Genomic DNA, 57671 nt, shown 5'->3' with positions numbered 1-57671 from the left:
CGCGGTGGTCATCAGCCACGCGCCCGGGTTCGGCGGCACGCCGTCGGCCGGCCAGTGCACGAGCGCCGCCTCGATGGCGTCCGAGGCGACCTCCTCGGCCAGGTCCAGGTCGCCGAAGCGGCGCACCAGGGCCGCGAGGAGCCGGCCCCGCTCCTCGCGGAAGACCGCCTCGATGGAGGATCCCACTCCCGCCATCACCACTCCCTGCTCACTCGGACTCGGCTCGGTCGGACTCGGCTCGGTCGGACTCGGCTGGGTCGGACTCGGCTGGGTCGGACGCGGCTCGGTCGGACGCGGCTCGGTCGGACGCGGTTCAGTCGAACTCGGCGACCGGGCGGACCACGATGGAGCCGCCGCCGCGCGCGCCCGGGCAGCGGGCCGCCCAGTCGAGGGCGACGTCGAGGTCGGGCACGTCGATGACGTAGAAGCCGCCGAGGATCTCCCGCGTCTCGGCGAACGGCCCGTCGGTGACGGTCCGCTCGCCCGACGCGTTCACGCGGACGGTGGTGGCGGTGGTGAGGTCGGCGAGCGACTCGCCCGCGACGTACACGCCCGACTCCCTGACGGACTTGTCGTAGGCCACCCACTCCTCGAACGAGGCCGGCTCGGTGTCGCTCTCGGCGGCGGCGCTGTTGATCAGCAGCATGTACTTCATGTCCTGTCTCCCTGTCTCGTTGCGGCCTGAGTGCCGCGTCGCCATGTCCACGAACGGGACGAGCGCGGAAGGACACGCCCCCGGAACTTTTTATCCCTACTTTTCGGAAGCGGGTGGGCGAGGGCCGGGTCAGGTCTTGGTTGACGTGGTGAAGTCGCCGTCAAAGCCCGGCGAAATCAGTGGATATGTCATGGTCTGGGGTGATTTACGTGCCTATCGTGTGAGTGAGGGAGTGATGATGCAGGGGAGGAGTCATGGCCGGAATATCGGGCTTCCACGAAGGAGGAGGCTGCCGGGGGCGCTGGTGGCGCCGCCGTCGCTGCCGTCGTCGCCGCAGGCGCTGGTGGGGCTGGTGGTGAGCCGGGACCGGTGAGCCGGGCGCCTTGATCCCTGTCAGAGGTCGAGGCGGCACAGGCCCTCGGCCAGGGCCTTGGTGGTCAGGCGGGTGCGGCTGTCGCAGCCCAGCTTGGCGAAGATGTGCTCCAGATGCGTGGTGACGGTCCGGACGCTGAGCACGAGCGCGGCCGCGATCTGCGGGTTGGAGTCACCCGCCGCCACCCGGGTCAGCACGTCCACCTCCCGCCCCGTCAGGTCGTACGGCAGGCGGCAGCGCCGCTCGGCCGCCACAGCCCCCTGCAGCGTCCCCTGGAACCCGACGCCGGCCCGCAGCAGCCGCACCTCGTGCCACCGCCCGCCGGGGCCCGGCCAGAGCCCGTGCCGGCTCAGCTCGCGCGAGTCGATGAACGCCCGCGCGTACGCGGCCATCGCCGGATCGTCCCACAGCGCGGCCGAGACCTCGTGCCCCGGCACCTCGCGCCGCGTGCCGACCCGGTCGTAGGCGACCGCGCGGAAGCCGGGCGGCAGCCCCACCGGGTCGATCACGCACCTGCTCAGGTCGGTGACGTGCGCCAGCATCGGGCTGACCGCCGCCACCAGCGCGCCCGTGAGCCGCGGGAACGCCTCCCTGGACGCCAGGTGCAGCAGCCCCGTGTAGCGGCCCTCCCTCAGGAACAGCGGCGCCGTCAGCCCGGCCCGCCAGCCGTAGGGGGCGAGGTGGCGGCGGAAGTACCGCTCGGTGTCCGGCTCCGGCATGGGGACCGGCGCCCGGGTGGCGATCGCCTTGCGGTACGCCGCCAGCCCGGCGTACTCCTCGGCCGCGTCGCCGTCGATGCGCGGATGACCGTCGGAGACCACGCTGTGGTGCCGCCCGGTGGCGGGGTCGTACGCGACGAACTCGTAGGCGTCGAGCGGGACCACGCGGCGCAGCGCCGCCATCGCCCCGTGCGCGCCCCCGCCGCCCGCCACCTGGTAGCCGACCTCGGCGAACGCCTGGAGCTGGCGCACGTCCACGGTGATCTGGGCCACGGGGCTTTTATATCATTTGACGTTTTCAACGCCGAAGATCTACGCGAGGCCCGCGTGCTATGGTCGTGCACATGCAGCGCGCCTCCGTCACGACGACGCCGGACACCGTCCCGGCGCGCTGAATCCATGCTTCCCGGGCGGACGCCCGGGAGTGCTGGTCGTTCGCCCTTTCCACGGAGAGGATGATCATGAACGACCATCGCAGGCTCGGCCGTGAGCTGGGCATCTTCGACACCGATCCGCTGATCGGCGCCGGCCTGCCGTACTGGCTGCCCGCGGGCGCGGCCGTGCGCAAGGCCGTCGAGGACTACGTGTACGAGCTGGAACGCCGCAACGGCTACCAGCACGTCAACTCGCCGGTGCTCGGCAAACGCGAGCTGTACGAACGATCGGGGCACTGGGCCCACTACGCCGAGGACATGTTCCCGCCCATGATGGTGGGCGGGGAGGAGTTCGTGCTGCGGCCCAGCCTGTGCCCGCACCACGCGATCGTCTACCGCTCCCGGCAGCGCAGCCACCGCGAGCTGCCGCTGCGCATCGCCGAGCTGGGCGGCATGTACCGCTCGGAGCTGTCGGGCGTGCTGGGCGGGCTGACCAGGGTGCGAGCGATCCAGCTCAACGACGGGCACGTGTTCTGCGCGCCCGAGCAGGCCGCCGCCGAGGTGTCGGCCGCGCTCGACCTGATCGAGGCCGCGCACGAGCGGCTCGGCATCCGGGCCGCGCGCTACCGGCTGTCGCTGCGCGGCGAGGGTGAGAAGTTCGTGGACGACCCGGCCATGTGGGCGCGCTCGGAGTCGGTCCTGCGGGACGTGCTGAAGGAACGGGGCCGCCCCTACGACGAGGAACGCGGCGAGGGCGCCTTCTACGGCCCGAAGATCGACATCCAGATCGCCGACCCGGCCGGCCGCGAGTCGACCCTGTCGACCGTCCAGGTTGACTACTTCCAGCCCGAGCGCTTCGACCTGCGCTACGTGGGCGGCGAGCGGCCGGTGATGGTGCACCGCAGCGTGGTCGGCGGCATCGAGCGGCTGGTCGCGCACCTCATCGAGGTGCACGGCGGCGCCTTCCCCGCCTGGCTGGCCCCGGTGCAGGCGGTGGTGCTGCCGCTGTCGGACGCCGAAGGGGCCGGCGCCGAGGAGGTGCTGCGCCGGTGCGTGGCGGCCGGGCTGCGGGCCGAGCTGGTGCCCGCCGACCGGGGCAGCCTCGGGGCCAGGATCAGGGCGCACCGGCTGGTGCCGTACCAGCTCGTGGTGGGGCCGCGTGAGGTGGCCGGCGGGCGGGCGGCGGTGCGGCTGCGCGACGGGAGCCAGGCGGGGGAGGTGCCGATCGAGCGGCTGGCCGCGCGATCACGACCGTTCGGCTGACGAGCGGAAATCAAATGCGTAACAGAGGCTTCCCTGATCAAGTAAAAGGCTCGTAAAGTCCCTGCAACGCCGTGTCGGGGAGGACGCACTTGACCGAGCTGAGCGACCGAGAGGCAGAGCTGGTCTCGGCCCACGAGCAGGAACGTCCGGCACGACAATTGGGCGGGCCGCTCAAACTCGGCGTGTGGGTCGTGGGCGGGCTGCTCTCCGCGTATTCGCTGGTGGTGGTCTTCCGGCCGGTCGAGGCGATCGAGCACCGGATGACATTCCTGGCGGTGGCGCTGCCGCTGGTCTTCCTCTGTTACCGCTCCGGGATGGCGCCGTACGCGCGGCGCCTCCTGCGGCGGCCCGAGCCCGTCCCCCTGGGGGACGGGCCGCGGGTGGAGTGGCCGAGCGTGCTCGACTGGGCGCTGGCGGCGGTGTCGCTGGCGGTGCTGGTCTACCCGCTGCTGGACATCGACGCGTTCCGCGACCGGGGTTCGGGCGCGGCGCTGTCGGACGCGGACATCGTGGCGGGCGTGGTGCTGACGGTGCTGCTGCTGGAGGCGGTACGGCGCACGGTCGGCTGGTCCTTCGCCATCATTTGCGTCGTTTTCCTGATTTATGCGTACTACGGTGCATATTTGCCGATCGATTGGACCATCGGCCATATCGGGTTTGATATCGGGCAAATCGTGTCGCAGCTCTACACCGGCACCGAGGGCTTCTTCGGCGTCCCGATGCAGGTGGCGGCCAGTTACATCATCCTGTTCACCATTTACGGCGCGGTGCTCGACTACTCCGGCGCCAGCAAGTTCTTCATCGACCTGAGCTTCGCCGCCTTCCGCAAGTCCCGCGCCGCCCCCGGCCGCACCGTCACCACGGCCGGCTTCCTGCTCGGCACCGTGTCGGGCTCGGGCGTGGCCACCACCGTCAGCCTGGGCAGCGTGGCCTGGCCCGTGCTGCGGCGGGCCGGCTACCCCAGGGAGCCCGCGGGCGGCATCCTCGCGGCCGGCGGCATCGGCGCCATCCTGTCGCCGCCCACGCTCGGCGCGGCGGCGTTCATCATCGCCGAGTACCTCGGGGTCAGCTACCTCCAGGTGCTGCTCTACGCGACGATCCCCACGCTGCTGTACTACCTCGGCATCTTCCTGGCCATCGAGATCGACTCGCGCCGCTTCGGCACCCACGCCGTGCAGGTGGACGCCCCCGGGGCCGGGCGGCTGCTGCTGCGCTTCGGCTACCACTTCAGCTCGCTGATCCTCATCGTCGTGCTGATGGCGCTGGACCGGTCGGCGTTCCAGTCGGTCGTGATCGCCACGGCGGTCGCGTTCCTGCTGTCGTTCCTCGACCCCGCGCATCGGATGGGGCCCAGGCGGATCGGGCAGGCGCTGGCCAAGGGCGCGCTGGAGGTGCTGCCGGTGACCGCGGTCTGCGCGGCGGCGGGCATCATCGTGGGCTCGATCACGCTGACCGGGCTCGGCCAGAACCTGGCCGACATCATCGTGGACATCGGCGCCGGCAACCTGATCATCACCACCGTCATGGCGGCCGTCGCGGTGCTGCTGCTGGGCCTGGCCGTGCCGGTGACGGCCAGCTTCATCATCGCCGCCGTGATCATCGGGCCGGCGCTCTTCGACCTCGGCGTCACCAGGCCCGAGGCGTACATGTTCGTCTTCTACTACGCGGTGCTGTCGGAGGTGAGCCCGCCCACGGCGCTGTCCGCGGTCGCGGCGGCCGCGATCACCGGCGGCAACACGTACAAGACCATGATGATGACCTGGCGTTACACCTTGCCGGCGTTCCTGGTGCCGTTCGCCTTCGTGCTGACGCCCAACGGGCAGGCGCTGCTCTTCCAGGGTCCGATCGGCACCGTGCTGCTGATGACCGCGGTCTCCGCCGTCGCGGTGGCCGCGCTGGCCATGGCCACGGGCGGGCTGGCCGGCTGGCCCGAGCGGCTGCTGGCCGCGGTCGCCGCGGTGCTGCTGCTGTTCCTCGAGCCCGTCCCCATCGTCGCCGGCCTGGCCGTACTCGGCGTGGCCGCCGCCGTGCACCTCATCAGAAGCAGGAGAAGGAGAACAGCGTGAAGCGGATTCTCACGATCGTCGCCGCCGCCGTCCTGGCGGCCGCGGGCTGCGGCGGCGGTGGCGCCGGCGGCGGCTCGGGCAACCGGCTGTCGATCGCCACCGGCGGCACGACCGGCGTCTACTACGTCTACGGCGGCGGCCTGGCCCAGCAGCTCTCGGCCAACATCGCCAACACCCGGGCCACCGCGTCCGTCACCTCGGCCTCCGTCGAGAACATCAAGCTGCTGGCCTCCGGCAAGGCGCACATCGGGTTCTCCCAGTCCGACACGGCCGCCGACGCGGTGAACGGCAAGGACACCTTCACCGCCAAGCAGCCCGTCAAGGCCATCGCCCGCATCTACGACAACTACACGCACGTCGTGGTCGCCCCCGGCGTCGAGGCCACCAAGGTCGCCGACCTGAAGGGCAAGCGCGTCTCGCTCGGCCCCGCCAACTCCGGCACCCAGGTCGTGGCCAGGCGCATGCTGGAGGCCGCCGGGCTCGATCCCGACACCGACATCACCAAGCAGCAGCTGTCGATCAACGAGTCCGTCCAGGCGGTCAAGGACGACACGATCGACGCGTTCTTCTGGGTCGGCGGCCTGCCCACCGCCGGCATCACCGACCTGGCCACCAGCAAGCCGGACATGAAGATGCTCGACACCAGCGACGTGCTGGCGAAGATGCAGTCCACGTACGGCCAGCAGTACGTGGCGCTGAACGTGGACATGTCCGCCACCTACAAGCTGTCCGGCAAGCTCCAGACCGTCGGCATCGCCAACGTGCTGCTGGTGCCCGACTCGATGAGCGAGCAGCTCGCCTACGACATCACCAAGACCCTGTTCGAGAAGAAGGCCGAGCTGGCGAAGGTGCACCCGGAGGCCGAGAAGCTCGACCCGGCCATGGGCCAGCAGGTGGCCCCGGTCGGCCTGCACCCCGGGGCCGCGCGGTACTACAAGGAGAAGGGCTGATCCGCCTGCTCCTGGCGCTCGCGGCGGTGACGGCGCTCGGCACCGGCGACGGCGCCGGGCGCCTCACCGCCAACGGCCTCCCCGTCTCCCGGGGGTTCGGGATCGGGTACGTCCATTCGATCTACCGAGCCCCCTCCGCCGAGCTCTTCACCGTCGACGGCCCCCGCTTCACCATGCGGGCCGTCGTGTCCGTCAACGAGGGCGTGCTGGACTACTACGCGGTCGAGGGCGAGCGGGTGCGCCTGCCGGGAGGCCTGTGGCTGCTGCGGCTGGCCGAGCCCGCCACGTACGAGGAACTGTCGCTGCTGACCACCTCCATCGGCCGCAGGACGGTCATCTCGGGCGGGCGCTGCCTGCCTCTCTACCCGGCCTCGGGCGCCGGCGAGGTGCGGCTGTCACTCGTGCACACCCGGCGGGTCACGAGCCGGCCCTGCCCCGGAACCTTCGCGGCCCTACAGCCAGTCCTTCTTCTTGAACACCGCGTACAGTCCCGCTGAGGCCAGCGCCACCAGCACCGAGGACGTCCAGAAGCCGATCGGCTCCCCCGTCCCCGGATAGGGCACGTTCTGGCCGTAGAAGCCGGTGATCGCGGTCGGCACGGCGATGATCGCGGCCCAGCTCGTGACCCGCTTCATGATCTCGTTCAGCCGGAAGCCCTGCTGCGACAGGCGGGTCTCGCGCACGTTCGCGAGCATGTCGCGGATGGACTCCACCCACTCGGTGACGCGCAGGACGTGGTCGTAGACGTCCTCGAAGTACGGCTTCATGACGGGGTCGGCGACGAGGTCCTGGTCGCGGCGGAGCAGGGTGCCGACCACCTCGCGCATCGGGAAGGTGATCCTGCGCAGCTTGGTGGTGTCCTTGCGCAGCAGGTACATGGAGTGCTGCAGCGCCCTGCTCTCGCGCACGCCCTGCACGAACAGCGCCTCCTCCATCGCCTCGACCTGCCCGTCGAGGTCCTGCACCAGGTCGAAGTGCTGGTCCACGACGTAGTCGAGCAGGCCGTGCAGCAGGAACGTGACGCCGTGGCGGGCCATGCGGGCGCCCGCGTCCCAGCGCCTGACCACCCCGCCGATGTCGAAACGGTCGTTCTCCCGCACGGTGACCAGGGCGTTCGCGGTGACGAAGACGTCCACCTCGACGGGGACGAGCCGGCCCTGCTCCAGGTGCAGCCCGTACACGGTGATGAACAGGTGGTTGTCGTAGACGTCCACCTTCGGCCGCTGATGGTCGGTGAGGACGTCCTCGACCGCCAGCTCGTGCAGCCCCAGCTCCTCGCCGATCAGGGAGAGCTGGTCGGGCGACGGGGCGCACAGGTCGAACCAGACCGCGTTCGCCGGGTCCGCCACGTGGTCGGAGACCTCCTCGATCGGGAAGCCTTCCTTCTCCAGGACGCCGTTCCGGTAAAGCCGCGTGTGCACTAGGCGAGTCTGACAAATCGTCTCGCGTTCCGCACGGCCGCCCCTCCCGGATCGTTGTTGAAGTAGACGAACGCGTCCTCCCAGCCCGCCTCGCGCACCCGCGCGGCCCAGGTCCGCAGCGCGCCCTCGCCGTACGCCCAGCCGGACCGGCCCTGGTGCAGGCGCACGTAACCCCAGCCGGTCGTACGCCACAGCGGGCTCAGCGGCCGGCCCAGCCGGTCGGCCCAGCACAGGGCGGCACCCCGCGCGGCCAGGAGCCCCCGCACCTCCTCCGTCCACCAGGAGTCGTGGCGCGGCTCCACGGCCACCCGAACCCCCGCGGGGAAGCAGCCCAGGCACCGGTCCAGCCTGGCCGGATCGGCCTTCAGTGTCGGCGGGAGCTGCAGCAGGATCGGGCCGAGCTTCTCCTTCAGCCCCGCGGCGGCGCCCATCAGGCGCGCGACCGGCTCCTCCGGCTCGGCCAGCCGCTTGATGTGGGTGAGGAACCTGCTGGCCTTCACCGCCATCACGAACCCCGGCGGCGTACGCTCCCGCCAGGCGGCGAACGACTCCGGGCTCGGCAGCCGGTAGAAGGCGTTGTTGCTCTCCACGGTGGCGAACTCGGCCGCGTACGTCTCCAGCCAGAGCCGCTGCGGCACGCCCTCCGGATACAGGACCCCGCGCCAGTCCTTGTACTGCCACCCGGAGGTGCCCACCAGCCGTGTCATGGCATCTGGCCTACCCTGCGGGGCCGCGTGCAGTACAACTGTCCTAGTTCGTCACTCCTGTTCGTCACCCCTGATTCGTCACCCCTGTTCGTCACACTTCGGAGGATCTTTCACGCGATGGGCGCCAACCACGCGCACGGCACCGCCGTCCCCAGCTCGCGGCGTACCGTGGTGGCCGGCCTGGCCGTCCTGGTGCCGCTGGCCGTCGTCACGCTGATCGCCCTGGTGTGGCTCTGGCCGTCCGGCGGGAAGGAGGCCGCGCCGGCGCAGTCCGGCGTGCAGCGGCTGAGCGGCACGGTCGTCGGCGTCACGCTCAAGACGTGCCCGGCCGCCACCGAGGGCACGCCCCAGCACGACCCCGCCACCTGCGGGAACGCCGTCGTGAAGGTCGGCGAGGGGCCCGACGAGGGCCAGGACGTCGAGCTCCGCCTGCCCAGCGGGCCCGGGGCGCAGCACTTCGGCACGGGCGACGACGTGATCCTGCTGCGCGGGGCCGACGGCGCCTACCAGATCTCCGATCACGACCGGGGGCTGCCGCTGTGGCTGTTCGGGGCGGCTTTCGCGCTGGCGGTGATCGCCTTCGGGCGGTGGCGGGGGGTGACGGCGCTGGTGGGGCTGGCGGTCACGTTCGTGCTGCTGCTGACGTTCGTGATCCCCGGCATCCTGGAGGGGCGGCCGCCCATGCTGGTGGCCATCGTGGGCGCGTCGGCGATCATGCTGGCGGTGCTCTACCTGACGCACGGCTTCTCGCTCACCACGTCCGTGGCCGTGCTCGGGACGCTGGCCAGCCTCGCGCTGACCGGGGTGCTGTCGTACGCGGCGCTGGGGTTCGCCCGGCTCAACGGCATCACCGACGACAGCGCGCTGGCCCTGGACATGAGCCTGTCCATCGACACGCAGGGGCTGCTGCTGGCCAGCATCATCATCGGCGCTCTCGGGGTGCTCGACGACGTCACGGTCACGCAGTCGGTGACGGTGGCCGAGCTGGCCCACGCCAACCCGTCGTACGGCTTCGCCAAGCTCTACCGGGCCGCGAGCCGGATCGGGCGGGCGCACATCGCCTCGGTGATCAACACCATCATCCTGGCGTACGCGGGGGCGTCGCTGCCGTTGCTGCTGCTGTTCAGCATCGGGGAGCAGCCATTGGGAGAGGTTCTGTCGACGCCGGTCATCGCGCAGGAGATCGTCCGCAGCGTCGTCGGCACGCTCGGGCTCATCGCGGCCGTTCCCATCACGACGGCGCTGGCCGCCCTGACGGCCTCCCGGCGACTCGCGGATGCGCTCTCCCGGGAGCCGGGTCGGGGCGGGGAGCCCTTCGGGGCGCACGCGCACGAGGCCGAGCAGGAGGACTTCTTCTCCCGGCAGCCGGACCCCGACGAGGACTTCTTCTCCCGGCGGCCGGACCCCCACGAGCACGACGGGTTCTTCGCGCCGGAGCCCGCGCCGCTTGGCCGCCGTGGGATCGCGTCCGCTGCGCCGCCCGCGCGTGAGGACGGCGCCGCCTCGCGTGGTGGCTTCTTCACGCCGCAGCCGCGCCCCGACGCGCCCTCCCGCCCGGAGCCGTCCCCGGCCCCGGAACGCCCCGCCCGCCACCGCCGCCGCACGGGCCGCTAGCGGACGACCCGCCGCCACCGTCCGCCGCGCGGGGCCGTCGCGGACGACCCGCCGCTACCGCCACTGCGCGGGCCGTTGGCGGGCAAGCCGCCGGCACCCGTCTGCCACCCGTCCGCCGCGCGGGTCGTTGGCGGGTGAGCCGTTGGCACCGCCGGTCACGTGGCCCCGTTGCGGGGTGCGGGTGCCATGATCGCGTAATCTTTCCTGACATGACGGCCGACCTGGTGGCGAGACGGGTGACGAACGTGCTGGCACCGCAGGTGCTGGTGATCGTCATGCCGCCGCTCGTCGGCCTGCTGGCCCAGGGCTGGGCGGGGGCGGCGTGGGGGCTGGTGGCGTCGGCGTTCTGCGGCGGGGTGCCGGCGGCGGTGATCGCGGTGGGCGTGCGGTCGGGCAGGCTCGACTCCCACCACATCGTGGACCGCGCCCGCCGCACCGGCCCGCTGCTCGCGGCCGTGGCGGCCGTGCTGGTGGCGCTGGCGCTGCTGGTCGTGATGGGCGCGCCGACGTTGCTCGTCGCCACCGTGACGGCGATGCTGGTCGCCCTGGGCGTGACCGTGCCGATCACGTTGCGGTGGAAGATCTCCTTCCACGCCGCCGTCTCCGCCGGCACGGTCGTGGTGCTCGGCCATGTCCTGCCCGCGTGGCCGACCGCGATCGCGGGGGCCGCCGTCGTGGGGCTGGTGTGCTGGGCGAGGGTACGTCTCACGCACCACACCTGGGCCCAGGTGGCCGCCGGGGCGGCGGTGGGCACCCTCACGACCTGGGCGACCCTGAGCGCCTTCGGCGTGGGCTGAGCCCGTACCGGCGAAAAGGGGCCTGTACCGGCGTCGCAGGACCCCGTACCGGCGGAACGGGAGCCCGTACCGGTGGAATAGGAGCGCGGCCGGCGGGGTTGCCGCGAACATGGATGCCACGAACCGCGGCAAGGTGCGTGTCGAGCGCACCGCCAAGCGCGTGCGAACCTATCTGGGCGGCCGGGTGGTGGCCGACACCACCTCCGCCCTGCTGGTGTGGGAAGTCCCGTACTATCCCACCTACTACTTCCCGCCGGCAGACGTGGAGCAGTCCGCGCTGAAGGCCACGGGAGCCACCAAGCACTCCCCGAGCAGGGGCGACGCGGTCGTCTACACCGTCACCTCGGGCACCGCGGAGGCCGCCGACGCGGCGCTGGCCTACCCCGAGTCGCCGCTGGAGCAGATCCGGGGGTTCGTGCGTTTCGAGTGGGACGCGATGGACGCCTGGTTCGAGGAGGACGAGGAGGTGTTCTTCCACGCCCGCGACCCGTACACCAGGGTGGACGTCCTGAACAGCTCGCGCCACGTGCGGATCGAGGTCGACGGCGTGACCGTGGCCGACTCCCGCAACCCGCGCATCCTCTTCGAGACCGGCCTGCCCGCCCGGTACTACCTGCCGAAGACCGACGTGCGGCTGGACCTGCTGGAGCCCACCGACACGGCGACGCACTGCCCCTACAAGGGCACGGCGGAGTACTGGACGGTCAACGGCAAGAAGGACCTGGCGTGGTCGTACCGGACGCCGCTGCCCGAGAGCACGAAGGTCGCCGGGCTGATCGCGTTCTACGACGAGAAGCTCGACGTGTACGTGGACGGCGAGCTGCAGGAGCGGCCGAAGAGCAAGTTCGCCTGACGATTCAGGAGGCCGGAGCCCAGAGGGGGTCGCGGCCGAGGTAGCGCAGCAGCGCGGCCACGTCGTCGTCGCCGGGCAGAGGCGCCAGCTCCGGGGCGTACGCGCCCCAGGCGCGCAGCGGCTCGACGATCTCCCTGGCCACCTTCAGCAGGGGCCGGGCCAGCTCAGGGGTGAGCGGCGACGGGCCGCCGCAGGCCAGCGCGATGTCCCAGGCGTGCACGCCCGCGTCGAGCGCGCACGCCGCGGAGCCCGACCAGGGCGTCAGCTTGTGCGGCGGCACCGGCGTCGGCACCGCGGCGGCCTCCCGGTCCACCCCGGCCCAGGCCCTGGCCGAGCGCGCCAGCGCGTCCTCCAGGAGCGCCCGGGGGTCCCCGTCGATCACGCCCGAGGGGGCGAACGGGTCGAAGGAGGGGCCCGGCTCGCCGGTGAGGGCGGCGGCGAAGCCGATCTGGTCGCCCGCGGCGTGCTGGAGGACGTGCGCGACGCTCCAGCCCGCGCACGGCGTCGGCAGGCTCCAGCCGCCGGCCGGCACGCCGCCGACGGCCTGGCGCAGCGCCTCGTGCGAGGCGTCGAGAACGTCCCAGCCGCTGGTGATGATGTTGTCGCTCATGAGGAGCCCCTTTCGGCGTCGATGACTCCACTCTATCAGAACGGAATGCTTTGTTCCACTAGGAATCCTCCAGTCCCCGGATCAGAGTGTCGAGGGCCTGGGTGAAGTCGGCCTCCGGGTCCACGCCGCCGCCCCGCGTCCAGCGCAGCAGCCGGCTGAAGTGCGGCAGCGCGACCGGGTTCAGCTCGGTGATGTACGCCTCGACGCCCGCCGCCCCCGCGTGCTCCTGTGTGTTCCCCGCGAACCCGCCGGTGGACAGCGACAGGGACCCGTACACCAGCGCGTTCACCGCCCCCAGTGCCCGCCAGGCGCCCTCGTCGTCGAACCCGCCCGCGTACAGGGCCCCGACCAGCGCGTCCACCCGCGACATGGCCTGTACGGAGGTCGGGTTGGCGCGGTCGGTCACCAGCGCCAGCGGCACCACCGGATGGCGGCGGAACGCCCGGTACATGCTCAGCGCAGCCGACCTGATCTGCTCCTGCCACGGCAGTCCCGGGTCGGGCAGCTCCACCTGGGCGAACACCCCCGCTGAACAGGGAGAAGGTCCTCGACGCGGCCTTGGCGCTGGCCGACGAGGAGGGCCTGGACGGCCTGTCGATGCGCCGCCTGGCCATAGTAGGAGGTTGGCGGATGGAAGACGTGATCATTGCCGGCGGCGGGCCCGTCGGGCTGCTGCTGGCCTGCGAGCTCAAGCTGGCCGGGGCCGACCCGCTGGTCCTGGAGGCGGCCGGCGACGAGGAGCGCAGGACGCGCAGCCTCGGGCTGCGCTCGCTCAACGCGCGCACGCTGCAGTCGCTGGCCCTGCGCGGGCTGGTCGAGCCGGTCGAGCGGGCCCAGTGGGAGATGCTCGACGTGCCGGCCGGGGAACGTCAGGACCCCGCGGGGGCCGACGTGGTCGCGCTGATGCTGGAGATCCTGCGCACGGGGCAGATCAGGGGGCACTTCGCCGGGCTGCCGCTGCTGGACCCGGCGGGCGGCGCCGCGTACGTCATGCTCAAGCAGGACCGGCTGGAGGACATCCTCGCCGGGCGCGCCGCCGCGATGGGCGTGCGGATCCGGCAGGGACAGGCGGTGACGGACGTCGCGCAGGACGACTCCTCCGTCACGGCCACGCTCGCCGGCGGGCAGGTCGTACGCGGGGCGTACCTGGTGGGCTGCGACGGCGGGCGCAGCGTGGTGCGCAAGCGGGCGGGGTTCGCGTTCGACGGCACGCCGCCCACCATGACCGGGCGGACGGCGGTGGCCGAGCTGGCCGATCCGTCCCTGGTGACGTCGTCGCTGCGCGGGCCCGGCGGGCTGGTGAACCTGTCGCTGGTGCCGGGGGAGATCGCGGCCATCGAGTTCGACGGCGGTCCCGGGGACCGGGACGCGCCGGTGACCGCCGCCGAGCTGCAGGAGAGCCTGCGGCGGGTGACCGGTCTCGACGTGGTGGTCGAGCGGCTGGAGACCGGGATCAGGTACAGCGACAATGCGCGGCACGTGGAGACGTACCGGATGGGGCGGGTGCTGCTGGCGGGGGACGCGGCGCACGTGCACTCGCCGATCGGCGGCCAGGGGCTCAACCTGGGGCTGCAGGACGCGTTCAACCTGGGCTGGAGGCTGGGGCTGGTGGCGCGGGGGCTCGCGCCCGGGAGCCTGCTCGACGGGTACACCGCCGAGCGGCATCCGGTGGCGGCCAGGGTGCTGCGGAACGCGCGGGCGCAGGTCGCGCTCATGCGGCCGGGGGCGCAGGTGGACGCGCTGCGGGAGGTGCTGGGCGAGGTGATCGGGCTGCCGGAGGCGTGGCGGCACTTCGCGGGCATGATGGACGGCACGGCGATCGACTACGCGCCCGGCGCGGCCGAGCCCCTGGCCGGGCGGTTCGTCCCGGACCTGCGCCTGGCCGGGGCGGCGGGGGTCGCCGAGCTGATGGCGGACGGGCACGGCCTGCTCATCGGACTCGCGAAGCCGGGCGAGGGCCGGGGCGTGATGCCTGGTGGTGGTGCGGGCGGGACGCCGGGTGGTGCGGGCGGGCTCGGAGAGGTGCTGGCCGGGTATCGCGACCGGGTGCGGCCCGCCTGGGCCGAGGGTGGCTCCGGCCTCGGCGGGGCGAGTGTGCTGCTGGTGCGGCCCGACGGGTACGCCGCGTGGGCGGGCGAGCCGGGCGAGGCGGCCGGCGCCCTCGCCACCTGGTTCGGCCCGCCCGCGCGCACCGCCGCGTGACGCCCGCCCGCGCGGTCGCTACGTGAACAGGCGGGGCTACGTGAACAGGCGGGTCAGCACCCGGGTGCCGAACTCCAGCCCCTCCACCGGCACCCGCTCGTCCTTCCCGTGGAACATCCCGAAGTAGTCCAGATCGGGCCGGAGCATCAGCGGCGCGAACCCGTACCCCTTGATGCCGATCCTGGCGAACGACTTGGCGTCCGTCCCCCCGGCCATCACGTACGGCACCGGCCGGGCCAGCGAGTCCTCGGCCACCAGCGCCCCGGCCAGCTCGTCGAAGAACGCCGACGGGTACGGCGCGTCGGGCGCGTCCTCAAGGTTCACGAACTCGCGGGTGACCTTCGGCCCGAGCAGCTCGTCGATCGTCTCCAGGAACTCCTCCTGCAACCCCGGCATGAACCGCCCGTCCACGTGCGCGGAGGCCGTCGAGGGCACGACGTTGACCTTGTAGCCGGCGTCGAGCATGGTCGGGTTCGCCGAGTTGCGGATCTGGCTCTTGAACAGGCTGCCCAGCGGCCCGAGCCGGGCCGCCTCGGCGTCCAGCCGGTCCAGGTCGATCGGCCGGCCGGTGATCTCCGACAGCCTCCGGACGAGCTCCGCGACCGTCGGCGTCAGCCGTACCGGCCACTCGTACGCGGCCACCTGCGACAGCGCGTGCACCAGCGTCGCGACCGGATTGTCCACGGCGGGGCGGGACCCGTGCCCGGCCACGCCGTGCGCGGTGAGCTTCATCCAGGCGGTGCCGCGCTCGCCGACCGCGATCGGGTACACCCGGTGCCCCTGCGAGTCCACGCTGAACCCGCCGGACTCGCTGATGGCCTCGCTCACCCCGTCGAACAGCTCCCGGTGCTCGGTCACGGCGTGCCGGGAGCCGTAGTCGCCGGTGGCCTCCTCGTCCGCCAGGAACGCCAGCACCAGGTCCCGCTTCGGCCGCTCGCCCCTGGCCCGCATGCCGAGCACGGTGGCCAGGGTCATCGCGCACGAGCCCTTCATGTCGACCGCGCCCCGCCCGTACACGCAGCCGTCCTCGATCTCGCCCGAGAACGGGTGCATCCGCCACTCGGCCGGATCCGCGGGCACCACGTCGAGGTGGCCGTGCACGAGCAACGCGTCGGGCGAGTCGCCGTCCATCCTGGCCACGACCGTGGTCCGCTTGGGCGCCGACTCGAACACCACCGGCTCCAGGCCCGCGTCGGCCAGCAGCGTGGCGACGTACTCGGCGGCCGGGCGCTCGCCCGAGCCCGGGTTCGTGGTGTCGAACCTGATCAGATCCGAGCAGATCTCGGCAACACTCTTCATGCTCTCCCCTTCAACGCCAGCGGCGGTACTTCCGGTGTCTCCATGCCGAAGATCAGCCCGTAGAAGGCCAGCTCCGCCTCCAGTACCGCGACGACAGTCTCCTCCCTGCGCCAGCCGTGCTGCTCGCCGGGGAAGGTCAGCAGGGCCCACTCTTTGCCGTGCCTGTCCAGTTCGGCGGTGAACCGCTCGGCCTGCGAGACGTCCACGATCGCGTCCTCCAGGCCGTGCAGCATCAGGCACGGGCCCGAGGCACGGAAGGCGTTCAGCAGCGGGGAGCGCTCGGTGTAGCGCTGCCGGGTCTCGGGCAGCGGGCCCACCAGCCCGTCCAGGTAGCGCGACTCGAAGTCGTGCGTCTCGGCGGCCCAGCTCTCCGGGTCGGTGATCGCGTAGTGCGCCACCCCGCCCGCGAACACGTCGCTGTGCACCAGCGCCGCCACCGTGGTCCAGCCGCCCGCGCTGCCGCCCCTGATGGCCAGCTTGGCGGCGTCGGCCCGGCCCAGCTCGACCAGGCCGCGCGCGACCCTGGCGCAGTCCTGAACGTCCACCACGCCCCACTGGTGGCGCAGCCGCTCCCGGTAGGCGCGGCCGTAGCCGGTGGAGCCGCCGTAGTTCACCACGGCCACGCCGATGCCCCTGCTGGTGAAGTAGGCGATCTCCAGGTCGAGCATGACCGGCAGGTTCCCGGTGGGGCCGCCGTGCGCGAAGATCACGTACGGTCCCGGCCCCCGCACCCCGGACGGCGGGTACAGGTGCGCGTGCACCCCCTCGACCGTCACCGTCTCGGGGGAGGGCAGCAGGTCGCGGTCCGGCAGCGCCTTGCGCGCCGACACCACCTCGTGCGCGCCGTCGTCCAGGCCGGTCAGCGTGACCTCCAGCGGCGTGTACGGCGTCGCCCCCACGGCCGCCACCCTGCCGCCCGCGACCGACACGGTCGACGACCAGTGGGTGGCCGCGCCGCCGATCTCCCGCAGCTCACCGGTCCCAGGGTCCAGGACGCCCAGGCGCCGGTGGTCGGCGGTGCCGTAGACGACGGCCAGGCGGCCGTCCTCGGCCACGGCCAGGCAGGTCAGGCCCGGTTTCCAGGCCGCCGCGCCGAACTCCAGCTCCATCGGGGTGAGGTTGCGGGCGGGGGAGCCGTCCAGGGGGACGAGGTGCACGTTCCACCAGCCGGTCGGGTCCGTCACCGCGTACAGGCTCGTGTCGTCGCGCCACTCGGCCTGGAACACCGACTCCGCGGGGCCGCCCGCGACCACCTCGTACGGCCCGGCGGTGCCGTCCTCGGCCAGCGGGGCCACGCACAGCTCGGTGCCGTCCCACGGCATGTTCGGGTGGTCCCAGCCGATCCAGGCGACCCACCGGCCGTCCGGGGAGAGGCGGGGATTCATCAGGAAGTGCTGGGCTTCGGCGACGACCCTGAGGGGGCCGCCGTCCAGCGGCACCGCCACCAGGTCCCGCACGTCGGCGATCTCCCTGACCGCCCACACCTCGTCCCTGCCCGGCGGCAGGTAGAGGTCGCCGTACCGCGCCGGGCCCGCCGGGGTGAGCGGCACGGGATCGCCGCCGTCCAGCCGGTAGAGGCGCTGGTCGGCCCAGTTCGTGAAGACCAGGCCGCCGCCGGGCAGCGGGCGCCAGGAGCGGCCGCCGTACTCGACGAGCCGGTTGCGGGCGTTCCAGCCCGCGGGGAGCGCGTCGACGCGGGAACCGTCCGGCAGGCGGCGCACCACGCAGCGCCTGCCGCCCTCGTGCGGGCGGGGCTCGTCCCACCAGACCTCGATCCCGGAGGGCGTGGCCACCGCCTCCACCCACTGGGGGCCGCCATCGGTATGGGCCACGTCGATCGGTCGAATGCTCATCAACTCACCAATTGCCGTTGGTACAAGGAGGAAGAGGAACGTCGGGGGGATGGAGCACGTACGCGATGCCGCCGCTGCCGGAGCTCCTGAGCCACACGTGCTCGAACGCCGCCCGCGGGTAGACCCGCCGGACCTCGGCGTCGCGGGGCGCGGCCGGGTCGTTCACCACGACGTCGCCGCCGGCCGTGAATCCGGTGACGACCAGGATGTGGCCGCTGGTGGAGTAGCAGGATCCGGGCAGCTCGTGCACCTTGAACGACTGCGAGGTGATCACCGGGATCCCGGCCCGTACGAACTGCTCCAGCTCCGCCGCCGACCGCAGCCGCGTCACGAACCCGGCCAGCCCGAACCGCCCCGCGTACGCCACGTTGAACGGCCAGTTGCCGGTGCCCTGGTAGCTCTCGTCGTACGTGCCCGCCGCCGCGTGGTCCACGGCGGGGGCCGGATCGCCGTCCCCCACCCAGGCCAGCTCGCCCGGCGCCGGCCCGCGGCCCCAGTAGGCCAGCACCATGGCGACCGAGGCGGGGCTGCACCAGTTGACGCCGCCGCCGTCGTAGCGCACGTGGTGCCCGGCGTGCGCGTGCTGCGAGCGCGGCGGCACGGCCAGCTCCACGGCGTCGCCGGAGCCCGGCGCGCTCGGCGCGGGCGGCTGCCGCGGCAGCGCCGAGGCCATCACGCCCAGCCCGGTCACCCGGGCGCCGTCGCCGTGCCGGGTCACCCGTACCTGGTAGGCCGTCACCGGCCGCCTGGCCACGTACGTGTCCACCGCCACGTCCCCGTGCTCGTCGCCCTGGCCCGGCACCGAGGTGCGCGGGCGGCCGTGCTCGGACCAGCGGCCCATGACGTACCACTTGGTGAGGTCGCCGGAGGTGGTCCTGGCCCGCAGCGCGATCTCGAGCCACGCCCCCGGCGGGGTGCGCGCCGTCCACGACGGGACGAGCTGGGTGGCGGGGAAGCCGATCGGCCGCTCCTCGCTGACCCACCCGCCGGCGGGCCCCTCGTTGGCGGGCCCCTCGTCGGCGGGTCCTTCGTCGGCGGGCCCCTCGTCAGCGGGCACCGTGAAGCGGGTGAAGGCGACATGGGCCAGATCGACGGTGAGCACCAGGCACATTGTGGTTTCGCACTCCATGTCGCACATCGGAAGGTTTACGTACCGGCCCGGAATTGTGTCGGTGATCATCTCTATGGTTCGGGGCATGACTTCAGCGGTACAGGCATACACCTACACCGGGCCCTCCGTGCTGGCCGGCGGCAGACTCGGCCTCTCGACCTTCGGTGGCACGGCGTTATCCGGCCCGCAGGCCCACCCCAGGTTCTTCAGCGGGCTGCTCACGCACGCCGCCCCGGCCGCCGCCGGGCTGCTCGCCGTGGCCGACGTGGCGCTCACCCGCTACCACCAGCCCCGGCCCGGCTGGACCCGCGACCCGGTCGTGACGTGCGACGGCGAGCGGCTCAGGTTCGAGTCGTTCTCCGCCTGCGGCGGCGTCTACGCCCGGCTCGACGTGCACGCGCTCGACGGCGACGTGCTCGACCGGGGCACCACGAACGTCGACGTCAACGGGCCGCTGCGCGAGTCGCTGGCCAGGGTCGGCGGCAAGGACCCGCTGCACCTGGGCGTGGGGGCCGACGAGCTGACGGTCACCACGCTCGACGGGGCGGTGGTGGAGAAGAAGGTGCCGCTGCCGTCGCGGTGGCTGCGTGGGTTCGCCGAGGTGCAGGTGATGGCGGCCGGGTGGGACCTGCGGGCCGAGCTGGCGGGGCCGCAGGCCGTACGGTTCCTGCGCTCGCTGCCCAAGAGGGCCCGCTCCACGGTCTGGGCCGTGCCCGCCGGCCGCGACCTGCGGCTGTCGTCGGCCGCGGCGCGCGGTGGCGTGTGCCTGTCGGGCACCGGGCGGGTGGTCACGCTGATGCCGCTGCTCAGGTTCGCCAGGGCGCTGCGGGTCTACGGCCCGGCGGACGGCTCGTCCACGGCGAGCGCGTGGGAGCTGGAGCTGCCCGGCATGCGGTACACGCTGGCCGTCTCGCCCCAGCCGTCGCGCGGCTTCTCCGGCGAGGGCCAGGTGCTCGACGACCTGGCCACCGACGAGGCCGGGGCCGACGCCGACGTGGTCGGCATGCTGCTCAACTTCGAGCCCACCGTCGAGCTCGGGCTGCTCTCCGACCGCTCCGGCCTGCCCGTCGAGCGGGTACGCGCGGCGCTCACCCAGCTCGGCACCTCCGGCCGGGTCGGGTACGACCTGCACGAGGCCGCCCACTTCCACCGCGAGCTGCCCTACGACCGGGACCAGGTGGCCGAGCTGAACCCGCGCCTGACCTCGGCCAGGAAGCTCGTCGACGCCGGCGCCGTCCGCCTGCTGCCCGGCGGCCAGGCCGAGGTGACCACGGACGGCGGTGTGCGGCGGGTGGGCGTCGGCGACGGGACCTGCACGTGCCCGTGGTGGTTCGACCACCGGGGGTCGCGCGGGCCGTGCAAGCACGTGCTCTCGGCCAGGATCGCCGCCCGGCTGGCGGTGGAGGCCACACCGTGACGGCCCAGGAGGTGGCCGGCGAGGGCGACATGACGGCAGGTGAGGAGTCGGTGTGGGAGTCGGTGGTGGCCGTGCTCGACACCGGGGACCTCGACCTGGTCGCCGACCGGGTGCTGGCGCTCGACGAGCGGGCCCGCCGCGAGGTGGCCGCCGCCCTGCCCGGCCACGTGTCCGTGGCCGAGGGACGCGCGCACGCCCGCCGGCACGAGTACGAGACCAGGCGTGCCCGCGAGGCCGAGGCCGCCTGGCGCGAACACGTACGGGCCGAGGAACGCGCCGGCCGCGCCGTCCACGAGCACGAGCGCCGGCAGTGGGAGGTCCCCCGGCACCTCTGGCAGGTCTCCGGCGACGAGAGCTGGGCGGCCCCGCTGCGGGTGGCGGGCGCGGCGGCCATCGGCGGGCCCGCGGCCGTCGTCGCCTGGCTCAACCGCCGCGACCTCCACGACCGCTGGGCCTGGGACCGCCGCACCGCCGCCGTGCTCGAACGCGTGCTCTCGGCCCGCCCCGCCGCCTGGCAGGCGGACTTCGCCACCCGCGCCACCCTCAAGCTCCGCACCACCGGGCGCAGGCGCGCCACCCGTGACCCCATGGCCGGGCTGGTGCTGACCATGCTGCGGCGCACCGGCGCCACCCCGCCCCGGCACGACCCCCTCGTGGTGGCCTGGGCCACCGGCACCCCCATCGCGGCCGAGCTGCGCGAGGACCCGCTGCTCGACCATCTCCTGCCCCGGCTGTTCGAGGCGGACGGCGTCGGCGCCCTGCTGCGCGACGAGCGCGCCGACCCGCCCGCCCCCAGGAGCTGGCTGGCCGCGCTCAGGAAGCTGCAGGCCGAGGGCCGGATCGGGCGCGACGTGCTGCTCGACGGGTGCCTGCGGCGCTTCCTGCGTGGCGGGCAGGCCGCCGACCTGCGCTTCTTCGTACGGTTGCACGAGCTGCTCGATCCCACGTACGACGAGGTGAGCAAGCGGCGCCACGACTACCTGCGGCTGCTGCCCGTCGCGCCCGGCGCCGTGGCCGAGCCGGTGCTCAGGCACCTGCGGCGGCTGGCGGACCTCGACCCCGGCGAGGTGACCGAGGCGGTGCGGGCGCTGCTGTCGCGCGGCGAGCGCAAGCTGCTGACGGCCGGGCTCACCTGGCTCGACGAGCTCGCCCGCGATCCGGCGGCGGAGCTGGAGTCGCTGGCGCCCGCCCTGGGGTACGCGTTCGCCTGCGAGTCCGCCGACGTGCAGGGGCGGGCGGTGCGGCTGGCGGTCAAGCACGCCAAGCGGTTCGGCGAGGCCGGCGGGCGGGCGGTCCGGGAGGCGGCCGCGGTGCTGCCGCAGGAGCTGGGGGAGACGCTGGCCTCGGTGTTCGGCGGGGAGGTCGCCGAGGATCCGCGCGAGTCCGGCCGGTTCGTGCCGGTGCCGCTGCCCGCGCCGGTCGCCGCCGCCGCGTTCCCCGCGCCCGTGGTGGTGGCGGGCGAGATGGAGGCCCTGCCGGACGGGAGCCGGTGGGAGGCCGCCGAGCTGTGGCTGGCCGGGGTCGTGCGGCTGTACGGGAGCGATCGCGACGGGCTGGCGGCCCGGCTGGCCGGGCTGATGCCGGGCGTGGCGCCGCCGGCGGGGCGGTGGCAGGCGGTCTGGCACTGGGCGTGGGAGATCGCCCGGCTGGTGACGGCGGGCCCCGGTAACTCCGGTGATGCGGCAGAGAGTCGCGGCGGTGCGGCGGGGAGTGAGGGGCTCCAGGCGGGTGAGATGTTCCAGGCGGCCGGTGGGCCCGGGCCCGGTGAGGGGTTCTCGCGGTTGCCCCAGGCCGGTGAGGTGCCGGGGCCGCACCTGTTCCTGTTGCGGCGCTGGGCCGAGGTGTGCGAGGCGATCGGGGCGGGGACGCTGCCGCCGTACCTGCTGGCCGAGCCCACCTCGATGACGGGCCGGTTGGACGGCGCGGTGCTGGTGGAGCGGCTGGCGGGGTACGAGCGCGCGGGTGTCGAGGCGCTGCCCGCGGATCTGGGCCAGGCGCTGCTGCGGCTGCCGCGCCGGACCGAGCCCGGGGTGGTGGCGCGGGCCGGGCGGCTCACGTCGGCGGCGGGGCGGGCGGTGGCACGCTGGTTGAGCGGCGACCGGCCCGAGCCCGTCGCGGAGATCGCCTGGTGGTACTACCCGCCGGCGGGAACGCCGGGGTGCGGCGACAGGCGGGTGTACCGCGAGGACCGCGAGCCGGCCGCGACGGGATCGGTGCTCCACGAGCTGACGGCCCACCTCCACCCGGCCCCGCCACCGGGCGACGGGCTGCCGGTCGGCGGGCTGCAGGTCGTCGCGGAGCTGCTGGGCGGGCCCGTGGAGCACCGGTTGAAGGAGCACGACGGGTACCTGAGCTGGTGGCCGTACCTGATGCCGTCCGACCGGGAGGCCGTCGCGGCGTACCTCGTGCCGCATCTGACCGAGCGGTGGTTGCGGGCCCGCACCGCGCCGGCCCAGGCGCGGGCGCTCGCGGGGGCGGACGGGCCGATGGGCGAGGCGGCCGCGCTGGTGCAGGCGTACTTCGTGGCCGACCGGGCCTGGAGCGCCGACCCGGAGGAGCGCGCCAGGCCGCTCGTGGAGCTGGCCGCCAGGGGCGAGCTCGCCGCCGAGGAGGTGGGACGGCAGCTCGCGCTGCTGGTCCGCCGGACGGAGCTCAAACCGGGCCCGGTGTTCGAGACGCTGGAGAGCGCGGCGGCGCTCGGCGCTCACCGGGAGGTGTGGCGGATCATGACGGGGTTCCTGGCCGGGTTCCTGCCGGGGCCGGGGGAGCGGACGCACACCCGGCACGCGCAGGGGCTCACCTTCGCCCTGCGGGCCGCCCGGTGGGCGGGGGCGCGCGGGGCGGTGGCCTGCGTCGCCGAGATCGCCCAGCGCCGCGCCTCGAACAACTTCGTCAGGGAGGCCCGAAGGCTGCACACGTTCCTGATCTGAGGGACCGGTGACCTGCTCGTCCCCACTCGCGGGTGGGGACGGGGGTCAGAGATACAGGCCCGTGGACTCGTCGCCGGGCACCGGGGTGATCTCGCGGCCGGAGCGCAGCGCGTACAGCTGCGCCAGCGTCGCCCCCGACGGGCCGACGCCCTGCGAGGACCCCAGCCAGGCGGTCGCCTCCTCCTTGCTCAGCGGCCCCACCTCGACCTGCGCCAGGCAGCGGCCGGGGCGGACGACGGCGGGGTGGAGGCGGGCCAGGTCCTCGTTGGTGGTGATCGCCACCAGCACGTCGCGGCCCTGCCCGAGCAGCCCGTCGGTCAGGTTGAGCAGGCGCGACAGCCCCTGCCCCGCCTGGGCCTTGGCGCCCGAGCTGATCAGCTCGTCGCAGTCTTCCAGCACCAGCAGGCGCCAGCGCTGCGCCTCCTCGTCGGTGTCGTAGCCGACCGCCACCTCCATCAGGTAGCCCGGCTCGTTGAACAGCCGCTCGGGGTCGAGCACGCAGTCGACCTGGCACCACTCGTGCCACTGCTTGGCCAGCGACCGCAGCAGCGTGGTCTTGCCGGTGCCCGGCTCGCCGTGCAGGAGGATGAGGCGGCCGTTGACGTCGGCCGGGGTGATCGACATGAGCCGGTCGAGCGCCGGGCGGACCTTGGCCGAGTAGTTGGCGCTGATCTCGTCCCAGGGCTGAGCCGTGATCGGCTTCTCCGAACGGGTGCCGCCGTGCATGCCGCGCCACCAGAAGCCCATCTCGACGTGGTCGACGTCGGGCACGGGCTCCTCGGCGCCCTCGATGCTCTCGGCCAGCACGGTCTTGGCCAGGTCCTCGTTGACCGCCGTCACGCTGACCGTCGCGGTGCGGTTGCGGTGCCGGACGATCCGCAGGGTCCAGCCGTCTCCGCTGATCAGCCGCGACTCGGAGCCGTCCTCGACGCGTGCCGTGCGCAGCACGCGGCCGCCGGCGGGCGCCAGCGTGGCCTCGGGGCGCACGCGCTCCAGGTTGGCCAGGCGCGACCACGGCTGCACGCCCGTCGCGAACGGCGACAGCGCCAGCGCGTCGATGACGTCGATGGCCGAGTCGGCGTCGTCGATCCAGATGTTCATCGGGAGCTCAGAGGACTCGGGGCTGGGGAACGGCACCTCCCTGATCACAGACATACCGTTGATGATCTCCGTATCTGGGCCGGATGTCGAAGGGTTTTGGCTGGGGATCCGCAGGTTTTCGTCCTCAGCGTACCGGCTGGGGGAGCGCCTCGCCCGGGCCCCCGCACGCGCGGCCCGGAGCGGGGGGACTGTTCGGGTATGTTCCGGGTTTATCGGTGGCGCCGTGACCCGCGGCGGCCCCGGGAGGGTCGCCGGTCGTCATGCGGAAGCCAAGATCGCCCGGTACCGTGTCTTCGGGCCAAATCACTCCTTACTCGGAGGTATCGGGGAAGTGTCGAAGATCACGTTCCGCGAACGGGCGCGGTACTGGTTCGACAACACCATGTCCAGGGGCACGGCGTCGCTGATCGGCTGGCTGGCTGTGGTGTCGGTCGGGCTGATCGTGGTCGTCGCGGCGCTCACGATGTGGCTGGCGCCCGGCGAGCCCGAGGGCGTGGGTCACGCGGGCGAGGTGCTCTGGATCGCTCTCATGCACGCCCTGACCCCCGGCAAGGTGGCCAGCGACAAGGGCTCGCTGGCGTACATGACCGTGATGTTCGTCTGCTCGCTCGGCGGGCTGTTCATCGTCAGCATGCTCGTCGGCCTGCTCTCCAACGGCCTCAAGCAGAGGGTGGACCGGCTGCGCAGGGGGCGTTCGCGGATCGTGGAGTCCGGGCACACGGTGATCCTCGGCTGGTCGGACCAGGTGTTCACGATCGTGGCCGAGCTGGTCAAGGCGCATGCCAGCCAGAAGGGCTCCGTGATCGCCGTACTCGCGGAACGTGACAAGCTCGAGATGGAAGAGGCCATCCGCGAGCACGTCGCCGAGCTCGGCAGGACCCGCGTCGTCTGCCGCACCGGCCGCCCCACCGAGCCGCGCGACCTGGCGCTGATGAACCTGGCGGCGGCCCGCTCCGTCGTCGTGCTCTCACCCGAGGGCGAGGACCCCGACGCCCACGTGATCAAGATTCTGCTCGCCCTGGCCAAGCGCCGCGGCGCCCACCCGCCGGTGGTGGCCGGCCTCACCTCCAGCCGCAACGCCGCCGCCGCCCGCCTGGCCGGCGGCCCCGACGTGCACCTGGTCGACTCCGACGACACCGCCTCCCGGCTCATCGTGCAGTCCTCCCGCCAGTCCGGCATGTCCGTCGTCTGCATGGACCTGCTGAACTTCGACGGCGGCGAGATCTACCTGCGCACCCCGAAGAAGCTCGTCGGCGTCACCTACGGCGACGCGCTGCACGCCTACCAGACCGCCTCCGTCATCGGCCTGCGCCGGCCCTCCGGCGTCGTGCTGAACCCGCCCGCCGACACCGTCGTCAACGCCGACGACGAGGTCATCGTCATCGCCCACGACGACTCCCACGTCCGCCTGGCCGCCGGCAGGCCGTCCATCGACGAGGCCGCCATCGTCACCGCCGGCAAGGCGTCCACCGAGCCCGAGCGCACGCTCCTGCTCAACTGGAACGGCCGCGCCGAGCAGATCATCCGCTACCTCGACGGCTACGTGGCGGCCGGCTCGGTCCTGGAGGTCGCCGCCGACCACCCCAAGGCCGGCACCGGCCTCGCGGGCCTGCGCAATCTCACCGTGAACGTCAAGGACTGCGACACCACGGACAGGTTCGCGCTGGAATCGCTCGGCGTCGGCCTCTTCCAGCACGTCATCGTGCTCTCCGACGACCGCTTCGACCCGCACCACGCCGACACGCGCACCCTCATGACGCTGCTGCAGCTGCGCGACATGCAGAGCACGCTCGGCGAGCACTACTCGATCGTCAGCGAGATGCACGACGAGAACAACCGCGCCCTGGCCGAGGTCACCGAGGCCGACGACATCGTGATCAGCGACACCGTCATCGGCCTGCTCCTGGCCCAGCTCGCCGAGAACCGGCACCTCGCGGACGTGTTCGCCTACCTCTTCGACTCGCAGGGCTCGGAGATCTACCCCCGGCCCGCCGGCGACTACGTCAAGACCGGCACGCAGGTGTCGTTCGCCACCGTCGTGGAGTCGGCGCGGCGCAGGGGCGAGACCGCGATCGGCTACCGCAACGCCACGGCCCGCAACGACCCGCCCCACTACGGCATCGTGCTGAACCCCGACAAGTCCGAGCCCATCGTGCTCGGCACACGGGACTCGGTCATCGTCCTCGCCGAACGCTGAGGTGAGCTAGCGTTCTGCCCGTGAGGACCATCGACTGGGTCGACGGCGCCGTCGAGCTCGTGGACCAGACCCTGCTCCCGGACAAGCTCGTGACGCTGCGCATCCACACGGTCGGCGAGCTCGTCGAGGCCATCCAGCGGCTGGCCGTGCGCGGCGCGCCCGCGCTCGGCGTGGCGGGGGCGCTCGGCGTCGTGCTGGCCGGCGGCGACCCCGGCGCCATCGCCGCGCTGCGCGCCGCCCGCCCCACCGCCGTCAACCTCGCGTGGGGCGTCGACCGGGCCGCCGCCCACCTGCACCAGGGGCACGAGGCGGTGCTGGCGGCCGCGCTGAAGGTGCGCGACGACGACATCGCCGCCTGCCGCGCCATGGGCGAACGCGGCGCGGACCTGCTCGAAGGCGACCGCCTGCGGATCATGACCGTGTGCAACACCGGCGGCCTGGCCGCCGTCGAGCGCGGCACCGCACTCGGCGTCGTCCAGACCCTGCACGAGCGCGGGCGCCTGGCCGAGGTGCTCGCCCTGGAGACCCGGCCGCTGCTCCAGGGAGCCAGGCTCACCACCTGGGAGCTGGCCAGGATGGGCGCGCCGCACCGGCTGATCGCCGACTCCGCCGGGCCGTACCTGCTGGCCAAGGGCGGGGTGGACGCGGTGCTCATCGGCGCCGACCGCATCGCCGCCAACGGCGACACCGCCAACAAGATCGGCTCGTACGCGCTCGCGCTCGGGGCGGAGCGGGCCGGGGTGCCGTTCGTGGTCGTCGCGCCCGAGTCCACCATCGACCAGGGCACCCCGTCGGGCGAGCACATCGAGATCGAGGACCGCGGCGGCGACGAGATCGTGACCATCAGGGGCGTACGCGTCGCTCCGGAGGGAACGCAGGCGCTGAACCCGGCGTTCGACGTGACCCCGCACGACCTGATCAGCGCGATCGTGACGGACCAGCGGGTGATCAGGCCGTAGCCGAAATCGCGGATCACGAGGACCTGACCGCATCGGCCGCGTTACGCTCGGTCATCATGTTCTCGACCCCCGGAGAGCACCGTGGCCATCGATCTGGTTCTGCGGCGTGACTGGCTGGCACGTGCCCCGCGCGGCGACTACACACAGCTCGACTCCACCCAAGGAGTCAAGGTCCACTACACGGGAGGCCTGGTCTCGCCCGGCATCGTGGACGACCACGGCGAATGCGTGGCCCTGGTCCGGTCCATCCAGGGCTACCACATGGACGGCAACGGCTGGATCGACATCGGCTACTCCTACGTCTCCTGCCCGCACCGGAAGGTGTTCGAGGGGCGCGGCCTCTACCACCTGCCCGCCGCCAACGGGCCGGGGCTCAACGCCGGGCACTACGCCGTGCTCGGGCTGGTCGGCAACGCGGGTCTCGTCCAGCCGCCCGACCGGATGCTGCACGGCATCCTCGACGCCGTCGAGTACCTGCGGGACCACGGCCGCGCCGGCAAGGAGATCAAGGGGCACCGCGACGGCTACGCCACCGACTGCCCCGGCGAGCCCCTCTACGCCTGGGTCAGGCGCGGCGCGCCGCGTCCCGGCGGTGGCACCCCCGAGCCCTCCGCGCCGCCCTTTCCCGGACGGCTCCTGACGTACCCGCCGGTCACGCGGGGGCAGGACGTGCGCACGTGGCAGGGGCGGATGCGCGAGCGCGGGTTCGAGCTGGCCGTGGACGGGGCGTACGGGCCCGAGTCGCGCGGCGTGTGCGTGCGGTTCCAGCGGGAGCAGGGCGTGGCCGACGACGGGATCGTGGGGCCGGTCACCTGGCGGCTGGCCTGGGAGGCGCCCGCCGGCTGAGGAATCCGGCTCCCGGGCGGGTCACGGGGTGATCCCGTCCGGATCATGGCGGGCGACCCCGGGGTTACTGGCGTGTGGCCGTTCCGCCTACTATCCGAACATGGAACTGGCAGCGGGGTTCGCGTCCCTCTCACGAGACGACTGGCGCGCGCTGGCGGCGGAGGTCCTGCGCAAGTCCGGGGCCGGGGCCGGCTCGGCGGAGGAGGCGCTGTCGAGGCAGACCTACGACGGGGTGAGGGTCGCGCCGCTGTACGACGCGGACGACCTGCCGGGCGACCCCGGTGCGCCCGGTGCCGCCCCCTACGTGCGCGGCGCCCGTGCCGTCGCGGGCTGGGACGTGCGGCAGCGGCACGCGGTGGCCGACCCGGAGGCCGTGCTGGCCGACCTGGAGAACGGGGTCACGTCGCTGTGGCTGGTGGTCGGCGACGGCGCGATCCCGGTGGGCGAGCTGGGCGCGGTGCTGAAGGATGTCTACCTCGACCTGGCGCCGATCGTGCTGGAGGCGGGGGAGCGGACCCGCGAGGCCGCCGAAGCCTTGTTCGGCCTGGCCGCTTCCCGCGGGGCCGCGCCGGGCGGAGGTCTGCCGGGCGATTCCGCCGCCGGTGGGGGCGTGCTGACGGGCAACCTGGGTGCCTCCGCGGTGCTCGGGGACGACGGGGTGGAGCTGGCGCGGCGCTGCGTGGCCGGATATCCGGGGTTGCGGGCCGTCACGGTGGACGCGACGCCGTACCACGACGCGGGCGGCAGCGACGCCGAGGAGCTGGCCTGCTCGATCGCCAGGGGCGTCGCCGAGCTGCGGGCGCTCACGGGCGGCGGGCTGTCCGTGGAGCAGGCGCTGGGGCAACTGGAGTTCCGGTACGCCGCCACCGCCGACCAGTTCGCCACCATCGCCAAGCTGCGGGCCGCGCGCCGCCTGTGGGCCAGGGTCGCCGAGGTCTGCGGCGCCCCCGAGGCCGGAGGCCAGCGGCAGCACGCCGTCACCAGCTCGGCCATGATGACCGCCCGCGACCCGTGGGTGAACATGCTGCGCACCACCGTCGCCTGCTTCGCCGCCGGGGTGGGCGGGGCGGAGGCGGTCACGGTGCAGCCGTTCGACGCCTGCCTCGGGCTGCCGGACGGCTTCTCCCGCCGCATCGCCCGCAACACGCAGTCGCTGCTGCTGGAGGAGTCGGGGCTCGGCCGGGTGATCGACCCGGCCGGCGGCTCCTGGTACGTCGAGCGCCGCACCGCCGACCTCGCCGAGGCCGCGTGGGCGTTCTTCCAGGAGATCGAGGCGGCCGGAGGGATCGTGGCGGCCGCCGGGCGAGTGTCCGAGCGCATCGCCGCCACGCGCGCCCGCCGCGCCGACGACATCGCCCACCGCCGCCTGCCGATCACGGGGGTGAGCGAGTACCCCGACATCCACGAGAAGCCCGTACGCCGGCGAAAGGCCGCCCCGGACCCGTCCGCCCCGGGCACGGCGGGCCTGGACGAGGCGGGCCTGGACGAGGCGGGCCTGGACGAGGCCGGCGAGACGGCCGGGCCGGGTTCGGAGCTGCCGAAGGTGCGTTACGCGGAGCCGTTCGAGCGGCTGCGGGACCTCGCCGACGCGCAGCCCGAGCGCCCCACGGTGTTCCTGGCCACGATCGGCCCCCTCGCCGCCCACACCGCCAGGACCGCGTTCGCCGCGAACCTGTTCCAGGCGGGCGGCCTGGCCACCGAGACGGCCGGCCCCGGCACGGACCCCGAGCAGATCGCGACCGCGTTCGCCGTCAGCGGCGCCACCGTCGCCTGCCTGTGCTCCAGCGACAAGCTGTACGCCCAGCACGCCACCGCCGTGGCCACGGCCCTGCGCAAGGCGGGCGCGAGAAAGGTGTGGCTGGCGGGGAAGGGACGGTACGAGGGCGTGGACGACAACCTCCACGCCGGTTGCGACGCGCTGGCCGTGCTCCGCGAGACGTTCGACGACCTGGAGGTGACCCGATGATCCCGGACTTCTCCGGCATCCCGCTCGACCCCCTGCCCGAGCGCGCGCCGCAGGCCCCGCATCCGCAGGGCGAGCCGTGGGAGACGCCGGAGGGCATCGCGGTCAAGCCCCTCTACACCGCCGCCGACCTGCAAGGGCTCGACTTCCTGCGCACGTACCCCGGCGCCGCGCCCTACCTGCGCGGCCCGTACGCCACCATGTACGTCAACCAGCCCTGGACCATCCGCCAGTACGCGGGATTCTCCACGGCCGAGGACTCCAACGCCTTCTACCGGCGCAACCTGGCCGCCGGGCAGAAGGGCCTGTCGGTGGCGTTCGACCTGGCCACGCACCGGGGCTACGACTCCGACCACCCGCGCGTGGCCGGCGACGTGGGCATGGCGGGGGTGGCGATCGACTCGATCTACGACATGCGGCAGCTCTTCGACGGCATCCCGCTGGACCGCATGTCGGTGTCCATGACCATGAACGGGGCCGTGCTGCCGGTCCTCGCGCTGTACGTCGTGGCGGCCGAGGAGCAGGGCGTCGCGCCGGAGCAGCTCTCGGGGACCATCCAGAACGACATCCTCAAGGAGTTCATGGTCCGCAACACCTACATCTACCCGCCCGCGCCGTCGATGCGCATCATCTCCGACATCTTCGCCTACACCAGCGAGAAGATGCCGAAGTTCAACTCCATCAGCATCTCCGGCTACCACATCCAGGAGGCCGGGGCCACCTGTGACCTGGAGCTGGCCTACACGCTCGCCGACGGCGTCGAGTACCTGCGGGCCGGGGTCGCGGCCGGCATGGACGTCGACCGGTTCGCGCCGCGCCTGTCGTTCTTCTGGTGCATCGGCATGAACTTCTTCATGGAGGTCGCCAAGCTCCGCGCCGCCCGGCTGCTGTGGGCCAGGCTCGTCTCCGGGTTCGGCGCCCGGAACCCGAAGTCGCTGAGCCTGCGTACGCACAGCCAGACCTCCGGCTGGTCGCTGACCGCGCAGGACGTGTTCAACAACGTCGCCCGCACGTGCGTCGAGGCCATGGCCGCGACCCAGGGCCACACCCAGTCGCTGCACACCAACGCCCTGGACGAGGCGCTGGCCCTGCCCACCGACTTCTCCGCGCGCATCGCCCGCAACACCCAGCTCCTGCTCCAGCAGGAGTCGGGCACCACGCAGGTGATCGACCCCTGGGGCGGCTCGTACTACGTCGAGCGGCTCACCCACGACCTGGCCGAGCGGGCCTGGGAGCACATCCAGGAGGTCGAGGCCGCCGGCGGCATGGCCAAGGCCATCGAGGCGGGGCTGCCCAAGCTGCGCATCGAGGAGGCCGCCGCGCGTACGCAGGCGCGCATCGACTCCGGCCGCCAGCCGGTGATCGGCGTGAACAAGTACCGCGCGAGCGCCGACGAGGACATCGAGGTGCTCAAGGTCGACAACAGCGCCGTACGCGCCCAGCAGCTCGACAAGCTCGCCCGCCTGCGCGCCGAGCGCGACCCCGAGGCCGTACGGCACGCCCTCGACGCGCTCACCAAGGCCGCCGGCCATCCCGCGCCGGGCCTGGAGCACAACCTGCTCAAGCTGGCCGTGGACGCCGCCCGCGCCAAGGCCACGGTGGGGGAGATCTCCGACGCGCTGGAGAGGGTGTTCGGCCGGCACGCCGAGCAGGTGCGTACGATCACTGGCGTGTACCGGGACGAGTCCGGATCAGCCGGAAACATCGAACAGGTCCGCGCCGCCTGCGCGGAGTTCGAGCGGGCCGAGGGGCGCCGGCCGCGCATCCTGGTGGCCAAGATGGGGCAGGACGGGCACGACCGCGGCCAGAAGGTGATCGCCACCGCCTTCGCCGACCTGGGGTTCGACGTGGACGTCGGCCCGCTGTTCCAGACGCCGGAGGAGGTCGCCAGGCAGGCGGTCGAGGCCGACGTGCACGTCGTGGGCGTCTCGTCGCTGGCCGCGGGGCACCTCACGCTGGTGCCCGCCCTGCGCGCGGCCCTGGCGGAGCTGGACGCCGCCGACATCATGATCGTGGTGGGTGGCGTCATCCCGCCCGGCGATCACGACGAGCTGCGGGCCGCGGGCGCCGCCGCGATCTTCCCTCCGGGGACGGTGATCGCGGACGCCGCCCTGGACCTGCTGGAACAGCTCCGCAACCGCCAGTAGGACCGTTGCGGGACCGCTGGTGGCGGGCGCGGGCCGTCAGTAGGCGGCTTCCGCGTCGCACATCGTGACGGAGATCGTCCGCTTGGCGGTGACGGGGGCGGTGATGCGCAAGGTGACCGTGTGGGTGCCGCCGGTGCTGGTGAGGGTGCTCGGCGCGGTCAGGTAGCGCTGGCCGTTCTCGGCGATGGTGGCCGTCGCGCGGCCCGTGGCGGCGCCGTCGACGAGCCAGGTGTAGGTGAACGTCACCGGGGCGCCCGTACGGCGTACCAGCGCCTGGAGCGTCACCTCGCCACCCGCCCAGCAGTCGCCCGCCATGGTGCCGCCGGGGCGGACGTACATCACCCTGAGCCGGTCCGCGGTGGCCGACGGGGTGCCGGAGACGCCCTGGCCGTCGCTCGGGAGCGTGCTGGGGGTGCCGTCCGTCTGGGGGGTCGGTCTGGCCGTACGGGTGCGCCTGGGGGTGGGGGTGGCGGCCGAGGTCGTGGGGGCGCCGCTGACCACGGCGACGTTCTTGGTCTTGGGAGTGGGGGTGGTGGGGGTGAGCCAGACGATGGCGGCGGCCAGCGCGCACACGGACACGGCGGAGACACCCGCGATGACGACCTTCTTGACCCGGCGCCCCCTGCGCCGCTTGGGCGCCGGCGCCTCGCCTCCGTGCGGCCCGTCCCCCGGCCCGGCCGGCGGGTGCCGCGGCGGGTCGTCGAACGCCACGGGAGCGCCGAGCGGCACCCCCCGGTCCGAGGCTCCGAACGACGCCGTGGCCTGGGACGCCACCGCGCCACCGACCGGCTCGGGCGGCTGCGCGGCAGCGGCCGGCGTACCGGGTGGCTGCTCGACCGGTGAGGAGAGGTCGAACAGCGCCTGCAGCGGCGAGGTCGCCGGGCCGGGCCCGTCGTGGGCGACTCCGGGGTCGGCATGAGCACGCCCGTGCTCGGGCCTCACCCCAGGGTGGACGGCCGGCTCGGAAGCTTGCGGCTGGGCCAGGCCGTGCTGATGCGCCTGCTCGGGCCTGTGGTCGAGGCCCTGCCGGTGCGACTGATCGGCCGATGGGGCCTGGTCGTGCGGGTGTGCCCGGTCGGGCGGCTGCGCGGGGCCGCGCCTGCGCAGGGGGAGGCCCGGGCCGGGGCTCTGGGGCCGGGCGACGGGGTGGTCGACCGTGTCCTGCCAGGCGTCGCGCGGGTCCGGCGCCGCGGGCGGCTCCGGGAGGCGGGACGGCTCGGGGGCCGGTGCCGCGTACGGCGTGGAGGTCTGCCGGGACGGTGCGGAGGTCTGCCTGGACGGGGTGGAGGTCTGCCTGGACGGGGCGGTCAGGCGGAGCAGGACGTCGCGCATCGACGGCCTGGCCGCCGGGTCCTTGGCCAGGCAGGCCGTCACGACCTCGCGCAGCGGCCGCCCCAGCTCCCCGAGCACCGGCTCCTCGCGCAGGATGCGGTTGATCACCGCGGGCAGCGAGTCGTCCCCGAACGGCGGCACGCCCGTCGCCGCGAACACCAGCACGGACGCCCACGAGAACACGTCCGCCGCGGCCCCCACGGGCCGCCCCGCGAGTTGTTCGGGCGCCATGTAGGCGGGCGTGCCGACGATGTTGCTGGTCGCCTTCATGCCCGAGCCGAGCGCCGCGGCGATGCCGAAGTCGACGACCCGCGCCCCGTCGGGCCCGAGCAGGACGTTGGCCGGCGTGAGGTCGCCGTGGACGACGCCGGCCTGGTGGATCGCGTCCAGCGCGGTCGCGGTCGCCACGGCGAGCCGCTGCAGCTCCGCCCCGCCGCGCCGGCCCGCCTGCTGCAGCGAGGGCCCGTCCACGTACTCGGACACGATGTACGGCCTGCCGCTGGTCGAGGCGTCGAGCACCTGCGCGAGGCAGAACGGCTCGACGTTGCGCGCGGCGGCGATGTCCTTGACCAGGCGTTCGCCCACGGCCAGCCCCTCGCGCAGCACCTTGACGGCGACCGGGGTTCCGTTGCGTGCCTGGCCGAGGTAGACGACACCGTGGCCGCCCGCGCCGAGCCGCCCGACCAGCCGGTAGGGCCCCACCGCTGCCGGGTCGCCCTCGCGCAGGGGTTCGACATTGGGCATGAGGGGAGTGACTCCTGTGACGGCTGAGACAGAACATCGAGCACCCTACTGGCAAAAGTCAAGAAGTGTCAGAAGTTAGGCTGATCAACCGCAAAGAAAGGGGCAAGTGGGGTGCACTCGCTGGAGGACTACGCCGAGGGTGTGCGGGCGGGCTCCCGTACCTGGATCGCCCGGGCGATCACGCTGGTCGAGTCGACCAGGCCCGACCACCACGCGCTCGCGCAGCGGCTCCTGGTCGAGCTCACCCCGCTGTCCGGGCGGGCCCGCAGGGTCGGCATCTCGGGCGTGCCCGGGGTGGGGAAGTCCACGTTCATCGACGCGCTCGGCACCCGGCTGACGGCCGAGGGGCACCGGGTGGCCGTGCTGGCCGTGGACCCGTCCTCGACCAGGACGGGCGGCAGCATCCTCGGCGACAAGACCCGCATGTCCAGGCTGGCGGCGGACCCGGCCGCGTTCATCCGCCCCTCGCCGACCTCCGGCACGCTCGGCGGCGTCACCAAGGCCACCAGGGAGGCCATGGTCGTGGTGGAGGCCGCCGGGTTCGACGTCGTGCTGGTGGAGACCGTGGGCGTGGGGCAGTCGGAGACCGCGGTGGCCGACATGGTGGACACGTTCCTGCTGCTCACGCTGGCCCGCACCGGCGACCAGCTCCAGGGCATCAAGAAGGGCGTGCTGGAGCTCGCCGACGTCATCGCCGTCAACAAGGCCGACGGCGAGTACGAGCTGCCGGCCAGGAAGGCGGCCCGCGAGCTGTCGGGCGCGCTGCGCCTGCTCCGCTCCGACACGGCCCCGCCTCCCGTGCTGACCTGCAGCGGGCTCAGCGGCGCCGGGCTGGACGAGCTCTGGCGGCGGGTGCTGGCCCACCAGGAGGCGATCGACCTGCCGGCCAGGCGCCGCCGGCAGCAGGTCCGCTGGACCTGGACGCTCGTCCAGGACCGGCTCCTGGCCGAGCTGCGCGGCGATCAGGAGGTGGCGGCGATCACCGCTGAGGTCGAGCGCGAGGTGCTGTCGGGAGAGCTGACACCCGCCCTCGCCGCAGAAAAAATTCTGTCCGTGTTCAAGAGGCTTTGACCCGGATTGGGGCCCCGTTGAGCCCGGATTGAGAGCGGCATCGGTACTCCCCGGGTGGAGATACATCCCCCGGGGTTGAGAAAACCCCCTCTCCGCGGAGGCAGCCGAACCGAGCGTTCGGGTGATGCATGTCACGATGACGCGCAACCGAGTGGGGAGGGCTCATATGGGTGCGGAATCGATGCTGCCCGGCAGGGTGACGGAGGCGCTGGAGGAGTACGGGCGTCTCCTGGACGAACACGGGATCACCTGGGGCGAACCGGAGATCCATTACGTGAAGTTCTTCGCCAGGCGCCGGGTGCTGCCGCCCAGGTTGTTCGACCGGTTCTGGGAGCTCGTCTTCGAAGCGGTGACCGAGAGCCACCCCGACGAGCCGCGGGACCAGCTGGCAGCCCGGCTGGCCGAGCCCGACTACGACCGCGTGCTGCGCGACACCCTCGACGGCGAGCTGCCGGGACACCTCGTCGCCGTGCGGATCGAGGAGGAGAGCGTCACGCTCGAAGGAGCACCGCGCACGGTGCTGCTGCCCCCGGACCCACCCGCGACGACGGACCGGCCCAAGGACCGCCCCAGGGATCACCCCAAGGACCGGCACCCGGACCGGCACCCGGAACGGCGGCACCTGGACCAGCGGCACGCGGACCGGCACGGCAAGGGCGGCCGGCCCAGGGACAAGCCGTTCGTGGTGCTGCCGGGCGGCACGCGGGCGTCCGACAACGGCGCGGCCGCGGCACCGCTCCCGGCGGACCCGCCGACGCGCCCCGAGCCACTCCCCGAGCCGCTTCCCGGCCCGCTCCCCGAGCCGCCCTCCAGCCTCCCCGAGCCGCCCTCCAGCAGGCTTCCCGGCCGCGGCGAGGAGCGGACCTCGCTGCTCATCGACTCCAGGCGGGACGAGCCCTGCCTGGTCAGCGTGGACGAGACGCAGCGCCTGCTCCCCCCGCGCGGCGCCTGGCTGGTCGAGGTGGACGAGGACAGCATGATCATCGTCGACGGCGAGCGCGTCCGCCTGGACACCCTCCTGCGCCCCGTCCCGTCCGCCACGCTGCGCCTGGTGGCCGGCGTGCCCTGCCGCTGGAGCGTGGTGGCGGGCGACGGCAGCGGCTGGTTCCCGCCCGACGTCCCGCACCGCTATGACTACCACGGCCGCCCCTACTTCCACGGCGACGACCTCCGCCTCCAGGTGCCCTGCATGCAGCTCACGGTCACGGCGGCCAGGGGCATGGAGCACGACGAGGCCAGGACCAGGCTGGTCCCGCGCCCCGGCGGCGAGCACCTGGTCGAGCTGACCCCCGCGCGCCTGTACGACGCCGCCGCCCGCGGCTGGTACGGCGGCGACCTGCACGTGCACCTCAACTGGGCGGGCGACCTGGTGGCCGTCCCCGCCGACGCGGCCGCCGCCCAGCACGGCGAGGACCTGCACGTGCTCAACCTGCTGGCGGGCAACGTCTCCGGCAGGCGCGTGTACGACAGGGAGGCGCTGGAGCACTGGACGGACCGGGACCTGCCGTGGTCCGACGCCACCCACGTGGCCAGGATGGGCGTGGAGTACCGCAACGACCTGCTCGGCCACATCTACGCCTTCGCGCCCCGCGCCGCCCCCGGCCGCTACCACACCGGCTTCGACGGCGACGCCGACTGGCCGCCCAACGCCGACGGGCTGCGCGAGCTGCGCGGCCTCGGAGCGCTCGTCGGCTACAGCCACCCCTTCCGCACCCCCATCGCCGACGGCGACCCGCCCAAGGGCATCGTCTCGCCGGTGCCGCGCAACTGCGCCGCCCGGGAGCTGGTCGCCGACGCCGCGCTCGGCCTCGTGGACAGCCTCGACGTGCTCACGCACGCCTCGATCCCGGCCACGGCGTCGGTCTACAGGCGGCTGCTCGGCGCGGGCAACCGGCTGGCCGTGACGGCGGGCACGGACGCGATGATCTCCTTCACCCGCTCCGACACCCAGTCGAACCCGCCCGGCTGGGCCCGCGTCTACGCGCGCGTCGAGGGCGAGCTGACCGCCAGGTCGTTCGCCGCGGCCGTACGCGCGGGCCGCACGTTCGCCACCACCGGCCCCTGGCTGGAGCTGTCGGTCAACGGCCACGGCCCCGGCCACGTGCTGCACGCCGGGCGGGGGCAGCGCATCAGCGTCACCGCCACCGCCATCGGCCCCGAGGTGACCGCCGTGCGCATCCGCACTGCGGAGGGCGTGTGGGCGGGCGCCGAGCGGCTGCCCGCCGAGGACGGCGCCAGCGGCCGTCCCGGATACAGCGTCGTGCACTGGGGCAGGGGCGAGGACCGGCTCACCGTGACGGCCGAGCTGCGCGTGGACGCGCCCACGTACGTGGTGGCCGAGGTCCTGTGCGACCCGCACCCGCGCACCCTCACCGCCACCGGCTACGCCCTGACCAGCCCCGTGTACGTGGACGTGGACGGCAAGCAGGTCGCCAGGCGGGAGGACGTGCGCTGGTGCCTGGAATGGCTGGACGGCCTGGAGACCCTGATCAGGCAGCACGGCCGCCTGGCCAGCCCGTACCAGTTCGGCGACCACATGTCGCTGCTCCAGCAGGCCAGGGCGGTCTACCTCGGGCGGCTAAGCTGATCCGATGGACGTCAAGGCCCTGCTGCACGCCCATCCCGAGTGGCTCGCCCACCTGGAGTCCGCCGACGGTCCCGACCTCGTCCTGCCCGCCGACCCCGTCCCGGAGCTGCTGCGCCTGACGGTCCCGCACGAGGACCTCGGCGCGGTGCTGGCCACCAGGCCCGAGCCGGGCAGCGGGCAGTGGTGGCTGGCCGAGCGGTGCGTGCGCTCGCTGGTGTCCACGATGGGCAGCCTGGACGGCCCGCCGTTCTTCCAGCCGCTGCCCGAGCTGGGGCCGTACTTCTACGTGCACGTCTTCCTCGGCGCGGTGCCGCACACCCTGGCCTACCACCGGGAGCTGGGCATCGCGCCGGAGGTGTCCTGGGCGACGCTGGCCGACCTGGGCCGCTGCATGGCCGTGCACCGCAAGCGGTACGGCCATGGCGGCCTGCACGCGCCGTTCTGGCTGATGCTGCACGCCAGGGGCGTCCTGTACGCGCTGGGGCGGCTCCAGTTCAACCGCGACACGCTGAGCGCGAGCGTCGGGGAGGCCGTACGGGCGGCGGGGATGCCGGCGGGGCCGGGGTCGCCCGCGCTGGGGGTGCACATCCCCGACTTCCTCGGGCCCCTGGCGCCGGCGGCCTGCGACGCCTCGTTCGCGCTGGCCAGGGAGTTCTTCCCGCGGCACTTCCCCGGCGAGCAGGTCAGGGTCATGACGTGCGGGTCGTGGCTGCTGGACGACCAGCTCGGCGCGTACCTGCCGGACGACTCCAACATCCTCGCCTTCCAGCGGCGCTTCCACCTGCTGGAACGGTTCGGCGACGGCGACATGCTGGGCTTCGTGTACGGCGAGCACGCCGGCGACCCGGCGGCGCTGCCCCGGCGCACGCGGCTGGAGCGGGCCATCGCCGACCACCTGGCCGCCGGCGGCACCTGGTACGGCCGCCTCGGCTGGCTCCCCTTCTGATCCACCCGGCTGAAAATCTGGCCGGTCGGCCAACATGGCGTCCACACGTGCTAGATTTTGGCCATGCGGTCAGAAAATGAGCCAGGTGGCCAGAAGGGGCGCTCGTTCATCGAGGAGGCCAGGCGGGCGCAGATCATCGCCTCGGCCATCGAGGTCATCGCCGAGCTCGGGTTCGCCCAGGCGTCGCTGGCGAAGATCGCCGCGCACGCGGGCATCAGCAAGGGCGTCATCTCCTACCACTTCGCCGGCAAGGACGAGCTGATGGAGCAGGTCGTCGAGCACACCTACGGAGCCGTCGCCGAGCACGTGTTCGCGAGGATGGACGGCATCACGTCGGCGACCGAGCTGCTCAGGACGCACGTCATGGCCGTCGCCGAGCACATGCTCGGCCACCGCACCCAGGTCAGGGCGCTGGGCGAGATCTTCGGCAACCTCAGGACCGCGGACGGCAACCCCCGCTACGGGATGCACACCAACGAGGAGCTCTACCAGGGGATCGAGCTCATCTACCGGCTGGGACAGCGGACCGGGGAGTTCCGGCAGTTCGACGTGCGGGTCATGGCCGTCACGCAGCAGGCGGCCATCGACCACATGTTCGCCTACTGGATCACCCATCCCGGCCACGACCTCGAAGCACACGCCACCGAACTCGCCGACTTGATGGAAAGGGCGTGCCGAGCATGAAAACGGGGACCAGGACGAGGCTCTACGCGATCGACAACCTGCGGATCTTACTGACCGCGCTCGTCGTCGCCCACCACGTCGCCATCACCTACGGCAACATCCCCCTCTGGTACTACGTCGAGCCCGCCAAGGACCCCTCCGGGATCGCGCTCGACATCCTGGTCGTCACGAACCAGGCGTTCTTCATGGGGTTCTTCTTCCTCCTGTCCGGCTTCTTCACCCCCGGCTCCTACGACCGCAAGGGCGCCCGCGCGTTCGTCCGCGACCGGCTGGTGCGGCTGGGCATCCCGCTGCTGGTCTACCTCCTGCTGCTGCGGCCGCTGGCCGGCATCGGCGGCGTGCTCGGCCGGGGCGACATGCCGTTCTGGGAGTACTACCTGCGCTCGTGGGACCCGGGGCCCATGTGGTTCGTCGAGGTGCTGATCGTCCTGGCGCTGGCCTACGCGGGCTGGCGGGCCGTGCGCGCGCCGCTCGACCAGCGGCCCGCGCCGCTCGCCACGAAGTGGATCGTGCTGTTCGCGGCGGGGCTGGCGGCGGCCACGTTCCTGTGGCGGCTGCTCGTGCCGACCACCAGCTACTGGCCGGTGGTCGGGCTGCCGACCCCGTACTTCCTGCCGCAGTACGTCTCCATGTTCGTGCTCGGCTGCGTGGCCTTCCGCCGGGGCTGGTTCGAGACGCTGCCCGCGCGGGCCGCGGGGCTGGGCTTCACCGCCGCCGGTGTGGCGACGCCCCTGCTGCTGGTGCCGGCGCTGCTCACCACCGGGGCGCTGTCGACGGCACTGATGGCCGCATGGGAGTCCGCCCTCGCGGTCGGCTTGATCATCGGCTTCACGGTGTGGTTCAGGGAGCGGCACAACACGCAGGGGCCGCGCGGCCGGTTCCTGGCCGAGCACGCCTTCACCGTCTACATCATCCACCCGCTCGTGCTGGTCGGGCTGGGCTGGGCGCTGCGGCCGCTGGAGACGATCGCGATCGTCAAGTTCGCGGCCATGCTGCTGCTCGCGCTGCCGCTGTGCTGGTGGATCGCCTACCTGGTGCGGTCGCTGCCGGGGGCCAAGCGGGTGCTCTGAACGAGCATCCCCGGCAGCGGGGAGGGGCGGCCGCCGCGCACGCACACGTACGTGATCGTGCCGACCGCCACCAGCTCCTCCCCGCGCCGCATCGTGAACGTCATCGTGATCGAGGTGGAGCCGACCCTGGCCGGCACGGTCTCCACCGCCAGCACGTCGCCGAGCCGGGCGGGCGCGTGGTGCTCGCAGCCGCTGACCTTGACCACCAGGTCGGCGCCCTCCTGCCGGAGCCGCTCGTAGCCGCCCCTGGCGCCGAGCCAGTCGAGGAAGGCGTCCTCGAAGTACTCGTAGTAGCGGGTCGCGTGCATCATGGCCTGCGCGTCGCAGTGCCGTGGCCGCACCGGCAGGTGGGAGATCACTCGTAGAAGGAGTCGAGCGTCGACCCGTGCCGCTCCTCCACGGCCTTGCGCTTGATCTTGAGGCTGGCCGTCAGCTCGCCCGTCTCCACCGAGAAGTCCTCGGCCAGGATCGCGAACTTCTTGACCGTGGCGTAGCTGGCCTCGCCCTCGTTGACCTGCTTGATCGCCTTCTCGACCTCGGCGCGCATGCTGGGGTGCTCCCGCAGCTGCTCGGGGTCCTCGGGCAGCGACTCGGCCTGCGCCCACGGCTTGACCACGTCCATGTCGAGCGTGACCAGCGCCGTGACGTAGTTGCGCCGGTCGCCGTGCACGAACACGTGGGACACGAACGGGCAGGCCGCCTTGATCCGGCCCTCCAGGTACGTGGGCGCGACGTACTTGCCGCCCGAGGTCTTGATCAGCTCCTTCTTGCGGTCGGTGATGCGCAGCCGGCCGGCCTCGTCCAGCTCGCCGATGTCGCCCGTACGCAGCCAGCCGTCCTCCAGCGCCTCGGCCGTCTCCTCGGGCAGCCCGTGGTAGCCGCGCATGATGCCGCGCCCGCCGATGAGGATCTCGCCGTCGTCGGCGATGCGCACCTCGGTGCCGGGCAGCGGCAGGCCGACCGTGCCGAACCGCACCGACTCGGGCCGGTTGAGGAAGCTGCCCGCCGACGACTCCGTCAGCCCGTACCCTTCGAGGATCGTCAGGCCCGCCGCGTCGAAGAACTCGGCGACCTCCTGGTTGAGCGGGGCTGCGCCGGAGATGAAGAAGCGGATCCGGCCGCCGAACCGATCGCGCAGCTTGGCGAAGACGAGGCGGTCGGCCAGGGCGTACTCGGCGCGGGTGGTGGCCGGCACGGCGGCGCCGCGCTGCCTGGCCGCGACGACCCGCCGGCCGGTCTTGCGCGCCCAGGTGAAGATGCGCAGCTTGAGGCCGCCCTCGCGTTGCATGTTCGCCACGACCGTGTTGTGGATCTTCTCGAAGATGCGCGGCGCGGCGGCCATGACGGTCGGCCTCACCACGCCGAGGTTGTCGGCGATCTTGTCGAGGCGGCCGTCGATCACGGTCGGCACGCCGATGCCGATCATCACGACCTCCAGCAGCTTGCCGAACGAGTGCGACAGCGGCAGCCACAGGAAGTGCAGGTCGGACGGGGAGATCAGCTCGATCTCGCGCACCGCGCCGGCCGCGTAGAGCCAGTTGTCGTGGGTCAGCTCGACGCCCTTGGGGCGGCCGGTGGTGCCGGAGGTGTAGATCAGGGTGGCCAGGTCGTCCTCGGCGATGGCGTCCACCATCGCGTCGTAGTCGCCGGTGGCGGCGGCACTGTCGCCACTGTCGCCACTGTCGCCACTGTTGCCGCTGCCGCTGCTCAGCGAGGCGAGGGTGATGACCCAGCCGTCGTCGCTGGCGGAGCCGTCGATGACGATCACGTGGGTGACGTCGGGGAGCTCCTTCTGGACGGACCTGAGCTTGGTCACCTGCTCGTCGTTCTCGGCGATGACGATCGTGCTGCCCGAGTCGGTGATGACGAAGGCGGACTCGGCGGCCGTGTTCGACGGGTAGATCGTGGTCGTGGCCGCTCCCGTCGCCAGCACCGCCAGGTCGCAGACGATCCATTCGAGGCGGGTGGAGCAGAGGATCGACACGCGGGTGCCGGGCCCCGAGCCCAGGCCGGACAGCGCCAGGGCCAGGCCGCGCACCTGCTCGCCCACCTCCCGCCAGGTGAACGAGGTCCACCCGCCGTCGGAGGGCACACGGTACGCCTCGGCGTCGGGAGTTGCCGCGATCCGGTCGCGCAACAGGGAGGGAATGCTGGACATGCCTGACCTCCTGGGGGATGTAGGCCCGACTCTAGGACGACGGCACCGTCTCAGTCGATGGTCATCTTCGAACGCGCGCCCGGCGTGGCGGTGCCGACCAGCAGCGCGGTGCGCACCTCCCAGACGCCGCAGGAGCACTTCAGGTACGACACCACCCCCTCCGAGGTGCGGTGGGAGGAGACGACGGTCATGGCGAGGGGGTCGTGCAGGTCTCTGGTGTGCATGATTCCAACCTGATGTAATGACCTTATGCATTTCAACGCTTACGGCGGCAACGGGGCGGCCCTCGCGGCGGCACTGGTCAACGCGACCGACTTCAGCCCCGGAGCGGTCGAGGCGATCCTGACCGAGCACCGCATGGTGCGCGCCGCCGTGACCGCCGGGCAGGCGGAGGAGCTGCGGGCGTGGGCGGCCAGGCTGGCGCCGGTGTTCGGGGAGCGGGACCAGGAGACGCAGATCAAGCTGGTCAACGACCTGCTCGACCTGACCACGTCCAAGCCGTACGTCAGCGCCCACGACGGCCGCGAGCCGCACCTGCACTTCTTCTCCGTCGACGCCGACATCGTGGCCCGGTCGAGGGACACCACCGCGGGCGGGCTGGCCATGGCGCTGTCGTTCGCCGGAGGCGACCGGCTGGGGCGGTGCGGCAGGGCGGGGTGCGAGATCGTCTACGTGGACACCTCGCGCAACGGGCGGCGCCGGTTCTGCTCCCTGAGCTGCGCCAACAGGGTGAACGTGGCGGCGCACCGGGCCCGCAGGCTTGCCACCTGATCGCCCGGTCACATAAGCTTCTGGGCGTCCTATCGCCGATTCGTGGGGGCAGCCGACGTGAGGATCTGAGGTCGCGGGCACCGCGCCGTTCGGCCCTGTCATGGGCATGCGCGTATCACCTGGACCTCGAGGACATCCTCGCCCCCCTCGTCGCGGACTCCGACTCCGAGTTCCCGTGTGTCGCGCGTGTATGCGGTGTTTCCCGCCAAGTCACGAAATTTCGATTTTTTGTGATGGGAGCCGCCTTATGCCTTATTCCATTGTCGTCGATCACGTCTCCTTCGCCTGGCCTGACGGGACCGCCGTGCTCGACCGGCTCGACGCCGCCTTCCCCGCCGGGCGTACCGGGCTCATCGGGGTCAACGGGTCGGGCAAGTCCACCCTGCTCAGGATCATCGCGGGTGAGCTGGCACCGCGGTCCGGGTCCGTGTCCGTCTCCGGCGTGGTCGGGTACCTGCCGCAGAACGTGCCGCTCGGCGCCCGGCGTACCGTGTCGGACCTGCTGGAGATCAGCCGGACGCGGGCCGCGCTGCACGCCATCGAGCGCGGCGACGTGGCCGATGAGCACTTCACGGCCGTCGGCGACGACTGGGACGTGGAGGAGCGCGCCCTGGCCGAGCTCGACCGGCTCGGGCTCGGCCACCTCGGCCTCGACCGTACGGTCGGCACGCTGTCCGGCGGCGAGACCATCATGGTCGCACTGGCCGCGCAGCTGCTGAAACGGCCCGACGTGCTGCTGCTCGACGAGCCCACCAACAACCTCGACCTGGACGCGCGGCACCGGCTGCACGCCGCCGTCGCCGCCTGGCAGGGGGTGCTCCTGCTCGTCAGCCACGACCGGGCGCTGCTGGAGCTGGTGGACCAGATCGCCGAGCTGCGCGACGGGGCCGTACGCATGTACGGGGGCAACCTCGGCGCGTACGAGGAGCAGGTCGCCGCCGAGCAGGAGGCGGCCGAGCGCTCGGTGCGCACCGCGGAGGGCGAGGTGCGCCGGCAGCAGCGCGAGCTCATCGAGGCCAGGACCAGGATCGACCGCGGCCTGCGGACCGGCAGGAAGGCGTTCGAGAACAAGAAGGTGCCGAAGATCGTCGCGAACACGCTCAAGGGCAAGGCCCAGGTGACGGCGGGCAAGCAGCGCACCCTCCACCTGGAGAAGCTGGCCGAGGCCCGCGAGCGGCTCACCGAGGCCGAGCAGGCCGTGCGCGACGACGCCGGGATCCGCATCCAGCTCCCGGGCACCGAGGTGCCCGCCGGCCGCACGGTGCTCACGCTCCCGCTGGAGCCACCGCGCCGAGCGGACGCGGGGTCGCGCCGGGCGGACGCCGGGTTGCGCCGGGCGGACGTGGAGCCGGACGTGGAGCCGGAAGCGGGGTCGTCCGTGGCGGTGCTGGAGGCGCTGGTCGTGCGCGGGCCGGAGCGGATCGCGCTGCTCGGGCCCAACGGGTCGGGCAAGACCACGCTGCTCAAGCGCATCCTCGCGCACGGCGCCCACGTGCCCGTCCGCTACCTGCCGCAGCGGCTCGACCTGCTGGACGACCGGCTGAGCGTGGTGGACAACGTGCGGGCCCTGGCACCGTCCGCCTCGGTGAACGACGTACGCGCCGGGCTGGCCCGCTTCCTCTTCCGCGGGGAGCGGGTCAATCAGGCCGTCGGCACGCTCTCCGGCGGGGAGCGCTTCCGCGCGACGCTCGCCGCGCTGCTGTCGGCCGAGCCGCCACCGCAGCTGCTCCTGCTCGACGAGCCGACCAACAACCTGGACCTGGCCAGCGTCCGCCAGCTCGCGCAGGCGCTGTCGGCGTACCGGGGCGCGCTCATCGTGGCCAGCCACGATCTGCCGTTCCTGGACACGCTGGGGATCACCCGTTGGCTGCGGCAGGATCGGGAGGAGGGACTGACCGAATCGTAATTGACGGTTGGGGATCAACCGGACGATAGTGTGGCAGGTGGCTACACCCCGGTTGATCTCCAGCGTTCTCGCTCTGGTGACGCTCACCTCCCTCGGCGCGTGCTCCTCCGGCGCGCTGTCGCCGGCCGGAGGCGAGCCCAAGGTCACCGGCGTCGCGGGCGGCAACGGCATCGTCCCCCAGGCGGGCACCGGCGGCGGCCAGACGTCGGCCGCGCTGACCCCGGAGGCGTACAAGGGAGAGCTGGAGAGCCGGCGCGAGGCGATGGCCGACGCGATCACCGCGCTGGCGGGCGCCCGCGGCGTCAAGGCCCTGGACCAGCGGGTGGGGCGCGCCGAGGAGGAGCTGAACGGCGCCGCCGACGCGCTGTCGGCGCTCACCCCGCCCGAAGCCGTACGCGCCCAGCACGAGACGTACGTGACCAGCCTGCGCGACGTCGCCACCAGGCTGGGCAGCACGTCCGACAAGGTCGGCGCACGCGACCTGTGCACCTCCTCCGCCGTGCTCGCCGACCTCGGCGACCGGCTGAACGCGCTGGACCAGGCCGGCAAGGCCCTGCAGAGCGCCGGCGGCTACCCGGCCGACGTCGTGTCGGTGAAGGCGGGCGAGCGGCAGACCAGGCGGCTGCGCAACGGCTCGTTCATCCGCAGGAGCGCGCTCAACGGGCGCAGCTCGCTGGAGATCGACAACGGCGACAGCCTCGACGCCGTGGTCACCGTGCTGAGGGGCGGGAGCAAGGCGTTCAGCGTGTACGTGCGGAAGAAGGCCAAGTTCAAGATCAAGGGCGTGCCGGACGGCAGCTACAAGATCTACTTCACGCACGGCGTGGACTGGGACGGGAAGACCAAGGCGTTCACCAGGGACTGCAGCTTCGAGCGGTTCGAGGAGACCGTGAAGTTCAAGACCACGGTCACCGCCACGCAGATCCTCTGGCACGACTGGCGGATCACGCTGCACTCGATCAGCGGCGGCAACGCCCGCACCGCACCCGTGGACCCGGACGACTTCCCCGAATGACCGGCAGGGGAAAGGCCGCGCACTGCATCCGCACGCGGCCCTTGCCCTGATCAGGTCTCGTCAGGTCGAGAACAGCATGCCCACCCAGCTGCGCTGACGGTGGTGGCCGCCGTAGTGGCCGCCGCCGTGGTGCGGGGCGCCCCAGGCCGGGCCGGGGGCGGCGGGAGGCGGGGGAGCCGCGTGGTACTGCGTCTCCATCCGGGTCAGCGTCTCCAGCTCGCCGTAGTCGAGGAAGATCCCTCGGCAGTTGTCGCACTGCTCGATGTGGACGCCGTTGCGCTCATAGGTCCGCATGTTCCCGCGGCACTTGGGGCACTGCATCTAAGTCGCTCTCCTTGACTCGAGGTCTCAGGGTGAAACCTACCGCGCGCAACCCCCGTCATGCTCGGACGATTCTGTTGCACGATTCGATTAACGAGTGCTCGACCTCGTCGAGTTCCCGGCCCTCGCTGTCGGCGTTGACCACGGCCACGGCGGCGAGCTGCACGGTCAGCGCCCGGGCGGGCACGTCGAGGCGCGCCCACGGGTCGTCGCCCTGGCCGAGCGCCGGCCCGCCGGAGCCCAGGTAAGCCCCCAGGAACCGCTCCCACACCGCCGGTTCGAGCAGGCCCGCCGCGTACCAGGCCGCGGGCCTGGCCAGGTCCCACGCCGGGTCGCCGACCCCGAGGTCGTCGACGTCGATGAGCAGCCACCGGTCACGGTGCACGAGCTGGCCCAGATGCCAGTCGCCGTGCGTGAGCAGGCCGGGCAGCGGCCGCGGCTCGGGCAGCTCCTTGAACGCCCGCCTGACGAGCTGCTCCACCGGCCCGTCGCCGGTCATCCGGCTCACCGCCCTGGCGGCCCTGGCGGGCCCTCCGGCGGGCGGCAGCGCGGGCACCAGCGTGAGAGGAACGGCGTGCAGCCTGGCCAGCAGCCTGGCCCCCTCCTCCCACGGCGCGGAGCCCGGATCGTCGTGCGAGACCGGACGGCCCGCCGGCCACACCGTGACCGCGCGCCCGCCCGCCGACAGCACCTCGCGCTCCAGCGGGGCCAGCATCACCCCGCTCACCGAGGCCGACGCCGCGGCCCGCAACCTCGGCCGCAGCGACTCGGCGTCGTCGCGCGCCGAATGGGCCTTCACCACCACCTCGCCCATGCGTAACACCACGACGTCCGTGCGCGTCGGGTGTAACACGGGCTTTCCCGCGCCGCCGTACGCCGCGGCGATGCCCGCCAGCTCAGCTTCAAGACCCACTCGTACAGACTAGGTGCCATGAGAGTCGGTTTCGCCGTACCCGTGTCAGGGCCCTGGGCCACACCCGAGAACATGCGCCGCATCGCCGTCCGCGCCGAGGAGCTGGGCTACCACGAGCTGTGGACGTTCCAGCGGCTGCTGTACCCGGTCGGGCACCCGATGGGGCCCACCTACCGCGCCGTGCACGACCCGATCGTCACGCTCGCCCACCTCTCGGCCGTGACCAGCCGCATCCGGCTGGGCGTCGCGGTGATCAACGCGTACGTGCAGCCCGTGCCGCTGGCCAAGCAGCTCGCCACGCTGCAGACGCTCTCGGGCGGCAGGCTCACCGCCGGGATCGGGCTGGGCTGGCTGCCGGAGGAGTTCGAGGCGACCGGCACCGACATGGCGCGGCGCGGCCGCAGGGGCGAGGAGTTCGTCGAGGTGCTGCGCAAGGCGTGGACCGACGACGTGGTCGAGCACGACGGCGACTTCTACCGCGTGCCGCCCGCCCACCTCGACCCCAAGCCGCTGCCGGGCCCGCCCCAGATCCTGCTCGGCGGCACCGCCGACGTCGCGCTGCGCCGCGCCGCCCGGCTGGCCGACGGCTGGGTCAGCTCCAGCAGGGAGGACCTGGCCTCCATCACCGCCCGCATCGGGCTGATCAAGGACGAGCTGGCCGCGGCGGGGCGGGACGCGAGCGCGTTCCGGCTCGTCTGCCGCGGCTCCACGCAGGTGCGGGCCCAGGACGAGGAACGCCCGCTGACCGGCACGTACGACAAGATCAGGCGCGACGTCGAGGCCCTCGGCGCCGCCGGCGTCACGGAGGTCTTCCACGACCTGAACTTCGACCGCGAGATACCCGAGTCCGGCGCCAAGGAGGCGATGCGCCGGGCCGAGGAGGCGCTGGAGGCGCTGGCGCCCTAACCGCCGCCGTACGGCACCGTGATGATCTCCAGGTTGTGCCCGTTGGGGTCGGACCAGTAGAGGCCGCGCCCGCCGTCGTTGGTGTTGATCTGCCCCGCCTGCCGGTGGAACGGATCGGCCCAGTACGTCAGCCCGCGCTCCTTGATCCGGCCCCAGATCTGGTCGAACTCGTCCTCGCTGACCAGGAACGCGTAGTGCTGCGACGGCAGCTCCTCGCCCGCCTGCACGACGTCGATCGACACGTCGTTGCCCAGCGAGACCACCCGGAACGGGCCGTACTCGGGCGCCGGCTCCAGGCCGAGCAGCTCGACGAGGAAGGCGGCCGTCGCGTCCCTGTCCCTGGCCGGCATGATGGTGTGGTTCAAGTGGACGGACATACTTGCAGGTTACGCCACGGAGCGTCCTACGCCAGTGAGACGGGGAGCGTCGCGACGCCGTTGACGAAGTTCGACGGCAGCCACGTCACCGGGCCCGTCACCTCGATCCTGGTCACCGTCGCGCGCAGCTCCGCCAGCAGGGCCCTGATCTCGGCGCGGGCGAGCTGCGCGCCCAGGCAGAAGTGCGGGCCGTGGCCGAACGTCAGGTGCCTGTTCGGCCGCCTGCCCACGTCGAAGCGGTCGGGGTCGGCGAAGACGGCCTCGTCGCGGTTGGCCGACACCGTCCACAGCGCCACCACGTCGCCCGCCTCGATGCGCCGCCCGCCCAGCTCGGCCGCGCGGGTGGCGACCCGGCCGACGTGGGCGGCGGGGGTGGTCCAGCGCAGGATCTCCTCGGTGGCCGGCTCGATCAGGCCGGGGTCCGCGCGCAGGCGCGCCCACTCCTCGCCGTACGTGGCCAGCGCCAGCAGCCCGCCGGCCATCGCCAGCCGGGCCGTCTCGTCGCCGCCGATGATCAGGTTGTAGCAGTTGAGCAGCACCTCCTCCTCGGTGAGGTCGGCGGAGACGAGCAGGCTGATGACGTCGTTGCCTGGGGCGGACCTGCGTTCGGCGGCCAGGCGGGTGTAGTAGAGCAGGATCTCGCTCTGCGCGATTCTGGCGGCCAGGTCGGCGCCCTCCTCGCCGAGCATGGCCTGCGCCGTCAGCTCCAGGACGCGCTGCCGGTCCCGTTCCGGGACGCCGAGCAGCTCGCAGATCGCGCGCAACGGCACCTGCGCGGCCACCTCCCCGACGAAGTCGCCGCCGCCGCGGCGGGTGAGGGAGCTGAGGAGGTCCCTGGTGGCCGCGGTGATGGAGTGGGTGACGGGGCCGAGGGTGCGCGGGGTGAAGCCCGGGGTGAGCAGGCGGCGGAGGGCGGTGTGGCGGGGGCCGTCGGTGACCACGATCATCTTGCCGGCGGCGGGGTCGTGGCCGCGCATCAGGGTGCGGAGCATGTTGCCCCGGAGCGAGGTGTAGGTGTCCGGGTCGCGGATCACGCGCAGGACGTCGGCGTGGCGGGTGACGCTCCAGAAGCGGTCGTGCCTGCGTACCGGGTCGGTGGCGCGCAGTCTTCGCCAGAGGGGGGTGAGGTCGTGGGTGGCGTGCAGGTGCGGGTCGAGGAGGTCGGGGTCGTCGAGGACGGCGGGATCCGGCGGGGGGCGTCTCATCGTCCGCGCTCGCCTTGTCCGGGCTCGTCTGGTTCGGGCTCGTCTTGTTCGAGTTCGTCGAGGAGGTCGCCGAGGAGGTCGTCCTCCTCGCCGTGCACGGCGCGGGTGATCAGCTCGTGCAGGGGGCGTTCGGTGAGGAACAGCTCGATGGGGACGTCCAGGGCGAAGCGGTCGCGTAGCTCGCTGACCAGGAAGACGGCGGTCAGGGAGTCGCCGCCGGCCGCGAAGTACGTGCGGTCGAGGTCCTGCTCGCCGTCCAGGGCCAGGGTGGTGCGGAACAGCGCCGTCACGGCCGCCTCCGTGCCGGTGGCCTGCTCTTCCGGCTCGGGAGCCGGTGGGGGGCCGAGGGTGAGGGCGCCGTGGTGGTCGCCCGCGAACGGGTACGTGGGCAGGCGGGTGCGGCGGCCGCCGGTCTCGGGCCAGGTGACCTCCTGACCCGCCGCCCACGCCGCGCCGACCGCGTTGCCGCCGGCGGTCGTGCGGCCCGTGGCGAGGGATTCCAGTGCGGTGGCGGCCTCCTCACATGTCGCGGCGGTCACGTACGCGCGGGCGTCCAGGGTGGCGCGGCCGTGGGCCAGGGTGTGGGCGACGTCGGCCAGCGGGGGCGCGCCGGGCGAATGCAGCACGGCGGCCAGGCGCCGGGCGGCGGCGGCGAGCTGCGCCTCCGTCCGCGCCGACAAGGGCAGCACCATGCGACCGGCATCAGCACCACCTGCGCCGGCACCGGCACCGGCACCGGAAGCACGCCGGCCTGCACCCGCGTCGCCGGCGGGCGTGGGCGGTTCCTCCAGGACGACGTGCACGTTCGTGCCGCCGATGCCCAGCGACGACACCCCCGCCAGGCGCGGCCCGAAAGCCGGGGAGGCCCAGGCCTCGGCCCGGGTGAGCAGGCGGAACGGGGTGTCGTCCAGGGCGAGGTCGGGGTGCGGGCGGGTGACGTTCACGGTGGGGACCATCGTGCGGTGCCGCAGCATCAGCGCCGCCTTGATCAGCCCCACCACGCCCGCGGCCGCGTTCAGGTGCCCGACGTTGGACTTCACCGACCCGATCGCACACCGCCGGGCCCCCCGGAACGCCTCCGCCGCGGCCGCCACCTCGATGCGGTCACCGAGATCCGTGCCCGTCCCGTGCGCCTCCAGGAACTGCGCGTCCGCCGGATCCAGCCCCGCCGCCGCCCAGGCCTCCTCGATGGTCGCGGTCTGCCCGTCCACGCCGGGCGCGGTGAACCCCACCCGCCCCGACCCGTCGTTGCCCGCCGCGGTGCCGCGGATGACGGCGTGGATCGGGTCGTCGTCCGCGACCGCGTCCTCCAGCCGCCTGAGCACCACCAGGCCGACGCCGTTCCCGCCGACCGTGCCCGCCGCCTTCTCGTCGAAGGGACGGCACCGTCCGTCGGGGGAGGAGATGCCGCCCGGTTCGTACAGGTAGCCGCGCGGGTACGGCGAGTCGATCGACACGCCGCCCGCCACCGCCAGGTCGCACTCCCCGGCCAGCAGCGCCTGCACGGCCACGTGCACCGTGGCCAGCGAGGTCGAGCAGCCCGTCTGCACGGTCAGGCTCGGCCCCGTCAGCCCCAGCCGGTACGACAGCCACCCCGCCAGGAACTCCCGATCGGTGAGCACCCGCACGTGCATCGGCCCCAGCCGGGCCCGCAACCGCCCGTCCACCTGGGCCGCGACCGCGTGCTCGCTCGGGCCGCCGCCCACGTACACGCCGGTCCGCAGGCCGGTGCGGCGCGGGTCATAGCCGGCGTCCTCCAGCGCCGACCAGGCGGTCTCCAGGAGCTGCCGGTGCTGCGGGTCCAGCGCGGCGGCCTCCGTGGCGTTGAACCCGAACAGCTCGTGCTCGAACCGGTCCGCCTCCTCCAGGAAGCCCTTCGACGCCACGTACCCGGGCCCGCGCAACTCGGCGGCGTCCACCCCGGCCGCCAGCAGCTCCTCCTCCGTGAAGTCCGTGATCGAGCAGACGCCCTCGACGAGGTTGCGCCAGAACTCGTCCAGATCGCGGGCCCCCGGGAAGCGGCCGCTCATCCCCACGATGGCCACCGCCGGTACGTCGTGCATCAGTTCCCGCCTCTCTGCGTGTTCCTGCGAGCGGCCAGCCGTTCGCGTCTGCTCCGCCCCCGTCGCCGGGACTCGTCCTGCTCCCCGTCCGCGCCCGCGCCGTCCAGGAAGGCGGCCAGCGCGGCGACCGTGGGATGCCGGAACAGGTCCACCAGCTTGAGCCCGCCGTCCTGCCCGCGCTCGCGCAGCGCCGACAGCACGGCGAGCAGCCGGATCGAGTTGCCGCCCAGGTCGAAGAAGTTGTCGTGCAGGCCCACCTGGGTCAGCTCCAGCGCCGCCGCCCACACCGCCGCGATCCGCCGCTCGGTGGGGGTGACCGGGGCCGCGTACGGGCTGTCCAGGTCGGGACGGGTGAGCGGCGGCTCAGGCAGCCGCCGCCTGTCGAGCTTGCCGGATCGGTTGACCGGCAGCTCCGGCACGAACACGACCGCGTCGGGCACCATGTAGCCGGGCAGCCGCGCCGCCAGCCAGGACCGCACCTCCACCACGGTGAGCCCCCGCTCACCAGATCCGGTGCCGGGCACCACGTACACCGCCAGGCGGTCTCCGCGTACGGCCGCCGCCGCCACCGACACGCCCGGATGCGCGGCCAGCACGGTCTCGATCTCGCCCAGCTCGACGCGGAAGCCGCGCAGCTTGACCTGCGTGTCCACCCGGCCCAGGTACGACAGGACACCGCCCGCGTCGTAACGGCCCAGATCGCCGGTCCGGTACATGCGCTCGCCCGGCGGCCCGTACGGATCGGCCACGAAGCGCTCGGCGGTCAGGGCGGGCCGGTTGGCGTACCCGCGTGCCAGGCTCGCCCCCGCCAGGTAGATCTCGCCCGTCACGCCGACCGGCACCGGGCGCAGCCACTCGTCCAGCACGTACGCGCGCACGTTCGCCACCGGACGGCCGATCACCACCGGCTCTCCGGGCACGAGTTCGGCCGTGGTGGCGTAGACGGTGCACTCGCTCGGCCCGTACGCGTCCACCACCCGCCGCCGCGGCGTCGCCCAGCGTTCCACCAGCTCGGCCGGGCACGCCTCGCCGCCGATGGCCAGCGTGCGCAGGTCGGGCAGCGCGTCCGGCGGGCACGGCAGCGACATGGCGGCCGACGGCGGCAGGAAGACGTAGGTGATGCGGGAGTCGCGCAGGCGGGCGTACAGGTCGTCGCCGAGCCGCTCGCACTCGGCCGCCACGTGCAGCTCCGCCCCCGCCACGAACGTGAAGAACAGGTCGGACACGGCCACGTCGAACCCGAACGACACGTACTGCAGCACCCGGTCCTCGCCGGTCACCGGGAACTGGGGGCGTACGGCGGTGGCCAGGTTCAGCAGCGCGCGATGCTCGACCGCGACGCCCTTGGGCCTGCCCGTGGAGCCGGAGGTGTAGAGGATGTACGCGGTGTCGGCGAGGGCGGGGCGGGCGTCGAGCACGGGGCCGACCGGCGGGACCGGCCCGCCCTCGACCGTGGTCACCGGCACCCCGAACTCCCCCGGCCCGGCCGTGGCCGCGGGGACGCCGCGATCCTCCGGCCCGTCGTCGGCGATCAGCAGCCTCACCCCGGCGTCCTCGATCATGAAGCGCAGCCTGGCCTCCGGATGGCCGGGGTCGAGGGGCACGTACGCGCCGCCCGCCCGCAGCACCGCCAGCGCGGCCACCGCCATCCCGGCGCCCCGGCCCAGGCAGAGCCCCACCGGCACCCCGGGGCCCACGCCGGCCGCGCGCAGCCTCGCGGCCAGCCGGTCGGCGCGCTCCAGCAGCTCGCGGTAGGTGAGCGCGGTGGCGCCGCAGACCAGCGCCGTCGCGTCGGGCCGCTCGGCGGCGCGCTCGGCGACCAGGTCGGGAACGAGGCCGGCGGGGGTGGGGGAGGTGGTGCGGTTCCAGCGGTGCAGCACGCGGTGGCGCTCGTCGGGCGGGAGGAGGTCGTGGGCGGTCACGGGCAGCTCTGGGCGGTCGAGCAGGCCGTTCAGCAGCGTCTCGAACGCGCGCGCCCAGTGCCGGACGGTGGCCGGCTCGAACAGGTCCGCCCGGTGCACGAAGTGGGCGGCCAGGCCGCCGCCGTCCCGCTGCACGTTCAGGAGCAGGTCGAACTTGGCGTCGTCGAGCAGCAGCTCGACGCGCTCCGTGACGGCTCCGGGCAGGTCGAGCCGCAGGTGGGTGTCGTCGTCGTAGGCCAGCATGACCTGCACGAGAGGGGCGTGGCTGAGCTCCCTGCCGGGGGCCAGCGCCTCGACCACCGCCTCGAACGGGGCCTCCTGGTGGGGGTGGGCCTCCAGGAGGCGGTCGCGTACGCGGGTCACGAGGTCCAGGTACGACGGCTCGCCCGCCACGTCGGCGCGTAACGCCAGCGTGTTGGCCAGCAGGCCGATGAGGCCCTGGACGTCCGGGTGGTCGCGGCCCGAGACCGGCACTCCCACCACGAAGTCCCGCTGTCCCGTGAGCCTGGCCAGGAAGGCGGCGAACGCGGCGAACATGGCGGTGAACGGGGTCGTGTTCCGCTCGGCGGCGACCTTGGCCAGGCGTTCCCTGGTGTCCGGCGGCAGGTCCAGCCGGTGCACGCCGCCCGCCGTGGACTGCACGGCCGGGCGTGGGCGGTCGGTGGGCAGGGCGAGCGTCCTGGGCGCGTCCGCGAGCACGCCCGCCCAGTACGCGACCGCCGCGTCCAGGGCGTGCGAGTCGAGGCGTTCCCGCTGCCAGGCGGCGTAGTCGGGGTACTGGAGCGAGGGCGGCTCCGGCGCGGCTGTGCCGCGAGTCGAAGTGGCGGCGGGGCGGTAAGCGGCGGTGAGCTCCTGGAGGAGGAGTCGCAGCGACCAGCCGTCGCACACCAGGTGGTGTGCCGTCAGCAGCACGCGGTGGCTGCCGTCGCCGAGCTCGTACACGACGCACCGCAGCAGCGGCCCCGCCTCCACGTCGAACGGCACCGCCGCCTCCGCCCGCAGCAGCCCGTCCGCGGCGGCCACGGGCACGTCCCGCTCGACCCGCAGCGCCGCCCTCGCCTCCTCCGTCACGACCTGCACGTACGCGCCGTCGCCCGGCCGGAACACCGTACGCAGCGACTCGTGACCGGCCACCACCGCGTCCAGGGCCGCGCGGAAGGCGGAGACGTCGAACGGGCCGCGCACGGTGAAGGCCACGGGCACGTTGTACTGGGCGGTGCCCGGGTTGAGCTGGTCCAGCACCAGCATCCTGGCCTGCGCGGGCGACACGGGGAACTCGTACTCGACCGGCGCCATCACATACTCCCTAGGATCGGTTCGAGGACCCCGGCGATCGCGGCGGCCGGGCCGGGCCTGAGCAGGTCGCTGTGACCGCAGTCGAGGTCGTGGACCCGCACCCGGGCCGGCGCCCACCGCTCCGCTTTGACCGCCGACGGCGGGCCGCCGGGCTGGGCCGTGGCCGAGAACAGCAGCACCGTCCCGTCGAACGGCGACGGCCGGTACGTGACGGCCAGCCGCAGATGCCCGGCGACCGCGTCCGCCACGGCCGACAGCCGGTCGTCGCCCAGCCCGGACAGCGGCCCCTCGCTCTCGCGCACGGCGGCGAACACCCGCGCCCGCTCCAGCGGCCCCGGCTGCGCGTACGGGTGCAAGGTGCGCGTGCGCAGCAGGATCGTCAGCGCCTCCTGCTCGGCGTCCGCCGGGTCCGCCCGCGTGCCGGGCGGCCACGGGACCGCGTCCAGCGAGGCGACCAGCCCGACCTCCTGCCCGTCCGCGCGCAGGCGGGCGGCCATCTCGTACGCGAGCAGCCCGCCGAAGGAGTGCCCCAGCAGCAGGTACGGGCCATCGTGGCGGACGGCCCGCACCCGCGCCAGGTAGTCCTCGGCCATCCGCCGCATGCTGTCCGGGCCCGGGTACCCGGGGTCCTGGAGCACCGGCGACTGCAAGGCGTACACGGGGTGGCCCGGCGGCAGGTGGGGCAGGAGCGAGGTGTAGGACCAGCCGATGCCCCGGCCCGGATGCACGCAGAACAGCGGCGCCCCGTCACCCCCGGCGCGCAGTGTCAGCAGCGGCGACAGGTCCAGCTCCGGTGCGGGCGTGTCGAGGCGGACGGCGAGCGCCGCCGGGGTGGGGGCCTCGAACAGGGCGGCTATGGAGGTGCGGAGGCCGAGCCTGGCCTCGATGGCGGCCGTCAGGCGCATGGCGAGCAGCGAGTCGCCGCCGCACTCGAAGAAGTCCGAGTCCGCGCCGATGCCTCCTGTCTCCGCGGGAGGACGTGTGGCCGTGCCGCTCAGGATCTGCGTGAACAGCTCGCACAGCTCCTTCTCGCGGGGCGTCCCGGGCTCGGCGGCCGGGTGGCGGGGCGGTGGCTCCGGGGCGGGGAGTGCCGTGCGGTCCACCTTGCCGTGCGGGTTGAGGGGGAGGTGGCCGAGGAGGACGTACTGGGCGGGGAGCAGGTGCTTCGGCAGGCGCGCCGCGACGTGCTCCCGCACGCGCTCCAGCGTCCCGCCACCGCGCAGCACGACGTACGCGACCAGCCGCCGTGCCCCAGCCCCGCCCTGACCGGCATCCGCGTGACCGGCATCCGCGTAACCGGCGGTGGTGGTGACCACGGCGCGGTCCACGTCCGGGCAGGACTCCAGTGCGGCCTCGACCTCGCCCGGTTCGATGCGGTAGCCGCGGATCTTCACCTGGCCGTCCGCCCGGCCCGCGAACTCCAGCTCCCCGCCGAACGTCCACCGCGCCAGATCCCCGGTCCGGTACATGCGCTCGCCCACCGCGAACGGATCCGCCACGAACCGTTCCGCCGTCAGCCCGGCACGTCCGAGGTAGCCGCGTGCCAGGCCGGTCCCGGCGATGTACAGCTCGCCGATCGTGCCGATCGGGGCGGGGCGCAGGCGGGCGTCCAGGACGTACACGCGCGTGCCGTCCAGCGGGCGGCCGATCGGGACGGGCCCTGTCCCAGGCTCGGGGCCGACCGGGTGGCTGGTGGCGAACGTCGTCGTCTCCGTCGGCCCGTACCCGTTGACGACCCGCGCCCCGTGCCGGGACAGCCGTCGCACCGCGTCCGGTGAGAGGACGTCGCCGCCCGCCCAGATCTCCGGGACGCTGGCGAGCGCGCCGGGCGCCAGGTCGGCCAGGGTGCGGAACAGCTCGGCCGTCAGCCACACCGCGCTGAGCCGGGCCCGTTCGACGGTGCCGGGGCTGAGGGGGCCGGGCGGGGCGATGACCGTGGTGCCGCCGTTGAGCAGCG

General features: G+C 73.2%; 47 protein-coding genes (2 of these 47 only partly in view). 25 read left to right on the top strand and 22 right to left on the bottom strand.

The window, feature by feature from the left end:
• Together HD593_RS36630 and HD593_RS36625 are read right to left on the bottom strand one after the other, a co-directional pair.
• Window positions 1-195 carry the beginning of an RNA polymerase sigma factor gene (locus tag HD593_RS36630; protein WP_185106502.1) on the bottom strand. 1065 nt of this gene lie to the left of the window's left edge, so 195 of the gene's 1260 nt are visible here — the first part of the coding sequence; it begins with the start codon at window positions 193-195; its stop codon lies off the left edge, out of view.
• A 118-nt stretch (window positions 196-313) separates the two neighbouring features.
• Window positions 314-655 (bottom strand): YciI family protein, encoded by a 342-nt coding sequence (locus HD593_RS36625; RefSeq protein ID WP_185106501.1) that lies wholly within the window; start codon window positions 653-655, stop codon window positions 314-316.
• A 136-nt stretch (window positions 656-791) separates the two neighbouring features.
• On the opposite strand from HD593_RS36625, the gene HD593_RS36620 reads away from it, so the two are divergent.
• Window positions 792-1028: a hypothetical protein gene (locus HD593_RS36620; protein WP_185106500.1), complete on the top strand. Its 237-nt coding sequence runs from the start codon at window positions 792-794 to the stop codon at window positions 1026-1028.
• Between the two features lie 20 nt (window positions 1029-1048).
• Here HD593_RS36620 and HD593_RS64635 read toward each other — a convergent pair whose 3' ends face one another.
• On the bottom strand, window positions 1049-2020 hold the full coding sequence (locus HD593_RS64635) for a helix-turn-helix transcriptional regulator (RefSeq protein ID WP_185106499.1): 972 nt from the start codon (window positions 2018-2020) through the stop codon (window positions 1049-1051).
• Window positions 2021-2142: 122 nt separating this feature from the next.
• Between HD593_RS64635 and thrS the strand changes: the two genes are divergently transcribed.
• The 4 genes from thrS (at window position 2143) to HD593_RS36595 (ending at window position 6897) form a co-directional block, all read left to right on the top strand.
• Complete coding sequence (gene thrS, locus HD593_RS36610) at window positions 2143-3384, top strand: threonine--tRNA ligase (RefSeq protein WP_312904467.1); 1242 nt, start codon at window positions 2143-2145, stop codon at window positions 3382-3384.
• A gap of 89 nt (window positions 3385-3473) precedes the next feature.
• Window positions 3474-5450, top strand: a complete 1977-nt coding sequence (locus HD593_RS36605) for a TRAP transporter permease (protein WP_221525169.1) — start codon at window positions 3474-3476, stop codon at window positions 5448-5450.
• A complete protein-coding gene (locus HD593_RS36600; RefSeq protein WP_185106496.1) occupies window positions 5447-6400 on the top strand; it encodes a TAXI family TRAP transporter solute-binding subunit in 954 nt (317 codons plus the stop codon). The genes HD593_RS36605 and HD593_RS36600 overlap by 4 nt, the downstream gene beginning before the upstream one ends.
• Window positions 6401-6426: 26 nt before the next feature.
• A complete protein-coding gene (locus HD593_RS36595; RefSeq protein WP_185106495.1) occupies window positions 6427-6897 on the top strand; it encodes a DUF1850 domain-containing protein in 471 nt (156 codons plus the stop codon).
• Here HD593_RS36595 and HD593_RS36590 read toward each other — a convergent pair.
• Window positions 6853-7821 carry a magnesium transporter CorA family protein gene (locus tag HD593_RS36590; protein ID WP_312903952.1) on the bottom strand — a complete coding sequence of 323 codons (969 nt, stop codon included), beginning with the start codon at window positions 7819-7821 and terminating at the stop codon, window positions 6853-6855. The genes HD593_RS36595 and HD593_RS36590 overlap by 45 nt on opposite strands.
• Complete coding sequence (locus tag HD593_RS36585) at window positions 7821-8528, bottom strand: DUF72 domain-containing protein (protein ID WP_185106494.1); 708 nt, start codon at window positions 8526-8528, stop codon at window positions 7821-7823. The genes HD593_RS36590 and HD593_RS36585 overlap by 1 nt, the downstream gene beginning before the upstream one ends.
• 117 nt (window positions 8529-8645) lie before the next feature.
• Here HD593_RS36585 and HD593_RS36580 point away from each other — a divergent pair, with 117 nt between their 5' ends.
• From HD593_RS36580 to HD593_RS36570, 3 genes are all read left to right on the top strand, one after another.
• The gene (locus HD593_RS36580) at window positions 8646-10142 is read left to right on the top strand and encodes a YibE/F family protein (RefSeq protein WP_185106493.1); all 1497 of its coding nucleotides are present in this window, start codon (window positions 8646-8648) and stop codon (window positions 10140-10142) included.
• A 209-nt stretch (window positions 10143-10351) separates the two neighbouring features.
• Window positions 10352-10939 carry a hypothetical protein gene (locus tag HD593_RS36575; protein WP_185106492.1) on the top strand — a complete coding sequence of 196 codons (588 nt, stop codon included), beginning with the start codon at window positions 10352-10354 and terminating at the stop codon, window positions 10937-10939.
• 109 nt (window positions 10940-11048) lie between these two features.
• Window positions 11049-11792: a DUF427 domain-containing protein gene (locus tag HD593_RS36570; protein ID WP_185106491.1), complete on the top strand. Its 744-nt coding sequence runs from the start codon at window positions 11049-11051 to the stop codon at window positions 11790-11792.
• Between the two features lie 4 nt (window positions 11793-11796).
• Here HD593_RS36570 and HD593_RS36565 read toward each other — a convergent pair whose 3' ends face one another.
• Together HD593_RS36565 and HD593_RS36560 are read right to left on the bottom strand one after the other, a co-directional pair.
• Window positions 11797-12402, bottom strand: a complete 606-nt coding sequence (locus HD593_RS36565) for a TIGR03086 family metal-binding protein (protein WP_185106490.1) — start codon at window positions 12400-12402, stop codon at window positions 11797-11799.
• A 58-nt stretch (window positions 12403-12460) separates the two neighbouring features.
• A complete protein-coding gene (locus HD593_RS36560) occupies window positions 12461-12925 on the bottom strand; it encodes a TetR/AcrR family transcriptional regulator C-terminal domain-containing protein (protein ID WP_185106489.1) in 465 nt (154 codons plus the stop codon).
• A 35-nt stretch (window positions 12926-12960) separates the two neighbouring features.
• Here HD593_RS36560 and HD593_RS36555 point away from each other — a divergent pair, with 35 nt between their 5' ends.
• Window positions 12961-14604 (top strand): FAD-dependent monooxygenase, encoded by a 1644-nt coding sequence (locus HD593_RS36555; protein ID WP_221525168.1) that lies wholly within the window; start codon window positions 12961-12963, stop codon window positions 14602-14604.
• 36 nt (window positions 14605-14640) lie between these two features.
• Here the strand turns inward: HD593_RS36555 and HD593_RS36550 are convergent, their stop codons facing one another.
• The 3 genes from HD593_RS36550 to HD593_RS36540 are packed head-to-tail and all read right to left on the bottom strand — an operon-like array spanning window position 14641 to window position 18867.
• Window positions 14641-15903, bottom strand: coding sequence for a M20/M25/M40 family metallo-hydrolase (locus HD593_RS36550; protein WP_185106488.1), 1263 nt, complete (start codon window positions 15901-15903; stop codon window positions 14641-14643).
• On the bottom strand, window positions 15900-17756 hold the full coding sequence (locus HD593_RS36545) for a dipeptidyl-peptidase 5 (RefSeq protein WP_185106487.1): 1857 nt from the start codon (window positions 17754-17756) through the stop codon (window positions 15900-15902). The genes HD593_RS36550 and HD593_RS36545 overlap by 4 nt, the downstream gene beginning before the upstream one ends.
• 4 nt (window positions 17757-17760) lie before the next feature.
• Window positions 17761-18867, bottom strand: a complete 1107-nt coding sequence (locus HD593_RS36540) for a C39 family peptidase (RefSeq protein WP_185112345.1) — start codon at window positions 18865-18867, stop codon at window positions 17761-17763.
• 85 nt (window positions 18868-18952) lie between these two features.
• Here HD593_RS36540 and HD593_RS36535 point away from each other — a divergent pair, with 85 nt between their 5' ends.
• The gene (locus tag HD593_RS36535; protein ID WP_185106486.1) at window positions 18953-20284 is read left to right on the top strand and encodes an SWIM zinc finger family protein; all 1332 of its coding nucleotides are present in this window, start codon (window positions 18953-18955) and stop codon (window positions 20282-20284) included.
• Window positions 20281-23214, top strand: coding sequence for a DUF6493 family protein (locus HD593_RS36530; protein WP_185106485.1), 2934 nt, complete (start codon window positions 20281-20283; stop codon window positions 23212-23214). The genes HD593_RS36535 and HD593_RS36530 overlap by 4 nt, the downstream gene beginning before the upstream one ends.
• 45 nt (window positions 23215-23259) lie before the next feature.
• Here HD593_RS36530 and HD593_RS36525 read toward each other — a convergent pair whose 3' ends face one another.
• Entirely contained in the window at window positions 23260-24369 is a 1110-nt protein-coding gene (locus HD593_RS36525; protein WP_185106484.1) for a DUF5925 domain-containing protein, read from the bottom strand.
• Between the two features lie 277 nt (window positions 24370-24646).
• Here HD593_RS36525 and HD593_RS36520 point away from each other — a divergent pair, with 277 nt between their 5' ends.
• The 5 genes from HD593_RS36520 (at window position 24647) to scpA (ending at window position 32427) form a co-directional block, all read left to right on the top strand.
• Window positions 24647-26512: a CASTOR/POLLUX-related putative ion channel gene (locus HD593_RS36520; protein WP_185106483.1), complete on the top strand. Its 1866-nt coding sequence runs from the start codon at window positions 24647-24649 to the stop codon at window positions 26510-26512.
• A 20-nt stretch (window positions 26513-26532) separates the two neighbouring features.
• Window positions 26533-27471 carry an S-methyl-5-thioribose-1-phosphate isomerase gene (gene mtnA / locus HD593_RS36515; protein WP_185106482.1) on the top strand — a complete coding sequence of 313 codons (939 nt, stop codon included), beginning with the start codon at window positions 26533-26535 and terminating at the stop codon, window positions 27469-27471.
• A gap of 81 nt (window positions 27472-27552) precedes the next feature.
• Window positions 27553-28317, top strand: coding sequence for a peptidoglycan recognition protein family protein (locus HD593_RS36510; RefSeq protein ID WP_185106481.1), 765 nt, complete (start codon window positions 27553-27555; stop codon window positions 28315-28317).
• Between the two features lie 100 nt (window positions 28318-28417).
• The gene (locus tag HD593_RS36505) at window positions 28418-30283 is read left to right on the top strand and encodes a methylmalonyl-CoA mutase family protein (RefSeq protein ID WP_185106480.1); all 1866 of its coding nucleotides are present in this window, start codon (window positions 28418-28420) and stop codon (window positions 30281-30283) included.
• A complete protein-coding gene (gene scpA, locus HD593_RS36500) occupies window positions 30280-32427 on the top strand; it encodes a methylmalonyl-CoA mutase (RefSeq protein WP_185106479.1) in 2148 nt (715 codons plus the stop codon). Before HD593_RS36505 ends, scpA begins: the two co-directional genes overlap by 4 nt.
• A gap of 36 nt (window positions 32428-32463) precedes the next feature.
• On the opposite strand, the gene HD593_RS36495 is transcribed toward scpA, so the two are convergent.
• Entirely contained in the window at window positions 32464-34503 is a 2040-nt protein-coding gene (locus tag HD593_RS36495; protein ID WP_185106478.1) for a serine/threonine-protein kinase, read from the bottom strand.
• A gap of 111 nt (window positions 34504-34614) precedes the next feature.
• Here HD593_RS36495 and meaB point away from each other — a divergent pair, with 111 nt between their 5' ends.
• From meaB to HD593_RS36470, 5 genes are all read left to right on the top strand, one after another.
• On the top strand, window positions 34615-35574 hold the full coding sequence (meaB, locus tag HD593_RS36490) for a methylmalonyl Co-A mutase-associated GTPase MeaB (RefSeq protein WP_185106477.1): 960 nt from the start codon (window positions 34615-34617) through the stop codon (window positions 35572-35574).
• 166 nt (window positions 35575-35740) lie between these two features.
• Complete coding sequence (locus HD593_RS36485; protein ID WP_246546897.1) at window positions 35741-38161, top strand: CehA/McbA family metallohydrolase; 2421 nt, start codon at window positions 35741-35743, stop codon at window positions 38159-38161.
• Window positions 38162-38165: 4 nt separating this feature from the next.
• Entirely contained in the window at window positions 38166-39107 is a 942-nt protein-coding gene (locus HD593_RS36480; RefSeq protein ID WP_185106476.1) for an acyltransferase domain-containing protein, read from the top strand.
• 63 nt (window positions 39108-39170) lie between these two features.
• Window positions 39171-39791, top strand: coding sequence for a TetR/AcrR family transcriptional regulator (locus HD593_RS36475; RefSeq protein WP_185106475.1), 621 nt, complete (start codon window positions 39171-39173; stop codon window positions 39789-39791).
• Window positions 39788-40861, top strand: a complete 1074-nt coding sequence (locus tag HD593_RS36470) for an acyltransferase family protein (RefSeq protein WP_185112343.1) — start codon at window positions 39788-39790, stop codon at window positions 40859-40861. The genes HD593_RS36475 and HD593_RS36470 overlap by 4 nt, the downstream gene beginning before the upstream one ends.
• On the opposite strand, the gene HD593_RS36465 is transcribed toward HD593_RS36470, so the two are convergent.
• The 3 genes from HD593_RS36465 to HD593_RS36455 are packed head-to-tail and all read right to left on the bottom strand — an operon-like array spanning window position 40819 to window position 43243.
• Window positions 40819-41220, bottom strand: coding sequence for an acyl-CoA thioesterase (locus HD593_RS36465; protein WP_185106474.1), 402 nt, complete (start codon window positions 41218-41220; stop codon window positions 40819-40821). The genes HD593_RS36470 and HD593_RS36465 overlap by 43 nt on opposite strands.
• Complete coding sequence (locus HD593_RS36460; RefSeq protein WP_185106473.1) at window positions 41217-43019, bottom strand: AMP-dependent synthetase/ligase; 1803 nt, start codon at window positions 43017-43019, stop codon at window positions 41217-41219. Before HD593_RS36460 ends, HD593_RS36465 begins: the two co-directional genes overlap by 4 nt.
• 50 nt (window positions 43020-43069) lie before the next feature.
• Window positions 43070-43243, bottom strand: coding sequence for a hypothetical protein (locus HD593_RS36455; protein WP_185106472.1), 174 nt, complete (start codon window positions 43241-43243; stop codon window positions 43070-43072).
• Between the two features lie 25 nt (window positions 43244-43268).
• On the opposite strand from HD593_RS36455, the gene HD593_RS36450 reads away from it, so the two are divergent.
• The 3 genes from HD593_RS36450 (at window position 43269) to HD593_RS36440 (ending at window position 46711) form a co-directional block, all read left to right on the top strand.
• Window positions 43269-43790 (top strand): CGNR zinc finger domain-containing protein, encoded by a 522-nt coding sequence (locus HD593_RS36450; RefSeq protein WP_185106471.1) that lies wholly within the window; start codon window positions 43269-43271, stop codon window positions 43788-43790.
• Between the two features lie 247 nt (window positions 43791-44037).
• Window positions 44038-45696: an ABC-F family ATP-binding cassette domain-containing protein gene (locus HD593_RS36445; protein ID WP_185106470.1), complete on the top strand. Its 1659-nt coding sequence runs from the start codon at window positions 44038-44040 to the stop codon at window positions 45694-45696.
• 37 nt (window positions 45697-45733) lie between these two features.
• Window positions 45734-46711 (top strand): hypothetical protein, encoded by a 978-nt coding sequence (locus tag HD593_RS36440; protein ID WP_185106469.1) that lies wholly within the window; start codon window positions 45734-45736, stop codon window positions 46709-46711.
• Window positions 46712-46771: 60 nt separating this feature from the next.
• Here the strand turns inward: HD593_RS36440 and HD593_RS36435 are convergent, their stop codons facing one another.
• Window positions 46772-47032, bottom strand: coding sequence for a TFIIB-type zinc ribbon-containing protein (locus HD593_RS36435; RefSeq protein ID WP_185106468.1), 261 nt, complete (start codon window positions 47030-47032; stop codon window positions 46772-46774).
• 58 nt (window positions 47033-47090) lie between these two features.
• Entirely contained in the window at window positions 47091-47945 is an 855-nt protein-coding gene (locus HD593_RS36430; protein WP_185106467.1) for a phosphotransferase, read from the bottom strand.
• Window positions 47946-47963: 18 nt separating this feature from the next.
• Here HD593_RS36430 and HD593_RS36425 point away from each other — a divergent pair, with 18 nt between their 5' ends.
• Complete coding sequence (locus HD593_RS36425) at window positions 47964-48851, top strand: TIGR03619 family F420-dependent LLM class oxidoreductase (RefSeq protein WP_185106466.1); 888 nt, start codon at window positions 47964-47966, stop codon at window positions 48849-48851.
• On the opposite strand, the gene HD593_RS36420 is transcribed toward HD593_RS36425, so the two are convergent.
• The 5 genes in view from HD593_RS36420 to HD593_RS36400 are tightly spaced (at most 26 nt apart) and all read right to left on the bottom strand, a layout consistent with a single transcriptional unit that may run on beyond the window.
• Window positions 48848-49228, bottom strand: a complete 381-nt coding sequence (locus tag HD593_RS36420) for a VOC family protein (RefSeq protein WP_185106465.1) — start codon at window positions 49226-49228, stop codon at window positions 48848-48850. The genes HD593_RS36425 and HD593_RS36420 overlap by 4 nt on opposite strands.
• 26 nt (window positions 49229-49254) lie before the next feature.
• Window positions 49255-50433 carry a cytochrome P450 gene (locus HD593_RS36415; protein WP_185106464.1) on the bottom strand — a complete coding sequence of 393 codons (1179 nt, stop codon included), beginning with the start codon at window positions 50431-50433 and terminating at the stop codon, window positions 49255-49257.
• Window positions 50430-52496 carry a beta-ketoacyl synthase N-terminal-like domain-containing protein gene (locus HD593_RS36410; RefSeq protein ID WP_185106463.1) on the bottom strand — a complete coding sequence of 689 codons (2067 nt, stop codon included), beginning with the start codon at window positions 52494-52496 and terminating at the stop codon, window positions 50430-50432. The genes HD593_RS36415 and HD593_RS36410 overlap by 4 nt, the downstream gene beginning before the upstream one ends.
• Entirely contained in the window at window positions 52496-55714 is a 3219-nt protein-coding gene (locus HD593_RS36405) for a non-ribosomal peptide synthetase (protein WP_185106462.1), read from the bottom strand. The genes HD593_RS36410 and HD593_RS36405 overlap by 1 nt, the downstream gene beginning before the upstream one ends.
• Window positions 55714-57671 carry the 3' portion of a non-ribosomal peptide synthetase gene (locus tag HD593_RS36400; protein WP_185106461.1) on the bottom strand. Its footprint extends 1924 nt past the window's final position, so 1958 of the gene's 3882 nt are visible here — the last part of the coding sequence; its start codon lies beyond the right edge, outside the window; its stop codon occupies window positions 55714-55716. Before HD593_RS36400 ends, HD593_RS36405 begins: the two co-directional genes overlap by 1 nt.

Origin of the sequence: Nonomuraea rubra (genome assembly GCF_014207985.1) — a bacterium.
Taxonomy (GTDB): Bacteria; Actinomycetota; Actinomycetes; order Streptosporangiales; family Streptosporangiaceae; genus Nonomuraea; species Nonomuraea rubra.
The sequence above is the reverse complement of the archived record's forward strand: the minus strand, read 5'-3'. Positions and strand labels throughout refer to the sequence as shown.

What these genes read in the sequence shown, in the direction of transcription:
- HD593_RS36410 (WP_185106463.1), bottom strand. Translation starts at nt 52,496, where the DNA reads ATGCACGACGTACCGGCGGTGGCCATCGTGGGGATGAGCGGCCGCTTC.
- HD593_RS36495 (WP_185106478.1), bottom strand. Translation starts at nt 34,503, where the DNA reads ATGCCCAATGTCGAACCCCTGCGCGAGGGCGACCCGGCAGCGGTGGGG.
- HD593_RS36575 (WP_185106492.1), top strand. Translation starts at nt 10,352, where the DNA reads ATGACGGCCGACCTGGTGGCGAGACGGGTGACGAACGTGCTGGCACCG.
- HD593_RS36535 (WP_185106486.1), top strand. Translation starts at nt 18,953, where the DNA reads ATGACTTCAGCGGTACAGGCATACACCTACACCGGGCCCTCCGTGCTG.
- HD593_RS36455 (WP_185106472.1), bottom strand. Translation starts at nt 43,243, where the DNA reads ATGCACACCAGAGACCTGCACGACCCCCTCGCCATGACCGTCGTCTCC.
- HD593_RS36405 (WP_185106462.1), bottom strand. Translation starts at nt 55,714, where the DNA reads ATGGCGCCGGTCGAGTACGAGTTCCCCGTGTCGCCCGCGCAGGCCAGG.
- HD593_RS36420 (WP_185106465.1), bottom strand. Translation starts at nt 49,228, where the DNA reads ATGTCCGTCCACTTGAACCACACCATCATGCCGGCCAGGGACAGGGAC.
- HD593_RS36445 (WP_185106470.1), top strand. Translation starts at nt 44,038, where the DNA reads ATGCCTTATTCCATTGTCGTCGATCACGTCTCCTTCGCCTGGCCTGAC.
- HD593_RS36485 (WP_246546897.1), top strand. Translation starts at nt 35,741, where the DNA reads ATGGGTGCGGAATCGATGCTGCCCGGCAGGGTGACGGAGGCGCTGGAG.
- HD593_RS36585 (WP_185106494.1), bottom strand. Translation starts at nt 8,528, where the DNA reads ATGACACGGCTGGTGGGCACCTCCGGGTGGCAGTACAAGGACTGGCGC.
- HD593_RS36525 (WP_185106484.1), bottom strand. Translation starts at nt 24,369, where the DNA reads ATGTCTGTGATCAGGGAGGTGCCGTTCCCCAGCCCCGAGTCCTCTGAG.
- scpA (WP_185106479.1), top strand. Translation starts at nt 30,280, where the DNA reads ATGATCCCGGACTTCTCCGGCATCCCGCTCGACCCCCTGCCCGAGCGC.
- HD593_RS36545 (WP_185106487.1), bottom strand. Translation starts at nt 17,756, where the DNA reads ATGAGCATTCGACCGATCGACGTGGCCCATACCGATGGCGGCCCCCAG.
- HD593_RS36470 (WP_185112343.1), top strand. Translation starts at nt 39,788, where the DNA reads ATGAAAACGGGGACCAGGACGAGGCTCTACGCGATCGACAACCTGCGG.
- HD593_RS36425 (WP_185106466.1), top strand. Translation starts at nt 47,964, where the DNA reads ATGAGAGTCGGTTTCGCCGTACCCGTGTCAGGGCCCTGGGCCACACCC.
- HD593_RS36550 (WP_185106488.1), bottom strand. Translation starts at nt 15,903, where the DNA reads ATGAAGAGTGTTGCCGAGATCTGCTCGGATCTGATCAGGTTCGACACC.
- HD593_RS36540 (WP_185112345.1), bottom strand. Translation starts at nt 18,867, where the DNA reads ATGTGCCTGGTGCTCACCGTCGATCTGGCCCATGTCGCCTTCACCCGC.
- HD593_RS36565 (WP_185106490.1), bottom strand. Translation starts at nt 12,402, where the DNA reads ATGAGCGACAACATCATCACCAGCGGCTGGGACGTTCTCGACGCCTCG.
- HD593_RS36475 (WP_185106475.1), top strand. Translation starts at nt 39,171, where the DNA reads ATGCGGTCAGAAAATGAGCCAGGTGGCCAGAAGGGGCGCTCGTTCATC.
- HD593_RS36435 (WP_185106468.1), bottom strand. Translation starts at nt 47,032, where the DNA reads ATGCAGTGCCCCAAGTGCCGCGGGAACATGCGGACCTATGAGCGCAAC.
- HD593_RS36570 (WP_185106491.1), top strand. Translation starts at nt 11,049, where the DNA reads ATGGATGCCACGAACCGCGGCAAGGTGCGTGTCGAGCGCACCGCCAAG.
- HD593_RS36625 (WP_185106501.1), bottom strand. Translation starts at nt 655, where the DNA reads ATGAAGTACATGCTGCTGATCAACAGCGCCGCCGCCGAGAGCGACACC.
- HD593_RS36580 (WP_185106493.1), top strand. Translation starts at nt 8,646, where the DNA reads ATGGGCGCCAACCACGCGCACGGCACCGCCGTCCCCAGCTCGCGGCGT.
- HD593_RS36480 (WP_185106476.1), top strand. Translation starts at nt 38,166, where the DNA reads ATGGACGTCAAGGCCCTGCTGCACGCCCATCCCGAGTGGCTCGCCCAC.
- HD593_RS36415 (WP_185106464.1), bottom strand. Translation starts at nt 50,433, where the DNA reads ATGAGACGCCCCCCGCCGGATCCCGCCGTCCTCGACGACCCCGACCTC.
- HD593_RS36505 (WP_185106480.1), top strand. Translation starts at nt 28,418, where the DNA reads ATGGAACTGGCAGCGGGGTTCGCGTCCCTCTCACGAGACGACTGGCGC.
- HD593_RS36450 (WP_185106471.1), top strand. Translation starts at nt 43,269, where the DNA reads ATGCATTTCAACGCTTACGGCGGCAACGGGGCGGCCCTCGCGGCGGCA.
- HD593_RS36460 (WP_185106473.1), bottom strand. Translation starts at nt 43,019, where the DNA reads ATGTCCAGCATTCCCTCCCTGTTGCGCGACCGGATCGCGGCAACTCCC.